Origin of the sequence: Mycobacterium paragordonae (assembly GCF_003614435.1) — a bacterium.
In the GTDB taxonomy this organism is placed as follows: Bacteria; Actinomycetota; Actinomycetes; order Mycobacteriales; family Mycobacteriaceae; genus Mycobacterium; species Mycobacterium paragordonae.
This window is the reverse complement of sequence record NZ_CP025546.1, coordinates 6,429,205-6,484,095: the sequence shown is the minus strand read 5'-3', so window position 1 is coordinate 6,484,095 and position 54,891 is coordinate 6,429,205. Positions and strand designations below refer to the sequence as shown.

General features: G+C 67.7%; 59 protein-coding genes, 1 tRNA gene and 1 other RNA gene (2 of these 61 cut by a window edge). 35 read left to right on the top strand and 26 right to left on the bottom strand.

Annotated features, from left to right (window positions below; genetic code table 11):
- A protein-coding gene (locus C0J29_RS29080; protein ID WP_120795031.1) for a cytochrome P450 crosses the window boundary here: on the top strand, positions 1 to 1,133 show its 3' portion. It extends 100 nt beyond the left edge of the window; 1,133 of the gene's 1,233 nt are visible here — the last part of the coding sequence; its start codon lies off the left edge, out of view; it ends in the stop codon at positions 1,131 to 1,133.
- On the opposite strand, the gene C0J29_RS29075 is transcribed toward C0J29_RS29080, so the two are convergent.
- Genes C0J29_RS29075 through C0J29_RS29060 form a run of 4 tightly spaced genes read right to left on the bottom strand, consistent with a single transcriptional unit; the run spans position 1,130 to position 3,777 of the window.
- On the bottom strand, positions 1,130 to 1,549 hold the full coding sequence (locus tag C0J29_RS29075) for a hypothetical protein (protein WP_133437031.1): 420 nt from the start codon (positions 1,547 to 1,549) through the stop codon (positions 1,130 to 1,132). The two genes, C0J29_RS29080 and C0J29_RS29075, sit on opposite strands and share 4 nt — an antisense overlap.
- 36 nt (positions 1,550 to 1,585) lie before the next feature.
- A complete protein-coding gene (locus tag C0J29_RS29070) occupies positions 1,586 to 2,041 on the bottom strand; it encodes a hypothetical protein (RefSeq protein ID WP_232004282.1) in 456 nt (151 codons plus the stop codon).
- A 35-nt stretch (positions 2,042 to 2,076) separates the two neighbouring features.
- On the bottom strand, positions 2,077 to 2,670 hold the full coding sequence (locus C0J29_RS29065; RefSeq protein WP_120794335.1) for a TetR-like C-terminal domain-containing protein: 594 nt from the start codon (positions 2,668 to 2,670) through the stop codon (positions 2,077 to 2,079).
- A 36-nt stretch (positions 2,671 to 2,706) separates the two neighbouring features.
- Positions 2,707 to 3,777, bottom strand: coding sequence for an ATP-dependent DNA ligase (locus tag C0J29_RS29060; protein WP_120794334.1), 1,071 nt, complete (start codon positions 3,775 to 3,777; stop codon positions 2,707 to 2,709).
- A gap of 37 nt (positions 3,778 to 3,814) precedes the next feature.
- Here C0J29_RS29060 and ligD point away from each other — a divergent pair, with 37 nt between their 5' ends.
- Positions 3,815 to 4,840, top strand: coding sequence for a non-homologous end-joining DNA ligase (ligD, locus tag C0J29_RS29055; RefSeq protein WP_120794333.1), 1,026 nt, complete (start codon positions 3,815 to 3,817; stop codon positions 4,838 to 4,840).
- A gap of 65 nt (positions 4,841 to 4,905) precedes the next feature.
- Positions 4,906 to 5,688 carry an SDR family NAD(P)-dependent oxidoreductase gene (locus tag C0J29_RS29050; protein WP_120794332.1) on the top strand — a complete coding sequence of 261 codons (783 nt, stop codon included), beginning with the start codon at positions 4,906 to 4,908 and terminating at the stop codon, positions 5,686 to 5,688.
- Here the strand turns inward: C0J29_RS29050 and C0J29_RS29045 are convergent.
- The gene (locus C0J29_RS29045; protein WP_120794331.1) at positions 5,652 to 7,052 is read right to left on the bottom strand and encodes a wax ester/triacylglycerol synthase family O-acyltransferase; all 1,401 of its coding nucleotides are present in this window, start codon (positions 7,050 to 7,052) and stop codon (positions 5,652 to 5,654) included. The two genes, C0J29_RS29050 and C0J29_RS29045, sit on opposite strands and share 37 nt — an antisense overlap.
- A 139-nt stretch (positions 7,053 to 7,191) precedes the next feature.
- Here C0J29_RS29045 and C0J29_RS29040 point away from each other — a divergent pair, with 139 nt between their 5' ends.
- Complete coding sequence (locus C0J29_RS29040; RefSeq protein WP_242460575.1) at positions 7,192 to 9,438, top strand: acyltransferase family protein; 2,247 nt, start codon at positions 7,192 to 7,194, stop codon at positions 9,436 to 9,438.
- Here C0J29_RS29040 and C0J29_RS29035 read toward each other — a convergent pair.
- Positions 9,428 to 10,051 (bottom strand): cysteine hydrolase family protein, encoded by a 624-nt coding sequence (locus tag C0J29_RS29035; protein ID WP_120794330.1) that lies wholly within the window; start codon positions 10,049 to 10,051, stop codon positions 9,428 to 9,430. The two genes, C0J29_RS29040 and C0J29_RS29035, sit on opposite strands and share 11 nt — an antisense overlap.
- A gap of 68 nt (positions 10,052 to 10,119) precedes the next feature.
- Between C0J29_RS29035 and C0J29_RS29030 the strand changes: the two genes are divergently transcribed.
- Together C0J29_RS29030 and C0J29_RS29025 are read left to right on the top strand one after the other, a co-directional pair.
- On the top strand, positions 10,120 to 13,275 hold the full coding sequence (locus C0J29_RS29030; RefSeq protein ID WP_277950729.1) for an AAA family ATPase: 3,156 nt from the start codon (positions 10,120 to 10,122) through the stop codon (positions 13,273 to 13,275).
- Entirely contained in the window at positions 13,272 to 14,051 is a 780-nt protein-coding gene (locus tag C0J29_RS29025; protein WP_242460574.1) for an SMP-30/gluconolactonase/LRE family protein, read from the top strand. Before C0J29_RS29030 ends, C0J29_RS29025 begins: the two co-directional genes overlap by 4 nt.
- Here the strand turns inward: C0J29_RS29025 and C0J29_RS29020 are convergent.
- Positions 14,048 to 15,034 carry an SDR family NAD(P)-dependent oxidoreductase gene (locus C0J29_RS29020; RefSeq protein ID WP_065045743.1) on the bottom strand — a complete coding sequence of 329 codons (987 nt, stop codon included), beginning with the start codon at positions 15,032 to 15,034 and terminating at the stop codon, positions 14,048 to 14,050. The two genes, C0J29_RS29025 and C0J29_RS29020, sit on opposite strands and share 4 nt — an antisense overlap.
- Positions 15,035 to 15,164: 130 nt before the next feature.
- Between C0J29_RS29020 and C0J29_RS29015 the strand changes: the two genes are divergently transcribed.
- Together C0J29_RS29015 and C0J29_RS33035 are read left to right on the top strand one after the other, a co-directional pair.
- The gene (locus tag C0J29_RS29015) at positions 15,165 to 15,551 is read left to right on the top strand and encodes a PPOX class F420-dependent oxidoreductase (RefSeq protein WP_120794328.1); all 387 of its coding nucleotides are present in this window, start codon (positions 15,165 to 15,167) and stop codon (positions 15,549 to 15,551) included.
- Between the two features lie 18 nt (positions 15,552 to 15,569).
- Positions 15,570 to 15,716 carry a hypothetical protein gene (locus C0J29_RS33035; protein ID WP_156298456.1) on the top strand — a complete coding sequence of 49 codons (147 nt, stop codon included), beginning with the start codon at positions 15,570 to 15,572 and terminating at the stop codon, positions 15,714 to 15,716.
- On the opposite strand, the gene C0J29_RS29010 is transcribed toward C0J29_RS33035, so the two are convergent.
- The 6 genes from C0J29_RS29010 to C0J29_RS28985 form a co-directional block, all read right to left on the bottom strand.
- Positions 15,711 to 16,370 (bottom strand): cutinase family protein, encoded by a 660-nt coding sequence (locus tag C0J29_RS29010; RefSeq protein ID WP_242460685.1) that lies wholly within the window; start codon positions 16,368 to 16,370, stop codon positions 15,711 to 15,713. The genes C0J29_RS33035 and C0J29_RS29010 overlap by 6 nt on opposite strands.
- Before the next feature lie 168 nt (positions 16,371 to 16,538).
- Positions 16,539 to 16,712: a CsbD family protein gene (locus C0J29_RS29005; protein WP_120794326.1), complete on the bottom strand. Its 174-nt coding sequence runs from the start codon at positions 16,710 to 16,712 to the stop codon at positions 16,539 to 16,541.
- 83 nt (positions 16,713 to 16,795) lie between these two features.
- The gene (locus C0J29_RS29000; protein ID WP_065045798.1) at positions 16,796 to 16,984 is read right to left on the bottom strand and encodes a CsbD family protein; all 189 of its coding nucleotides are present in this window, start codon (positions 16,982 to 16,984) and stop codon (positions 16,796 to 16,798) included.
- A gap of 35 nt (positions 16,985 to 17,019) precedes the next feature.
- Positions 17,020 to 18,078 (bottom strand): NAD(P)H-dependent amine dehydrogenase family protein, encoded by a 1,059-nt coding sequence (locus C0J29_RS28995; RefSeq protein ID WP_120794324.1) that lies wholly within the window; start codon positions 18,076 to 18,078, stop codon positions 17,020 to 17,022.
- 32 nt (positions 18,079 to 18,110) lie between these two features.
- Entirely contained in the window at positions 18,111 to 19,214 is a 1,104-nt protein-coding gene (locus tag C0J29_RS28990) for a hypothetical protein (RefSeq protein ID WP_120794323.1), read from the bottom strand.
- Positions 19,211 to 20,539, bottom strand: coding sequence for a hypothetical protein (locus C0J29_RS28985; protein WP_120795028.1), 1,329 nt, complete (start codon positions 20,537 to 20,539; stop codon positions 19,211 to 19,213). Before C0J29_RS28985 ends, C0J29_RS28990 begins: the two co-directional genes overlap by 4 nt.
- A gap of 84 nt (positions 20,540 to 20,623) precedes the next feature.
- Here C0J29_RS28985 and C0J29_RS28980 point away from each other — a divergent pair, with 84 nt between their 5' ends.
- Entirely contained in the window at positions 20,624 to 20,998 is a 375-nt protein-coding gene (locus tag C0J29_RS28980) for a hypothetical protein (RefSeq protein ID WP_242460573.1), read from the top strand.
- Positions 20,999 to 21,019: 21 nt separating this feature from the next.
- On the opposite strand, the gene C0J29_RS28975 is transcribed toward C0J29_RS28980, so the two are convergent.
- The 3 genes from C0J29_RS28975 to C0J29_RS28965 form a co-directional block, all read right to left on the bottom strand.
- Positions 21,020 to 22,378, bottom strand: a complete 1,359-nt coding sequence (locus tag C0J29_RS28975) for a CHAT domain-containing protein (RefSeq protein WP_120795027.1) — start codon at positions 22,376 to 22,378, stop codon at positions 21,020 to 21,022.
- Positions 22,375 to 24,135 (bottom strand): hypothetical protein, encoded by a 1,761-nt coding sequence (locus C0J29_RS28970; RefSeq protein ID WP_120794322.1) that lies wholly within the window; start codon positions 24,133 to 24,135, stop codon positions 22,375 to 22,377. Before C0J29_RS28970 ends, C0J29_RS28975 begins: the two co-directional genes overlap by 4 nt.
- Positions 24,136 to 24,218: 83 nt before the next feature.
- Positions 24,219 to 24,722 carry a lipoprotein LpqH gene (locus tag C0J29_RS28965; protein WP_172834833.1) on the bottom strand — a complete coding sequence of 168 codons (504 nt, stop codon included), beginning with the start codon at positions 24,720 to 24,722 and terminating at the stop codon, positions 24,219 to 24,221.
- Between the two features lie 76 nt (positions 24,723 to 24,798).
- Here C0J29_RS28965 and C0J29_RS28960 point away from each other — a divergent pair, with 76 nt between their 5' ends.
- Positions 24,799 to 25,167, top strand: coding sequence for a hypothetical protein (locus C0J29_RS28960; RefSeq protein WP_065164747.1), 369 nt, complete (start codon positions 24,799 to 24,801; stop codon positions 25,165 to 25,167).
- 22 nt (positions 25,168 to 25,189) lie between these two features.
- Here the strand turns inward: C0J29_RS28960 and lucA are convergent, their stop codons facing one another.
- Together lucA and C0J29_RS28950 are read right to left on the bottom strand one after the other, a co-directional pair.
- Complete coding sequence (gene lucA / locus C0J29_RS28955) at positions 25,190 to 26,086, bottom strand: lipid uptake coordinator LucA (RefSeq protein ID WP_120794321.1); 897 nt, start codon at positions 26,084 to 26,086, stop codon at positions 25,190 to 25,192.
- Positions 26,087 to 26,182: 96 nt separating this feature from the next.
- Positions 26,183 to 26,268: transfer RNA gene (locus tag C0J29_RS28950), tRNA-Ser, on the bottom strand.
- Positions 26,269 to 26,348: 80 nt separating this feature from the next.
- Between C0J29_RS28950 and ffs the strand changes: the two genes are divergently transcribed.
- From ffs to C0J29_RS28920, 6 genes are all read left to right on the top strand, one after another.
- Positions 26,349 to 26,443, top strand: an RNA gene (gene ffs, locus C0J29_RS28945) — signal recognition particle sRNA small type.
- Between the two features lie 40 nt (positions 26,444 to 26,483).
- Positions 26,484 to 27,752 carry an aspartate aminotransferase type Ic gene (locus C0J29_RS28940; protein ID WP_120794320.1) on the top strand — a complete coding sequence of 423 codons (1,269 nt, stop codon included), beginning with the start codon at positions 26,484 to 26,486 and terminating at the stop codon, positions 27,750 to 27,752.
- Between the two features lie 176 nt (positions 27,753 to 27,928).
- Entirely contained in the window at positions 27,929 to 30,028 is a 2,100-nt protein-coding gene (locus C0J29_RS34575; RefSeq protein WP_120795026.1) for a PE-PGRS family protein, read from the top strand.
- Between the two features lie 58 nt (positions 30,029 to 30,086).
- On the top strand, positions 30,087 to 31,922 hold the full coding sequence (locus tag C0J29_RS28930; protein ID WP_120794319.1) for a DNA polymerase III subunits gamma/tau: 1,836 nt from the start codon (positions 30,087 to 30,089) through the stop codon (positions 31,920 to 31,922).
- A 191-nt stretch (positions 31,923 to 32,113) separates the two neighbouring features.
- Positions 32,114 to 32,515: a hypothetical protein gene (locus C0J29_RS28925; RefSeq protein ID WP_162951584.1), complete on the top strand. Its 402-nt coding sequence runs from the start codon at positions 32,114 to 32,116 to the stop codon at positions 32,513 to 32,515.
- Positions 32,516 to 32,586: 71 nt separating this feature from the next.
- The gene (locus C0J29_RS28920) at positions 32,587 to 33,024 is read left to right on the top strand and encodes an SRPBCC family protein (RefSeq protein WP_120794317.1); all 438 of its coding nucleotides are present in this window, start codon (positions 32,587 to 32,589) and stop codon (positions 33,022 to 33,024) included.
- A 23-nt stretch (positions 33,025 to 33,047) separates the two neighbouring features.
- Here the strand turns inward: C0J29_RS28920 and C0J29_RS28915 are convergent, their stop codons facing one another.
- Entirely contained in the window at positions 33,048 to 33,809 is a 762-nt protein-coding gene (locus tag C0J29_RS28915) for an Rv3717 family N-acetylmuramoyl-L-alanine amidase (RefSeq protein ID WP_197748232.1), read from the bottom strand.
- A gap of 98 nt (positions 33,810 to 33,907) precedes the next feature.
- Here C0J29_RS28915 and C0J29_RS28910 point away from each other — a divergent pair, with 98 nt between their 5' ends.
- Together C0J29_RS28910 and recR are read left to right on the top strand one after the other, a co-directional pair.
- The gene (locus C0J29_RS28910) at positions 33,908 to 34,255 is read left to right on the top strand and encodes a YbaB/EbfC family nucleoid-associated protein (protein WP_082978111.1); all 348 of its coding nucleotides are present in this window, start codon (positions 33,908 to 33,910) and stop codon (positions 34,253 to 34,255) included.
- Between the two features lie 8 nt (positions 34,256 to 34,263).
- Entirely contained in the window at positions 34,264 to 34,875 is a 612-nt protein-coding gene (gene recR / locus C0J29_RS28905) for a recombination mediator RecR (RefSeq protein ID WP_055580278.1), read from the top strand.
- A gap of 18 nt (positions 34,876 to 34,893) precedes the next feature.
- On the opposite strand, the gene C0J29_RS28900 is transcribed toward recR, so the two are convergent.
- Positions 34,894 to 35,535: a C39 family peptidase gene (locus C0J29_RS28900; protein ID WP_120794315.1), complete on the bottom strand. Its 642-nt coding sequence runs from the start codon at positions 35,533 to 35,535 to the stop codon at positions 34,894 to 34,896.
- Positions 35,536 to 35,664: 129 nt separating this feature from the next.
- On the opposite strand from C0J29_RS28900, the gene C0J29_RS34570 reads away from it, so the two are divergent.
- On the top strand, positions 35,665 to 36,132 hold the full coding sequence (locus tag C0J29_RS34570; RefSeq protein ID WP_120795025.1) for a PE family protein: 468 nt from the start codon (positions 35,665 to 35,667) through the stop codon (positions 36,130 to 36,132).
- Here the strand turns inward: C0J29_RS34570 and C0J29_RS28890 are convergent.
- Both C0J29_RS28890 and C0J29_RS28885 read right to left on the bottom strand, forming a co-directional pair.
- Positions 36,129 to 36,830, bottom strand: a complete 702-nt coding sequence (locus C0J29_RS28890) for a type 1 glutamine amidotransferase (protein WP_120794314.1) — start codon at positions 36,828 to 36,830, stop codon at positions 36,129 to 36,131. The genes C0J29_RS34570 and C0J29_RS28890 overlap by 4 nt on opposite strands.
- The gene (locus tag C0J29_RS28885; protein ID WP_120794313.1) at positions 36,823 to 38,052 is read right to left on the bottom strand and encodes a Mur ligase family protein; all 1,230 of its coding nucleotides are present in this window, start codon (positions 38,050 to 38,052) and stop codon (positions 36,823 to 36,825) included. Before C0J29_RS28885 ends, C0J29_RS28890 begins: the two co-directional genes overlap by 8 nt.
- A 72-nt stretch (positions 38,053 to 38,124) precedes the next feature.
- Here C0J29_RS28885 and C0J29_RS28880 point away from each other — a divergent pair, with 72 nt between their 5' ends.
- Positions 38,125 to 39,117 carry a DEDDh family exonuclease gene (locus tag C0J29_RS28880; protein ID WP_370530895.1) on the top strand — a complete coding sequence of 331 codons (993 nt, stop codon included), beginning with the start codon at positions 38,125 to 38,127 and terminating at the stop codon, positions 39,115 to 39,117.
- Between the two features lie 28 nt (positions 39,118 to 39,145).
- Here the strand turns inward: C0J29_RS28880 and C0J29_RS28875 are convergent, their stop codons facing one another.
- On the bottom strand, positions 39,146 to 39,814 hold the full coding sequence (locus C0J29_RS28875) for a LuxR C-terminal-related transcriptional regulator (protein ID WP_120794312.1): 669 nt from the start codon (positions 39,812 to 39,814) through the stop codon (positions 39,146 to 39,148).
- A 167-nt stretch (positions 39,815 to 39,981) separates the two neighbouring features.
- Between C0J29_RS28875 and C0J29_RS28870 the strand changes: the two genes are divergently transcribed.
- From C0J29_RS28870 to C0J29_RS28855, 4 genes are all read left to right on the top strand, one after another.
- Positions 39,982 to 40,542 carry a hypothetical protein gene (locus tag C0J29_RS28870; RefSeq protein ID WP_120794311.1) on the top strand — a complete coding sequence of 187 codons (561 nt, stop codon included), beginning with the start codon at positions 39,982 to 39,984 and terminating at the stop codon, positions 40,540 to 40,542.
- Positions 40,539 to 41,087, top strand: a complete 549-nt coding sequence (locus tag C0J29_RS34090) for a hypothetical protein (RefSeq protein WP_231513518.1) — start codon at positions 40,539 to 40,541, stop codon at positions 41,085 to 41,087. The genes C0J29_RS28870 and C0J29_RS34090 overlap by 4 nt, the downstream gene beginning before the upstream one ends.
- A gap of 87 nt (positions 41,088 to 41,174) precedes the next feature.
- Positions 41,175 to 41,648 carry a hypothetical protein gene (locus tag C0J29_RS28860; protein ID WP_065045763.1) on the top strand — a complete coding sequence of 158 codons (474 nt, stop codon included), beginning with the start codon at positions 41,175 to 41,177 and terminating at the stop codon, positions 41,646 to 41,648.
- Positions 41,648 to 42,220, top strand: coding sequence for a TetR/AcrR family transcriptional regulator (locus tag C0J29_RS28855; RefSeq protein WP_120794310.1), 573 nt, complete (start codon positions 41,648 to 41,650; stop codon positions 42,218 to 42,220). Before C0J29_RS28860 ends, C0J29_RS28855 begins: the two co-directional genes overlap by 1 nt.
- On the opposite strand, the gene leuA is transcribed toward C0J29_RS28855, so the two are convergent.
- Both leuA and C0J29_RS28845 read right to left on the bottom strand, forming a co-directional pair.
- Positions 42,217 to 44,019: a 2-isopropylmalate synthase gene (gene leuA, locus C0J29_RS28850; RefSeq protein ID WP_120794309.1), complete on the bottom strand. Its 1,803-nt coding sequence runs from the start codon at positions 44,017 to 44,019 to the stop codon at positions 42,217 to 42,219. The two genes, C0J29_RS28855 and leuA, sit on opposite strands and share 4 nt — an antisense overlap.
- Before the next feature lie 181 nt (positions 44,020 to 44,200).
- Entirely contained in the window at positions 44,201 to 44,632 is a 432-nt protein-coding gene (locus C0J29_RS28845; protein WP_120794308.1) for a TIGR02611 family protein, read from the bottom strand.
- 139 nt (positions 44,633 to 44,771) lie between these two features.
- On the opposite strand from C0J29_RS28845, the gene C0J29_RS28840 reads away from it, so the two are divergent.
- From C0J29_RS28840 to C0J29_RS28830, 3 genes are read left to right on the top strand one after another with little or no spacing between them, the layout of a single operon-like run.
- Positions 44,772 to 46,037: an aspartate kinase gene (locus C0J29_RS28840; RefSeq protein ID WP_065045767.1), complete on the top strand. Its 1,266-nt coding sequence runs from the start codon at positions 44,772 to 44,774 to the stop codon at positions 46,035 to 46,037.
- 2 nt (positions 46,038 to 46,039) lie between these two features.
- Complete coding sequence (locus C0J29_RS28835) at positions 46,040 to 47,074, top strand: aspartate-semialdehyde dehydrogenase (RefSeq protein ID WP_120794307.1); 1,035 nt, start codon at positions 46,040 to 46,042, stop codon at positions 47,072 to 47,074.
- 7 nt (positions 47,075 to 47,081) lie between these two features.
- On the top strand, positions 47,082 to 48,221 hold the full coding sequence (locus tag C0J29_RS28830) for a DUF4185 domain-containing protein (protein WP_120794306.1): 1,140 nt from the start codon (positions 47,082 to 47,084) through the stop codon (positions 48,219 to 48,221).
- Between the two features lies 1 nt (position 48,222).
- Here the strand turns inward: C0J29_RS28830 and C0J29_RS28825 are convergent, their stop codons facing one another.
- Positions 48,223 to 48,531 carry a hypothetical protein gene (locus C0J29_RS28825; protein ID WP_162951583.1) on the bottom strand — a complete coding sequence of 103 codons (309 nt, stop codon included), beginning with the start codon at positions 48,529 to 48,531 and terminating at the stop codon, positions 48,223 to 48,225.
- Positions 48,532 to 48,699: 168 nt separating this feature from the next.
- Between C0J29_RS28825 and C0J29_RS33030 the strand changes: the two genes are divergently transcribed.
- From C0J29_RS33030 to egtB, 8 genes are all read left to right on the top strand, one after another.
- A complete protein-coding gene (locus tag C0J29_RS33030; protein ID WP_162951582.1) occupies positions 48,700 to 48,870 on the top strand; it encodes a hypothetical protein in 171 nt (56 codons plus the stop codon).
- Positions 48,871 to 48,960: 90 nt separating this feature from the next.
- Positions 48,961 to 49,344 (top strand): hypothetical protein, encoded by a 384-nt coding sequence (locus tag C0J29_RS28820; protein WP_370530945.1) that lies wholly within the window; start codon positions 48,961 to 48,963, stop codon positions 49,342 to 49,344.
- A 115-nt stretch (positions 49,345 to 49,459) separates the two neighbouring features.
- Positions 49,460 to 49,885, top strand: coding sequence for a hypothetical protein (locus tag C0J29_RS28815; RefSeq protein WP_120794304.1), 426 nt, complete (start codon positions 49,460 to 49,462; stop codon positions 49,883 to 49,885).
- Positions 49,886 to 49,981: 96 nt separating this feature from the next.
- Complete coding sequence (locus tag C0J29_RS28810; protein ID WP_065045773.1) at positions 49,982 to 51,430, top strand: catalase; 1,449 nt, start codon at positions 49,982 to 49,984, stop codon at positions 51,428 to 51,430.
- 28 nt (positions 51,431 to 51,458) lie between these two features.
- On the top strand, positions 51,459 to 51,887 hold the full coding sequence (locus C0J29_RS28805) for an organic hydroperoxide resistance protein (protein ID WP_174814875.1): 429 nt from the start codon (positions 51,459 to 51,461) through the stop codon (positions 51,885 to 51,887).
- A 7-nt stretch (positions 51,888 to 51,894) separates the two neighbouring features.
- Positions 51,895 to 52,533: a sensor domain-containing protein gene (locus C0J29_RS28800; protein WP_065045775.1), complete on the top strand. Its 639-nt coding sequence runs from the start codon at positions 51,895 to 51,897 to the stop codon at positions 52,531 to 52,533.
- A gap of 137 nt (positions 52,534 to 52,670) precedes the next feature.
- On the top strand, positions 52,671 to 53,957 hold the full coding sequence (egtA, locus tag C0J29_RS28795) for an ergothioneine biosynthesis glutamate--cysteine ligase EgtA (protein ID WP_120794302.1): 1,287 nt from the start codon (positions 52,671 to 52,673) through the stop codon (positions 53,955 to 53,957).
- Positions 53,954 to 54,891 carry the 5' portion of an ergothioneine biosynthesis protein EgtB gene (gene egtB / locus C0J29_RS28790; protein ID WP_242460572.1) on the top strand. 337 nt of this gene lie beyond the right edge of the window, so the window shows 938 of its 1,275 coding nt (coding positions 1-938); it begins with the start codon at positions 53,954 to 53,956; its stop codon lies beyond the right edge, outside the window. Before egtA ends, egtB begins: the two co-directional genes overlap by 4 nt.

Here is a 54,891-nt window from a genome sequence, read left to right as displayed (position 1 = left end):
AGCGGGGACCGCTAGCATTCCCCGGCGGAAATCTCGTGCTGTTCTCGAGCTACCGGGACTGTGACGACGTGCTGCGGCACCCGCTGTCGAGCAGCGACGACCTCCAGTCGACCGCCGCCCGGCGGATGATCGAGGCCGATCCGTCTTTGCGCCGGGAGATCCCACCGGGTTTTCTTTTCCTCGACCCGCCGGATCACACCCGGCTGCGCAGGCTGGTCAGCAAGGCGTTCGCGCCCAGGGTGGTGGCCGGGCTGCAACCGGAGATCGACGCGCTGGTGGGCGGGCTGCTCGACCGGATCGCCGAGCGGGGCGGCTTTGACGTGGTCGCCGACTTCGCCTACCCGCTGCCGGTAGCGGTCATCTGCCGGTTGCTGGGAGTGCCGCTCGAGGACGAGCCGCGGTTCAGCCACGCCTCGGCGGTGCTGGCCAAATCGCTGGACCCGTTCTTCACCGACGACCAGGCCCACGAAACCGACGAAACCGACGAGCGGCTGACCGCCGGCGCGGGACTGCGCGACTACCTGCACGGCCTCATCGCGCGGCGCCGGTCAAAGCCCGGCGACGACCTGCTGTCGGCGCTGGTTGCGGTGAACGAGTCCGGTGACCAGCTGACCGAAGAGGAGATCGTGTCCACGTGTGTGCTGCTGCTGGTCGCCGGGCACGAGACCACGGTCAACCTGATCGGCAACGCCATCCTCGCGATGCTGCGCGACGGCCGGCAGTGGGCAGCGTTGAACGCCGACCCCGGCCGGGCGGCCGCGATCGTCGAGGAGACCCTGCGTTACGACCCGCCGGTGCAACAAGTCACGCGAATTGCCGTCGACGACATCACGATTGGTGACACCACGGTGGCCGGGGGAGACGTGATGATGCTGCTGCTGGCCGCCGCGCATCGCGACCCCGCCGAGTACTGCCAGCCGGACACCTTCGACCCGGAGCGGAAAACGTTGCGGCACTTGGGCTTCGGGCGCGGCATCCACTACTGCCTGGGGGCCCCGCTGGCGCGGCTGGAAGCCACGGCGGCGTTGTCGGCGCTGACCGCCCGCTTCCCGCACGCGCGGCTCGCGGGCGAACCGCAGTACAAACCGAACGTCACCCTGCGCGGGTTGTCGGCGTTGCGGGTAGCGGTTTAGCTGCCGTTACGTCCGGGACGTCCCCCGGCCATGTTGATCATCAGCGGAATCGGGGTGGCGATCGGCTTCAGCGCTTCGGCGTCCTGGTAGGCGCCGATGGTGTATTCGCCCGTCGTCTCGATCGCGAATGACAGCTGGGGGGTGAAACACCGGTACTTGGACGGCTTGTCCTCGTCCGGCCACTGCCAGGCGGAACGGACCGTGCCCCGGATGGTCCCGCCGGGGTCTTTGCAGACGATGAACAACTCCGGATCGAAATCACCACCGGAGGGGGCGTGCACCACCAGAACGAGCGGGACCGTCAGCCACACCGGGGTCTGGTTGACCTCGTAGCTGGTGATCGGCACACGGGTGGCGTCGATCGCGGAATCGTCGATGTTGGCGGAGCCCGCCACGAGCAAAGCGGCTACATGCATCACGACATCTTAAGGGTGTCGGGGCCGCGCGCCAGCCTATTCGGCAGGCTCGGTGAAAGTTGTTTCGCCGGTGTCTGCGGGCTGTTCGGTCTCGGCCAACACGATCGACACCGGCACCGGTGTGGACAGCTCGAATTTGCCCTCGGTGTCGTAGTAGACCCCCAGGGTGTACTCGCCTTCGGTCTCCACGGGGAAGGACAGTTCTTGGGTGAAGCACCGGTACTTGGAGGCGCGATCACCGTCATCCGGCCAGTGCCACGCCGCCCGCAGCGATCCGCGGGGAGTGCCTGACGGGTCCTTGCAGACGACGTGGATTTCCGGGTCGTAGTCGCCGCCGGCCGGCGCGTGAACCACCAGAACGACCGGGACCGTTGCCCACAAAGGGATTTGATCGACCTGGAACCAAGCCATGGGTATGGACATGGCATCGATGGCGCCCTGTTCGTTGAACGCGGCGCTGCGCGGAACGAACAGTGCGGAGACGTGCAGCATTTCGACATCTTAAGGGCCTCAGGTGCCCAGAGCCGTCATTGTCTGCGCAGCGCATGCCAGGCGAGGTCGGCGATGGCCAGGCAGTAGCCGTCGTCGACGGGATCCTCCATGTAGAGACTGCGAACGTAGATGGGGGCCGTCACGATCTGGATCGCCGCCACGGTGTGCACGCCCTCGCGCAGCTCGCCACGTTCCCGGGCCCGGTCGATGACGGTGCGAAGGACACTGAATCGCCTCTGCCAGAACAGCATTCGAGTCTCGCCGTCATGATGGCCGGCGCGGCTGTCCATCACCATCACGCGGTGGAACGTGCGGCCGATCGGCGTGTTGACATCCGCGGCGAGGGTGCGGGCCAGGGCAAGGAGGTCACCGCGCAAGGAGCCGGTGTCTATCGCGCAGCGAAACATGTCGGCATCGCGGACGGCGGCGTCGACGATCAGTTTTTGGCGGTTACCCCAATAGCGGTAGATCGTCGCGACATCCAGGTGGTGGCGCTCGGCCATGGCTTCCACACTGAATCGTTCGACGCCCCAACGCGCCAGCTCGTCGAGCACCGCTGGCATCACCCGCGCGCGAAGGTCCGCGGGGATGTCAACCGGGGATACGTCCGGGCTCTGCGACGGCCGCATGTGCTCTACCGTACGACTCGAAAGCGGCTTCGAGTACTACTTCTCGCCAAGGCCGGGCACGATATCGCCCAGGCTGAAATTCACCGGTTGCTCCAGCTGTTCGTACGTGCACGAGCGCGGATCACGGTCGGGGCGCCACCGATTGAACTGTGCGGTATGGCGGAACCGCGCGCCTTCCATGTGGTCGTAACGCACCTCGACCACCCGCTCGGGCCGCAGCGGCACGAAAGACAGATCCTTGCCCGCGTTCCAGCGGGACCCTTCGTTCTTGCGGGGTGTGCGTTCGCCCGCCTCGTGCGCGGCCCAGTTCCAGGGATGGCCGTCGAAGCCGGTGACCAGCGCTTGCAACTCGGTGAACAGCCGCCGGCGCTCGGCCATCGGAAAAGCGCCGATCACGCCGACCGAGGCGAGTTGTCCGTCGTCCTGATACAACCCGAGCAACAGCGAGCCGATCGCATCATCCCCGGACTTGTGCACCCGGTAGCCCGCGACCACGCAGTCGGCGGTTCGTTCGTGCTTGACCTTGAACATGACGCGCTTGTCCGGTTGATAGGTGACGGTCAGCGGCTTGGCGATGACGCCGTCCAGCCCCGCGCCTTCGAATTCCTCGAACCAGCGCTGCGCGACGGCCTCGTCGGTGGTGGCGGGCGTGACATGGATGGTGGGCCCGGACCCCGCCAGCGCGTCCACGAGCGCCGCGCGCCGCTCGTGGAAGGGGCGCCGGGTGTAGTCGTCGTCGCCCAGAGCCAGCAGGTCGAACGCGATGAACGAGGCCGGTGTCTGCTGGGCCAGCATCCGCACCCGCGAATCGGCCGGATGGATACGTTGTTGCAACGCCTCGAAATCCAGGCCGCGATCGGTGGCGATGACGATCTCTCCGTCGATCACGCAGCGCGGCGGCAACTCGGCCCGCACCGCCTCGACCAGCTCCGGAAAGTAGCGCGTCATCGGCCGCTCGTTGCGGCTGCCCAGCTCCACGTCGTCACCGTCGCGAAAGCAGATGGACCGGAAGCCATCCCACTTCGGCTCGTACGACGCATCCGGCGGAATCGCCTTGACTGATTTGGCCAGCATCGGCGAAACCGGCGGCATCACGGGTAAGTCCATTGCTTCATTCTGGCCTGCGGCATGCTGGACTGTGGATATGGCCACTGCAGCAGAAGAACTCGACGTCGACGGCATCGCCGTCCGGGTGACCAATCGTGACAAGGTCTACTTCCCCACGCTCGGCAGCAACGGCACCAAGGGCCGGTTGATCGACTACTACGCGGCCGTGGCCCAGGGTCCGATGCTTGCCCCGCTGCGCGACCGCCCCACGCATCTGCAGCGCTTCCCCGACGGCATCGACGGCGAGGAGATCTACCAGAAGCGGGTGCCCAAGCACCATCCCGAGTATCTGCAGACCTGCCGGATCACGTTCCCGTCCGGCCGGACCGCGGACGCGCTGATGGTCACCCATCCCGCCGCGATCGTGTGGGCGGCGCAGATGGGCACCGTCACCTTGCACCCGTGGCAGGTGCGCTGCCCGGACACCGAGCATCCCGACGAGTTGCGGATCGACCTGGACCCGCAACCGGGCACCGGATTCAGGGAAGCGCGGACGGTCGCCGTCGAGGTGCTGCGGCCGCTGCTCGACGAACTCGGGTTGACGGGGTATGCGAAAACCTCCGGGGGACGTGGCGTGCATGTGTTTCTGCGGATCGCCACCGACTGGGATTTCGTCGCCGTGCGCCGGGCGGGTATCGCGCTGGCCCGCGAGGTCGAGCGCCGCGCTCCGGAGCAGGTGACCACCTCGTGGTGGAAGGAAGAACGCGGCCAGCGCATCTTCATCGACTTCAATCAGAACGCCCGCGACCGCACCATGGCCTCGCCGTATTCCGTGCGGCGCACCCCGATCGCGACCGTCTCGATGCCGCTGTCCTGGGACGACCTGGCCGGTGCCGACCCGGACGACTACACCATGGCCACCGTTCCCGACCTCGTTGCGCGCCGCGACGATCCGTGGGCCGCAATGGACGACGACCATCAGTCCATTGCCGTGCTGCTGGACATGGTCGACGCCGACGAGGAACGCGGCCTGGGTGACATGCCCTACCCGCCGAACTACCCGAAGATGCCGGGCGAACCCAAGCGCGTACAGCCGTCCCGGGACACGGACCGCAAGAAATGAGATAACCGGGCCGGACCCACCATCGCGCGCATATTCTGTGAGCCGGAATCGGTGAGGCAGGTGGGATGGATCTGCATCTGGCGGGCAAGACGGCCGTGGTCACCGGCGCCAGCAAGGGCATCGGCATGGCCGTCACCAAGGCGCTGGTCGGCGCGGGCGTCCACGTGGTCGCCGGTTCGCGAACCCCCGGCAAGGAGCTGCCGGCGATGGAAGAGACCGGTCAGGTGACGTATGTGTCGGTGGACCTGTCCCGGCCCGGTCACGCCGAAGAACTGATGGGGGCCGCCGCGCGGCGCGGCGGGATCGACATCCTGGTCAACAACGTCGGCGGGGCCACGCCGCGGCCCGGCGGCTTCGTCGGTATCACCGACGAAGAATGGCAGGCGTCCTGGGATCTGAACATGATGGGCATCGTGCGGCCCACCCGCGCGGCGCTGCCGCAGATCCAACGGCGCGGCGGCGGTTCCATCGTGATCATCGGCTCGATCAACGCCTACTACCCCGGCGCGGTGACCTACGACTATTGCGCCACCAAGGCCGCCGTCACCAACCTCGCCAAGTCGTTGTCAAAAGAGTTGGGACCGTTGAACATTCGAGTCAACTCGATCAGCCCGGGGCTGGTACTGACCGAAAAGTGGACGGAAGGCGGACTGGCTGAGGGGCTGGCCGACGCGAACGGGGAGCCCGCCGAAGACGTGCTGGCCAACATTCTGGAAGACACTCCCACCGGCCGGTTCACCACCCGGGAACAGGTTGCCGACCTCGTCCTCTTCCTGGCCAGCGAGCGGGCCGGCAACATCAACGGGTCCGACTACCGCATCGACGGCGGGTTCGTTCCCACGCTCTGAGCGGACTTCTTCAGTTCTTCGTAGGCCTGCTGCGTGTAGTGGGCGAGCCTGGACATGTCGCCGATCGCCGCCGCATTGCCGACGAAGCCGAAGTCCATGCTGTCGTGGTAGGACGCCAGGGTGGCGTTGAGTCCGATCGACGCGGCCAGCGCGGAGACCGGGTAAATGCCCAGCAGCCGTGCGCCGTTGAGGTATCGGATCTCCTTGGCGCCCGCGACGTTGGAGATCACCAGGTTGCACGCGGGATGTGCCACCCGGTCCAGGTGGGTGGAGGCGCCGAGACCGGCGAGAGCGACCAGTCCCACGGCGTAGGTCATCGCCGCTTCTGTCGACATGGCCGCCAGCTCCTTCTTGGCGGCGGCCACCGACGACGCCACCTGACCGATCCGGTCCGGCATCTCGGCGTCGGGCTCGCCCAGCCGTACGAACAGCGCCGACACCCGGGTCCCGATCGCCGTGTCGTCGCCGGCCCGCAGGGACACCGGGCACATCGCGATCAAGGGGTGTCCGAAGGAACGTCCGGTCTCGCGCAGGTAGGCATGCAGTCCGGCGTCGACGATGCTGGCCGCGACGTCGTTGAGGGTGGCTCCGAAGTGCCGGCCGACGTCGTGCATCTCCTCGAGCGGCAGGGTCAGCGTGGCGAAGCTGCGCCCGATCTTGAGCGGTTCGTTGGTGGGGGCGTGGTGTGCCGCGAACGGCAGGCTGCCCTCGAGGTGGGAGCGGAACAGTCCGGCGAAGACCTTGCGCAGCGCGGTGACCGACACCTGATTGAGCGCTCCCACCTGGGTGAGCGCGCCCCGGATCGAGTCGGTGATGCGCCCGACCAGCGGTGTCGGCGGGTGTGGCGCGGGCGCCGGAACGTCGAGCGCGAACGCGGGCTTGGGGATGGTCTGCTCGTCGGAGAGGTTCAGGCCGTCGTACAGCCGCTTCAGCCCGGACTCGCCGTCGATGATGCAGTGGTGGGTCTTGGTGTAGATCGCGAACATCCGGTCCGGCAGGCCGTCGATGATCCAGCAGCGGAACAGCGGCCGGCTGCGATCGAGTTGCGCCTCATGCAGGTCGGCGACCAGTCGCAACAGGTCGTCATAACTGGATCCGGCCGGCAGTGCGAGGTGTTCGACGTGGTAGTGCGGGTCCCAGCTGTCCACTTCGCGAAAATGTGGGCCACCGCGGCCCAGCAACTCGGGGACGTAGTTGAACGGCGGCGCCGGCGAGCAGGACCGGTAGAAGTCCACGATTTCGCGCACCAGCGCCTCGCTGTCGGACGGTTTCTGGAACAGCAGCATCGCGCCTACGTGGGTGGTGCTGCCCGGTGACTCGATCAGCAGCCATGAAAGGTCGAGCGGCGGAATCGGTTTGGTCATCACGCATCTCCTGTCCAGGGGAGATGCTGCGCTCAACAGTCCGACGCCGCGAGGGCATTAGGACCCCGTTCGGGCACCCTTTGGTCACTTGCCGCCGTTCAGGCTTGTATTCGCGTCCACTTATATACAGTTGGGGATCGTGCGTCAGTCCGAGAACGTGAGCTCCGCTCGTAGCGTGCTGCCGTCGCCGGACGCGCAGGCGAAGCACACACCGCAGGCCGGATTCCGCGACGACATCGAGGGCTTGCGCGGTTTCACCCTGCTGGCCATCGTCGGCTGGCACATCTCCATGCCCGGTGTCAGCGGCGGCTTCGTCGGCCCGGACATCTTCTTCGAGATCTCCGGTTTCGTCATCACCGGGCAGCTCTGGAAACAGGTGAGCACCACCGGCACCGTCGGGCTGAAAAAGTTCTACGGGGCACGGTCGCGACGCCTGCTACCGGTGTCGGCGACGATCGGCGTCATCACCGCGATCGCCGCGGCGTTCCTGCTGCCGGTGGTGCAGGCCCAGAGCGCACTGAAGGACGCCATCGCGTGCGCGCTGTACGTCCCCAACTTCTGGTTCATCGTCCAGCAGGTCGACTATTTCGCCGGCGGCGCGCCCTCGCCGTTCCAGCATTACTGGACCCTGGGCGTGGAGGAACAGTTCTACCTGCTGTGGCCGCCCATGATCGTGGGCCTGGCGTGGCTGATCAGGCGGCTGCGCCGGCGCAAGAACACCGACGAGGGGTCCGCACGGATCCCGTCGAAGAAGCCGTTTCTGGTGCTCGTCACCTTCATCGCGTTGTCGTCATTCCTGCTGTCGCTGGTGGTCACTTACGTGATGCCGCTCGCGGCCTACTTCTCGCTGTTCACCCGGGCCTGGCAGTTGGCGCTCGGCGCGCTGGTGGCGCTCACGGCCAACCAGTGGAGCCGGCTGCCGGCGCGAGCCGCGGTGACCATCGGCTGGATCGGCACGGCCATGGTCCTGGTGGCCTGTGTCTTCTTCACCCCGGACCTGCCCTACCCCGGGACCGCCGCCCTGTTGCCCGTCCTGGGCACCGCGCTGGTCCTCGGCGCCGGCTGCTCGACACCGTCGCAGGGTGCCGGGCGCATGCTGGGCTGGTCACCGATGCGGGCGATCGGTCGCCTGTCCTATTCGTGGTACCTGTGGCACTGGCCGGTGCTGGTGTTCGCCCCGATCGTGGTGGGCCACCCGCTGGGGCTGTTCGGCAAGTTCATCGCGGCGGTGGTCGTCTCCGGGGGGCTCGGATGGCTCACCCTGCGGTACATCGAGAACCCGCTGCGCTACGCCACGGTGCTGCACAAGTCGCCGATGAAGAGCCTGGCCGTCGGCGGCTTCGCCACCACGCTCGCGGCGCTGGTGGGCGTGGCGTTGCTGATGTACGTGTCGTCGATCCCGATGCCCGTTGCGGTCGCGCGCGGCGCGGTGGCCACCCCGCTGACCATCAAGCCGCCGCCGGTGCCCACCGGGGACGACGTCGCGGCCTATGACGCGGCGGTACAGAACGTGTTCGGACAGTTTCAGGCGGCCGTCGCGGCGTCCGCCGAGGTGAAGGACGTGCCGTCGAACCTGAGCCCGTCGCTGGGCGACGCGGCGGGTGAGGTCGGCCAGATGATGTTCGACGGTTGCCTGCGCCTGCCGATTCAAGCCGGGCAACCCGAGTGCGCGATGGGCGATAAAAACTCGAAGACGACGGTGGCCGTGGTCGGCGACTCGCATGCCTCGATGTGGATCCCGGCGCTGCGGGAAGTCGGCAAGCAGCGGCCCTGGCGAATCGAGGCGATGGCCAAGGCCGCTTGCCCGATGATGGATCTGCCCATCGCCAACCGCTGGGTTGCCCCGATCGTCGAGTACCTCCAGCACTGCGAGCAGTGGCGCGGCGAGATCATGTCCCGGTTGCGCGCCGAGCACCCGAAGCTGGTGGTAGTCAGCGTGTTCCGCGGGTACACCGCCGCCCACAGCAACGGATTCCTCTCGGGTTTCTCGTCGTACGACCGGGCCTGGGTCAACGGCCTCAAGAACCTGACGGAGCAGCTGCGCGGCATCGGCGCCAAGGTGATGGTGCTCGGGCCGCTGCCGCACTTGAACACGGCGGTGCCCGGGTGCCTGTCCGAGCACCTCACCGACGCGACGGCGTGCTCGCCGCCGATGTCGTTCGCGTTCGACCGGGACGGTATGGCCGCCGAGGCCGCCGCGGTGAAGGCCGGCGGCGGACAGTACGTCGACCTCACCGATCTGTTCTGCACCAAGCAGCACTGCCCCGTCATCATCGGCAACACCCTGGTCTACGTCGACGCGGGTCACCTGACGCTGGAATATTCCAGGCTGCTGGCACCGGCCCTGGCGGCGCTGTCCGACCGCGCGCTCGTCGCTAACGGGTGATCGAGGCGACCACGTCGTCGGTCGTCACGATCGCGTCGGCGTAGTTGGGAATGTTGACCTCCAGCGCCGCGCGCATCTCCACCTCCGAATAGTCCGCGGTCGCGTCTTTGACCATCGTCACCGCGTACCCCAGTTCGGCGGCGAAGCGGACAGTGGCCTCCACGCAGGTGTGCGCGATGAGCCCCATGACGATCAGCCGATTGATGCCGTGCCGTTTGAGCAGCAGATCCAGGTCGGTGTTGGCGAATCCACTGGAGCACCAATGTTCTTGTGCCACAACGTCACCTGGCAGCGGTTGGAAATCGGGGTGCAGCTCGCCGCCCCAGCTGCCGAATTCGAACGTGCGGCGTTGCCAGGCCGCCCGTTGCACGGGCGCGATGGCCCGCCAATTCTCGTAGTCACCGGCGCGGTACCGGCGATGCAGTGCGTAGAAGACGCGGATCTGTGCGCCGCGCGCCGCGTCCAGAACCTGTTTCATATGCGGCACGCAGTCGTTGGCTTCGATGACGTCCCGCAAGCGGTCCCATACTTTCCCGCCGGGGGAGATGAAATCGTTGTAGGGATCGATCACCAGCAATCCGGTGTGGTCCGGCCGGTAGGTCGCGTCGGTCATTTTCTGGCCCCCCGGTCGGTCATTTGCTGGTCCCCAGGACAGTTCGAATTGCACTAATCTGACAAGCCGTGGCGGCCTGTAGCAAGTGCGGCACTGAACCGCTGGCGAATGCACGGTTCTGCCACGGGTGCGGCGCCCCGGTCTCGTCGGCCGACACACAGGCGGAGTACAAGCAGGTGACCGTCCTGTTCGCCGACGTGGTGCATTCGATGGACATCGCGGCGGCCGTCGGTCCGGAACGATTGCGCGAGATCATGACCGAACTGGTCACCCGGGCCTCGGCGGTGGTGCAGCGCTTCGGCGGCACGGTGGACAAGTTCACCGGCGACGGCATCATGGCCCTGTTCGGCGCGCCTGCTGCCCTGGAGGACCATGCGCTGCGGGCGTGTCTGACCGCGCTCGGAATCCAGGATGCCACTCAGCGATTGGCGGCCGAACTCGACGGCGACGTCGCCCTGCGGTTGCGCATCGGCCTGAATTCCGGCGAGGTGATCGCCGGTGAAATCGGTTCCGGCGCATTGGGTTACACCGCCGTGGGCGAGGAGGTGGGAATCGCGCAGCGGATGGAGTCGGTGGCGCCGCCGGGCGGGGTGATGGTCAGCGAGTCCACGGCTCGACTGGTCGAGGGTGCGACGCTGCTGGGCGAGCCGCAGCGGGTCTACGTCAAGGGCACCGATGACGCCCTGACCGGTCGGCAGTTGCTCAGCGTCGCCGCGCCCGACGAACGCGCTGACGCCCCGGTGTCGACGTTGGTCGGGCGTGACTGGGAAGTCGCGGCCCTGGCGGCCATGCTCGATCGCTCGGCGGCCGGCCGCGGGTCGGTGGTCGGCATCAGCGGCCCGGCCGGCATCGGAAAGACCCGGCTGGTGCGCGAGACCGTCCGCCTGGCGCAGGCGCGAGGCCTGGAGGTGTTCGGCAGCTTCTGCGAATCGCACGCCACCGACGTCCCGTTCCGGGTGATGGAGCGTCTGCTGCGATCGGTCAGCCAGACGAACGGCCTGGCCGACGAGGCGGCGCGGCAGCGAGTTCAGGAGGGCATGCCCGACGCCGATCCGCAGGACCTGTGGTTACTGTGCGATCTGTTGGGTGTCGCAGACCCCGAGGTGAAGCTGCCCAAGATCGACCCGGATGCGCGGCGCCGCCGGCTGACAGCGTTGTTCAACGCATACCTGCTCGCGCGGACGCAGCCGGCGATCTTCCTCGTCGAGGATGTGCACTGGATCGACGAGGCCAGCGAATCGATGCTCGCGGATCTGCTGACGGTGGTGTCCCAGACTCCCTCGATCGTGCTGTTCACCTACCGCCCCGACTACCAGGGAGCCCTGCAGCTCGTCGCCGGTGCCCAGACCTTCGCGCTGACACCGCTGACCGATTCGGAGGCCTCGGTGCTGGTCTCCGAGTTGCTGGGCCGAGACCCCTCCGTCGCACCGATCGGTGACGTCATCGCCGCGCGCGCGGCGGGCAACCCGTTGTTCGCCGAGGAGATCACCCGCGAACTCGCCGAGCGGGGCGTGCTCGGCGGCGAGCGCGGCGACTACACCTGCCATGCCGACGTCGCCGACGTACGTGTGCCACCCACCCTGCAGGCGACCATTGCCGCCCGTATCGACCGGCTCAGCCCGGCGGCCAAACACACGCTCAGCGCCGCCGCGATCATCGGATCCCGGTTCGCTGCCGACCTGCTCGTCGGCCTCGGGGTCGAGCCCAGCATCGACGAACTGCTGGCCGCCGAACTGGTGCATCAGGTGCGGTTCACCGCCGACCCGGCCTACGCATTTCGGCATCCGCTGATTCGGACCGTGGCGTACGAGGCTCAGCTGAAATCCGACCGGGCCCGGTTGCACCGCCGACTGGCCGAGGCCATCGAGGCCCGAGAGCCGCACGCGGTCGATCAGCGTGCGGTGCTGATCGCCGAGCACCTCGAAGCGGCCGGCGACGGATTCGCCGCCTACGGCTGGCATATGCGGGCCGCTAACTGGGCGACCAATCGCGATATCGCCTCGGCACTGCTGAGTTGGGAGCGCGCGCAGAAGATCGCCGATGCCTTGCCTGCCGACACGCCACACCGGGCGGCATTGCGCATCGCGCCGCGCACCATGCTGTGCGGCGTCGCGTGGCGGGTGCACGCCGACGCAGGCGCCCGGTTCGAGGAATTGCGGCAGTTGTGCAGCGCGGCGGGGGACAAGGCGTCGCTGGCGATCGCCATGGCCGGGATGGTGATCGGCCTGGCGTATCAGGCGCGCATCCGCGAGGCGTCGCGGCTGGCATCCGAAGCGATGACGCTGATCGAGGCGGTCGACGATCCGACGTTGACCGTGGGGTTGTCGTTCGCGCCGATCTACGCCAAAGGCGAGAGCGCCGAGTGGCACCAGGTGTTGCAGTGGTCGGAACGGGTGATCGGCCTGGCCGACGGCGATCCGGCCCGGGGCAACTTCATCATCGGGTCGCCGCTGGCGATCGCCCACACGACCCGGGCGATCGCCTGTTACTGCCTGGGGCGGGCCGGCTGGCGAGACGACCTGCGTCAGGGTCTGGACATGGCCCGCCGGGCCGACCCGTTGTCTTACGCCAGAGCCGTTGCCTACGTTTACTTTCCGGCGATACCGGCCGGTGTGCTGAGGCCCGACGTCCGGGCGGTGCGCGAAATCGAGGGCGCGCTGCGCATCGCCGAACGGTCCGGCGACAATTTCGCGCTGGCCTTCGCCCGGATGACGCTGGGGGTGGCCCTGGTGCACCGCGAGACGGCCGCGGAGTACGAGCGCGGGGAATTGTTGCTCGACGAGGTCACCGAGCTGTTCCAACGCCAGGGACACAACCTGTCGGAGCTGCCGATCGTCAACGTGTACTCGGCGCGGGACCGGGCGCGCCGGGGAGACCGTGACCACGCGATCGTCGAATTGCGTTCGGTCGTCGAGCATCTGATACGCGAAGGGCAGTTGCTGACGTGGGGTATCCCCGCCACCGCGGTGCTGGTTGAGACGCTGCTGGAGCGAAGCGCCGACGGTGATGTCGCCGAAGCGGCAGCCGCGGTCAAGACCGTGGCCGAGGAACGCCGCGACGAGGAACTGCCGGTGCGCGACATCTGGCTGCTGCGGATGCGGGCGATGCTGGCCCGCAGCAATGGCCACACCGACGAATACGCGAACCTCGTTGACCGCTACCTGGAGATGGCGGTGGCGTTGGGCTTCGAGGCGCACATCGTGTGGGCGGAGTCGATGCCGTGACCGAAGTCCTATGGGAATCCGACGGACTGCTCGAAGCGCCACGGCCGCTGCCCGACGGTTCGGTGCTGTTCGCCAACACCACCGCCGGCGGCGTCTACCGGTGGTCGGACGGGAACGTGTCGACAGTGCTGGAAAAGCGTCGCGGCATCGGCGGCATCGCGGTGCATGCCGACGGCGGGTTTCTGGTCAGCGGGCGCGATCTCGCGTATGCCGGACCGGCGGGCCTTCGCACGGTGTGGGCGGCCGACGGCGCGACCGGGCTCAACGACCTGACCGTCGCTCCGGACGGGTCGGTGGTCGTCGGTGTGCTGCGTCATCAGCCCAGGCGGGGCGAGGCGGCCGGGCCCACCGAACTGGTGCAGGTCGCGCCCGACGGCGGGACCCGGGTTCTTGCGTCAGACCTGTTGTGGCCCAACGGCGTTGGATACGCACCGGACGGCACCCGGCTGTATGTGTGCGAGTATGCGGCCGCGCGGGTGCGCGTCATCGGCCCGCAGGGAGCGTCGGTCTTCGCCGAAGCGCCCCGCGGCGAGTGTGACGGGCTGGCGGTGGACGTCGAGGGCGGCGTATGGGTCGCGCTCGGAAGTGGTGGCGGCATAGCGCGTTTCGACTCCGGCGGGGCTCTCGTTGAACTCATCGAGGTGCCCGGCCGATTCGTGTCGTCGCTCGCCTTCGCGGGAACCGCGATCTACCTCACGACCATCGGTGCGCTGCTCCGGATGGATGTCGGCGTGCCGGGATCGGAGATCCCCGCTGCCGCAATGCAGATCGACTAATCGGCCGATTCGTGAAGCGCGGCAACGGTATCCGCGAGTGTTGTGCGGGCATCGCGGAAGTGGATGCCGAGTTCGCGCTCGGCGGGTGAGTCGTCGGACTCGGGCATCTGTGTGTAGTACTGCATGCCCGCCGCGGTGATCGGATTGTCAAAGGGGAGATAGGGTCCCACGAAATCGAAGATCGATCCGGCGGCCCGCAACGCGGTGTCAGGAACCGGAACCGGCACCATCGTGGTGCCGCTGACCTCGCCGAGCGTCTTCGCCAGATCGGCCACCGCGAGCCGGTGGCCGCCGGCCATGTAGCGGCGGGGTCCGCGTCCGGGTTCCAGCAGCGCGGCGTGCAGCGCGGCCACATCGCGGACGTCGACCACCATCCACGCGGCGCCGCGGCCGGGGATCGCGTGCATCTGCAACGCAGCCTTGACACCCTCGCCGGCCTCACCGAACTGGTCTCCGACCGGCGGGCCCAGCACCATCCCGGGGTAGGTGATGTTGACCGGTGCGCCGGCGTCCTGCAAGCCGCGGGCGTAAATCTCCACCTGCGCCTTGGATGTTCCGTACCCGTCCGTCCCGCCGACCACGGGCAGGTCTGCCGTCAGCGTTTCGAGGTTCGGGTGGAACAGGGCGGTGAAACTGGAGACGTGCACGACCGGGTCGAGTCCGAGTTGGACGGCCTGGCCCAGGACGTTGCGGGCGCCCTCCATGTTGGTGGCGAGCATCTGGGCAGTCTGGCGCGGATCCGTCGCGACCAGAGCGGCGCTGTGGACCACCGCGTCGCAGCCTTCCAGTGCCTGACGAACGGAGTCGCGGTCCGTGATGTCACCGACGGCGAAGTCCGATGTGTCGACACCCAGCGCGGCCACCGAGGTCTGCAGACGTTCCGGCTTTCGGACTAGGAAGCGGACGTCGTGTCCGGCGTCCGCGATGATCTTGGCGGTCCAGCCGCCGACGAAACCCGTGCCTCCGGTAACCAGAACGTGCATGGTGGCATTGTGCAACCGCCCACCGCCGGCCCGATCGCTGGGGGTGGGTGCGCGGTATCACAACCTTCGGCGGTTTCCGCGACGGCCCCGGCGGGTATTTGCAGGTTCAAATTTGAGCCAGGAGGAACACGTGGCCGTCGGATTCGCTGATGTCATCAAGTCGAAGTACTTGCTGCTGACCACCTTCACCAAGGACGGACGCCCCAAGCCGACCGCGATCTGGGGCGTGCCCGACGGCGATCGGCTGCTGATCATCACCGACGACGAGTCGTGGAAGGTCAAGCGAATTCGCAACACCCCCCGGGTGACGATCGCCAAGAGCGGCTCGCTGGGCAAGCCCAAGAGCGATGATGTGGAGGGCGTTGCCCGGATCCTGCCGAAGGCGGAGACGCGGCAGGTCTACAACGCGGTGCTGCGGCGGTACTGGTACCACGCCTGGTGGTTCCTGCCCCACTCGATCGTGCGCGGCGGGATCGACAAGGTCCATGTCGGACTTGAGGTCAAGCCCGCGGCCTGAGCCTGTCACCATGGTGTGATGACCACCGCAATCATCGTGGTGGCGCTGGTCCTGCTGGGTCTCGCCATCGTGATCAACGGGCTACTTCGGCTGCGCGACTGGCTGAGGACGTCGCCGCCGCTGCCGACCCCGGAGACCGACGACGAGGACCGGGACGAGCTATAGCCTGCCCGCCGCGAAATCGGCTGCCTGGCCGGTCATCCCGTTCACCGGATACGTGGTGTGCGCGAAGGTGGGGGTAGTGCCGCCGCCGTTGCAGATGGTGTCGCCGTCGGCGCACAGCTCGATCGTCTTGGGTTGATACAGCGGGCCGATGGCGATCTGTGGCGCGTTGTACTGGCTCAGGAATTGCGGTGACGGCGTTCCGAACAGCGCAACGGCCGCCACGTGATTCGCGATCTCCGGCGCCAGCGGCTGGGGAACCGCCGCGGCGGGCACGCCTGGGGGCACGGCCGCCGACGTGACGTAGCCGGCCACCGCCGCGCCCTGCGAGTAGCCACCCAGTACCTCTTTGGTGTTGGGGCAGCTCGACGCCATCGACTGGATGTGCGAGCCGGCGTCGCGAATCCCGTCGATGACGGTCAACGGAAAGTCGCTGCTGCCGAAGTCGGTGCTGGCCGGGTAGTTGACGGCATATACACCAAGGGATTTCGCGCCGATGTCCGGACGCAGCGAGTCGACGAACGATTGTCCGACCCCGCCCACGCCCGGGGGTTCACCGCTGCCGCGGGCGAACACCACCTCGACATCGGGACACGGCGCGGCGGCAGCGGTCGGTACCGGCCCACCGAGCAACAGGGAACCGTTGATCGCCACCATCGAGCCGGCAGCGGCCAGCAGGCGTTTCAAACCCATCATCGATAGTGGATAGCCAGAAATCTATTTCTCAACCAAACCCAAAGCTGCCCCACGCGGATTCGGCCGAACCGCGCGGGGCAGCTTCGCTATCTAGCTGCGTTGTCGCACAATGCCTTTCGGCACGCGACATCACTTCTTGAAGGCGTCCTTCACCTTTTCGCCGGCATCCTTCAGGCTGGACTTGGACTGGTCGAACTTGCCCTCGTTCTCGGTGCTGCGGTCGCCCGTGGCCTTGCCGACACCTTCTTTGGCCTTGCCACCCAGGTCCTCGATCTTGTTCTTGATCTTGTCTGTGGCGCTCATATGTTTGGCTCCTTGTTCGCTCGGATGGTTCGCTTTCTGGCTGACTGCAGGGATGTACCCGAAAGCGACGGGTTCTGAAACCCTCAGTAGCGCGCCCGGCGACGCCGAAACGCGTTTCTGACATCCAGACCGGTGTCCTTGACGTTCGCCTTGGCCTGGTCCAGCTTGCCCTCGTACTGGGTGCGCCGATTACCGGAGAGCCGGCCGAGGGCCTCTTTGGCCCGGCCGCCCCAGTATTGGGCGGTGTTGCTCAATCGGTTGTTGGTAGCCATGGGGATTGGATACCCGCTGACCGGCCGCTTCATGCTCATCCGGTCGGCACGTTGCCGCGCGGGAGTGTCAGCGGAAGATCTGCGTACGTGACGATGCCGGGGGCCGCCGCGACCACGGCCGGGATCGCGTTGATCGCGGGCATCGCCGTCATGATGTGACCGAGTGCCATGAACTCGGCCAGCGTGGTGGCCTGAAAGTACGGGGGCGGCAGGAAGCCGACCTTGGTGGTCACCGTGGGCTGTCCGTCGATCTGGATCACCCACCCGTCCTGGTCGACCTTCCAGTCGGGTTCCAGCGTCTGCCCCTTGCGCCACCGCACGTTGAGGTCGATGACCGTTCGGCCGGAGACGATGCCCTGCCAGCTGATGTAGACGCCCGCCACGCATCCCGCCGGAATGGTCCAGGACTCCATCTCGAGATCGGCTGTGGTCTGGGCGAATTCGGGAACGCACCGGATCTCGTCGAGTTCGACGCCGAGCGCGTCGGCGACCAGCCGGACCGCTTCGCCGAAAATCGCGGTGCCTTTCTCGGCCATTTGTGCCAACTCGGGGTTGTCGATCGGCTGTCCGAAGCCAACGGGGCGCTCGGTGTCGGGCGAGTCGTAGAACGTGGTGTCGGCGGCCTCGTTGACAGTGACCTTGTCGACGCGGTTGCACACCATCGCCGACACGATGGCCAGCAACTCGGCGAATCCCGGGCTGACGCCGGAGCCGAACATGGTCGAGCCGCCTTGCCGGCAGGCCTGCTCGACGCGGTCGCGGCCGTCGCCTAGGTTGTGGCCGGTGATGAACGACGCCGTCGTCACCACGTTGACGCCCGCGGACAGGATCCGGACCAGTTCGTCGACGTCGATCCACATCGGGTTGTAGACCACGCAGTCCGGCTTGAGGGCCAGCAGCGCGTCGACGTCGTTGGTGGCCATCACCCCGGTGGGGTCGATCCCGACCAACTCACCGGCATCACGACCGGCCTTCTCCGGCGACCACGCATAACACCCCACCAGTTCGAACTGGGAGTTGGCGACGATCGACTGCAACGAGCTCTTACCGACGTTTCCTGTCGTCCACTGCACGACGCGATATTTGTTGGGCACTCGCTCAGCATAGGGAAGGGAGGCCCGGCGAGTTAGTAGGAAGACTCACTCGCCAGGATCTCGGCCAGGTAGGCATCGGCCGGGGGTTGCTCCAGCCGTGCCCGCACCCAGGCGCGGATCCGGTCCCGGGCCTCCCGCGGTTCGCTCAGCTCCCGCATCGGGGCCCCGACGACCACCGAGGTCGCCGGCCAATCGTGATTCCAGGCAGCCGATTCGGTCAACTCGCCGCGCTGTCCATCGACCAGCGGGACGGTGGCGCGGCCGCCGGCATCCAGCGCACCGGCGCCGCTGACGTCTCCGGAGCGCACCCGCACCGGGACATCGGTGGCCGGTTCGGGACCGATGACAGCGGCACGCACGACGGCGACGACGGCCGGACCGGCCGCCTCGACGCTCCAGTCGACGGTGTCCTCGGCGGCGTCGAAGATTCCCGGCGGCACCGCGCCCCAGTTGATGGATGCGACGCCCCGCCCGATCGCCGTGCCCTGGCGGGTCACCGGCTGCGAACCCGCGGCTAGCGCATAGTCGTCGCGGTACCCGGTCGGCATGCTCGGTGCGGTGGCCGAATCCTCCACTGCGACCGACAGTTCCGCCCAATCCTCGCCGTCCAGACCGACCTCGTCGGCCAGCTCGGCACTGGCCCGCACCAGCTCGCGGACTCGCGAATTGTCGGAGTGAGCGTGGCCTGCCAGGGCCGCGGCGTGCGGGGCGAGCAGTTGTGGCACATCCGAATCGAGGGTGTCGTCGGTGAAGAAGCCCTGGGCGCCGACCGTCCGCAGCGCCACCTCGGCGTCGAGCAGGGCCCGGTCGAGGGCGGGGATCCCGTCGCGCTGGCTGGCCGGCCACCAGCGCCGCAGCCAATGCCCCAGGGCCAGGCGGTGCAGCGGCGCCAGCGCGCCGGGGGCGATGTCGAGGCCGCCGGTTTCCTGAAATTCGCCGGCGGCCGACAGCAGGGCGACGTGGCCCGCCTCACCCACCACCTGCCACAGCCAGTCGGCTCGGGCGGGGTCGGTGAAGTGGATCTCCGCGGCGTCAGCGCCGCCCGGGTCATCGACGATCCAGGTCAGCACCGCGCCGCTGACTTCCAGCACCGCAACCAGGGGTAGCGGCTGCTCGACGGCTCCGATGGCTCTCATCCGGCCACCTGCAATTCCAGCATGGACTTGATGCGTTGCCGGTGGTCGAGGCTGACGGAGCGGGCCACGCCCTCCAGCAGGGACCGCACGTCGTCGACGTCCTCGCAGGGCTCCTGCCACACATCGCGTCCGTGCAGTCGCGCCCACAGCCGGCTCAGATACGGCTGCCGGTATCGGGCCAGGTCGTCCACCACCTGCTGCTGCCGCGGATGGATGGGCCCGCCTTCGGCCAGATAGCGCCGCGCGTGCAACACGTAGGCCTCCTTGCGTAGCCGGGCCTGGATCTGCGCGGCCAGCGCGTAACGACTGGCGACCGACCGGTCCAGCGGCGCGAGCTCGCCCGCGACCTCGATGCCGGTGACCAGCGTGGCCTGCTTGTCCTCGGCCAGCAGCCCCCACGGCGCGCAGGCCCGGTCGACCTCCTCCTCGCACAACAACGGCACGTCCGGCAACGCGTCACGGTCCAGGGCGCGCCGCAGCGTCGAACGCACCCGGTCCACCACGGTGCGATCCAGCGGACGGTCACTGTCGGACCCGCCGGCCACCGGTGGCTGTCGTTGCGGCGCAACGGAAGTCAAACCGAGCTCGACGATCGACCACGGCAGTTCAGCCCCGTCGACCCGGATCAGGGCCCCCAGGTTGTAGGGCGTGGCGTCAGCGATCACCGATGACCACACCCGCTGGCGCGCCGTGGCCGCGGTGTGGCTGCGGGCGGGTCCGAGCACCGTGGTCAGCGCCGCCAGCAACGGTCCCAGCACCACCGTGTCGGCGCGGACGTCGCGCCAACTGGCCTCGAGTTGCGCGGCCAGGGCGGCGACGACGGCCGGATCGGCGACGTAGTCGTTGAGCACCTCGATGGCGGTGCGGTCCCGGCCCTGGTGTACCTCGTGCAGGACCGCGGCGGCCGCCTCGGGATCTTGCGGCGTGGGTGCGCCTTTGGTCACCGCCAGCTCGAAGCACACCGGGAAGTACAGCTCCTGGGCGTTGCCGCTGCGAATCCGCAACCTGCGGCGCTCCAGTTTGAGTACCTCGAACCAGGCTGCGGTGAAGCGCAATTGAGCACTGTTGCCGACGATCAGGTCGTGCATCTCGGCGGCGGTGTCGCTAGCGACCACGGGTGCGGAGTACTGCGGGTTGGCCCGCAGGCGCAGGACCAGGGGATCGATGATGCGTTTGACGGTTCGGGTCAGGGGACCGCCGTCATCGCTGCTGAGCACCTCGACACCGGGACCGATTGCGCGCCAGGCCTGATCGATCACCGCGCGGCGGGGTTGACCTGCCGCGCGATCATCGGCAGCAGGCTGGGCCTGCGGATCGGCGCTCATGACCACACAATAGGGGCACCGGCAGAATTTGCGGTACTCGAAAAGTTGGGTTCGGTAGCCCTCGGACGGCTCGAAGCTGTTCTCATGAACAACAACCAGATGTGGTTAGCAGTTGCGGGTGTTGTCGTCGCCGCGATCGCCGCGGTATGCGCCGGCCGGATCGCCCGCGGTCTGCGGCGCGGCTCAGACGGGCTCGCCGTCGGGGTGGGTACCGTGCGCACGGTCGTCGTTGACCAGCCGGAAACCGTTGGCGGAGAGCGCCAGATCTGGATCGAGGTCTCGAGTGTGCACGGCGACAGCTTCGTCGGCCGGTTGGTGGACCACGAATCCGAAGCGGACCTGTCCACCTTGCGGCCCGGACTCGTCATGCTGGTCGCGTTCGATCCCGCTGCCCGCGAGGAGCTTTCGCTGCCCGATGATGTGCTGGCCGTGCGAGCCTCGGGTCTTGCGCTGGTCTGACCTCATCGTGCGCCGTCGGCGTCATCGGGCACCGTCGACGGCGAAAGTGACCAGCGCGCCCCAGTACAACGGGCTGGCGGTGATATCCCCGTCCCGCCAGCGGCGCATTTGCGCACGCTGCCAACGATTTACGGCGCAGCCGGCTTCGGTATCCTGGTGGGCGGCATCGACGGCGGTGACGACGTCGGCCATCGGATCGGGATCGCCTGCGGGCGTGCCGAATTGCCGGTATGCCGCGGTAGTGGGCAGCGACCAGAGGGTGGCGGTCACCAGCTGAGCCCCGCCCAGGATCATCGCCGCGACCAGCCCGGTCGCCTCGTCGAACTGGTAGTCGCCACCGGATGCGCACGCCAGTAGCGCCACCCGTGGCGGCATCGGCAGCCGTAGCGACATCAGATCCGAGGCGGTCAGGGGGCGGTGATTACCGATGGCCGCCGCGTCGCCGGGTGCGGCCGCGGTACACGCCAGGTGCAGCGCGGCCCGGTCGGCCCGGCCCGACTCGCCGTCCGCGGAGCTGGCATGCCCGACGTAGACCAGGCGGCTGGGATCGTGGACCAGCAAGTCCGCCAGCCACCTGCGGTCAGCGTCCTGGCGTCGGAAGAGCTCGACCGAACTGCCGACGCCGGGTAGCACCGCGCGCCGCTGCATCAACTCGGCGAAGTACCGCGCCAACCGGGTGTGCTCCGAGGGCCTGCCGAGCACTGAGCCCAGCGCCGAGTCGGGCCGCTGCCCCGGCACTCGGGGATCCAGGACCAGTACCGGAGGGCCGTCCCGCCTGGCCTCCCACCGCGTGGCCGTGCGTGGCGCATGAACGATGTTCTGCGGCACCGCGAACAGCACGTCGGCCAGCTCCATCAACCGGTGGCCGTCGGTGTGTTCCCGGAGATCGGCCAGTTGCCAGGGGATTTGGGCGGCGACCCGGCCGCTGGCGGTGATCGCGTCCTGGCGGGCCCGCACCAGCTCCTCTTTGCTGGGGCCAGATTTCGGTAGCGCGAGCAGGCCCCACGGCACTCGGGCCAGCCGGGCGCTGGGGGAGACGAACAGCGTCGGTCGCGACGACGCGGCGCACTCCGCCAGGAGTTGCCAGCCGGCGGCACCGATGAGGAGCACGCCGAGGATGTAGGCGGCCGTCAACTCCGTCTCCGGTGTGGCGAACGCTCCCCGGGACAGGGCCCTCTCGATGGCGTCCCGGCGGCTCTCGTCGCCGTGGGGTTCGGGCAGCGCGCCGGCCAGTTCCTCCAAGGCCGCCAGCAGAATCGGATCCTCCACCACCCAGTTGACGGTTCGGGACGGATCGCCGACCACCCACAGGCTCGCGTAGGTGACGATCCCGACGTCGGCGTAGCGCAGCACCAGGGTCTGGCGGTCCGGATCGCTCACGGCCAGGTCGTCCACGCCGGCTCGGGCGCGGTGACCGCACGGCCATACCGCTGCAGGGCCAACTCGCGATAGTGGCTCATGATGGCCTTCGTCCCGGGTTGCATCTGCAGCGGGGGCAACGGTCCCAGCCGGGTCAGTGAATTTCGCTCCGCCTCAGACGGACCCGACTTCGACGTACCGCCGGCCGCGAGGGCCGGTGCGAGTTCGTCGCCGGCTTCGATGAACGCGGACGCGGCTGCGGTCGATTCCCACTCGCCGACCCGGCGCTCCTGGTGTTCGGTGTTGAAAGTGCCACGCGCACTGTGATATTCGACCAACTCGCTGACCAGCTGGGTGTTCTCCCACTCCCAGGCGACCGCGAAGGCGCTGGCCAGGACGGGGGCCGAAACACGTGCCGCCCAGCGCGACCGCGCATCGGCGTCGGCGATCGAGTAACGCACCGAGTCGACGGCCAGCGCCGCGGGCACCTTGAGTTCGGCGGCCTGTTCCAGCTTGGTCATGGCGCGCCAGTACTCGGGTGTGCCCACCTCGCCGTGCAGTATTCCGAGCGACTCGGCCTGGCGTGCCTCGGTCTCCTGCAACGACTCATCAGGATCGCCCGAACCGTCAAATCCCATGTCCGACAGCGCATCAGCTCGCCATACCGTTCCGAGGTGGTTGTCGAGCAGGGCGTACTGCAGCCAGCTGCTGCGCGGGGAGGAGTCGAGCAACTCGCGCGCCTGGGCGATCAGCTCGACGGCCTCGGCGAAACGACCCCAGAAGATGGCAATCCAGCTGCGCTGCAGAAGAATTCGATGCAGGTACAGGGGCTTGCCCAGCTCGCGCCAGTGCTGCTCGGCCTGTTCCCAGCACCGGTCGGCTTCTTCCAGTGCGCCGCTGCCGAGTCGGGTGAGGCCCATATACAGCCAGCAACGCGAAACGTCGTGGGCCCGCGCGTAGCGGCTGATCACCTCGTAGGCCTCCGAGGCCAGTTGGTCGGTCATGACGTGGTCACCGACCGACCAGCAGGCCGCGGCTCGCTCCAACTTCGTTCGGGCGGTGGCCAGTTCCCATCCTCTGGCCTCAGCCCGCGCTCCCGCCCGACGCAGCCAGGGCTCGGCCTCGGACAGGCGTCCAGTCTCGATGCAGAATCGTCCGTACTCGGTGGCCGCCAAAATCCAGATTTGCTCGGCATATTCGCTGTCGGTGCCGCTGCGGTCCAATGCGCCCAGCACCTGTTCCCACAGTGGAACGGACTGCAGGTGCAGGTCGTCGTCACACAACGCCGTCGCGCACAGCACCCTGGCATGCGTGAGCAGGTTCTCGTGTTCTCCGGCCAGGTCGGGCAGATCGGGACCGGGTTCGGCCAGCACGTTCAGGGCGGCCCGGGCCTGCTCATGCCGGCCCTCGGCCGCGGCCAGACCGACCTCGAGGAACTGCGCCCGCCGCGAGTACCGGCAGACCATCTGGCCGATCTCGGTGTGCGACATGTGCACCTGCCCGGCCGCATCCGGCCGCGTGCCGGCGAGAATTCCCCGGTAGATCGCCAGCGGGTCATTGATGCGCCGAATGCATTCGCGCACGCCATCATTCGCTCCCCGGACGAGATAGATCGCACCGAGCTGAGCGAAGACTTCGAGCAACAGGTCATCGCGGTCCACCTGCTCGATCCGGGGCATCAGCGACAGCAGCAGGTCCCGCGCCGCGGTCTCGTCGGCCGCGAACGCCAAGTGCTGCGCCTGTTCCAGGGCACGCTGCAGGTCGCCGGAGGTCGACACGGCTGCATCATAAGTCCGAAACGGCCGTCCAGTCCGGAACGGCGGGCATGCTGTGCATGCCCGCCGGCCCGAACCGCCCCTGATCAGCCGCACGAGACCTTGATGTTGAAGTCCTTGGTGATCATTCCGGCCATCGGGTTCTTCAGGTCGGCGCCCTGCGCCTGACCGCTGATGGTGTAGGTCTTGCCGTCCACCGACACCTTCGCCGAACCCACCTTGGAGCCCATGTTGTCGGCGACCGACAGGGCGTTGCCGTCGACGACCATGGCCAGCGACTCAACGGTGGGCGGGTTGCCGTCGGCCATCACCACCGCCAGCGCCTGCTGGCCGCCGGTGGAACCACTGCCGATGTTGATCTTGCCGCCCTGCTTGACGCAGGTGACCGAGGAGGGGTTCAGACCGGGCAGGTCCGAGCCGCCGACCTTGACCTCGGTTCCCGCGCCGCCGTTGGTGGCAACGCTCGCCGGGCCGTTCGATGCCGGGCTGGCACTGTGGCCGCCGCTGGAACACCCGACCAGCGCCGACGCGCAGCCAAGGGTTCCGATCGCCACCGCGATAACACGCTTCACTGGAGTTCCTTCCGTCATGCGCCGCCCCGATGGCGTCGTCATGCCAGAAGTACAGATCCCCGCTGCCGCTACCGATCCCAATTATCGTTGCGGCATGGCAAGCGTGAAGTGGCTGGAAAAGCCGGAGAGCCACGACTTCCCGGCCGCCGCCGACTATCTGGCACTGCTGGCGGACGTGCACACCGTCAACGAGCTGACCGAGCGACTCCGGGCCGGCGGCGTCGTGCACAAGAAGGCCAAGGACATACTGCGGGCGGCGCGGTTGAGGTTGCTCGACGCGGACAATCCGCACGTGGCCGCGGACCTGGCGAAGATCAAGAAGGGGCAACCGCTCTCGCCCATCCTGCTGATCCGCGGGAACTATGCGACCGGTGTCCCGTTGCAGATCGCGGACGGCTACCACCGGGTGTGCGCGACTTACCACACCGACGAGAACACCGATATTCCGGTCGTTCTGGTCTAGCGGCCGCGGCGCCGCTGAGGAGCTACTCCTCGACCGCGACGCCGCCCCTGGTGCGACGGCGGCGGTGCGAGGTCTTGCCGGTGGGGCGGCGGTTGCGCAGCCGCGCGGAAGACTCAGCGGTCTCGGACGCAGTCTCGGAGGCCTTCTCGGAAACTGGCGTCTCGACGGTCTCGTCGGATGTCTTTTCCTTGCTCAGGGCCGGTGCGGGCGCCTCGACGGTTTCGGCGGTGGCCTCGTCCTCGGTCTCGGCGGTGACCGTCTCGGCGTCCTCGGTCTCTTCGGGGGCGTCTTCCGATGCCTCGTCTGATTCCGTGTCCTCTGCGGTTTCGGCGGCCTCGTCCGTGTCCTCGGCGGCCTCGTCCGTGTCCTCGGAGTCCTCGTCCTCGCCTGTGTCCTCGTCGTCCTCAGCGGCGACCGCGCCGGCCTTTCCGCGCTTCTTGCCGCGAGCCCGGCGTTCCTTGACCTTCTTGGGCTTGATCGGTTTCGGCGGCGGCGGCGGCAGCTCAGCGACGAACGACAGGTAGAACGCGAAGAATCCGAGCACGCCGATCGCGGCGGCGGCCCCGTAGATCGCGAACAACCATTGCCCGGCAGTGTCCAGGCTGAACCAGTGTTCGCTGATCGCGGTGCCGATGATCAGCACCCCGGCCAGCACATGCGCGACGATCGAGCAGGTTCTGATGGTCAGCGCCAGCTGGGGTACGGCCAATTCCGGCTTGCGGGTGCGCAGCAGCGTGAACACCACCGGCAGGGCGGCCAGGCCCAGCAGGGCGCCGGTCACGATGCGCAGCGTCATCCCCGCGCCGCTGCTGATGTCGCCCATCAACTCGGGCCACCGCGGCAGGACGAAATAGAAGTAGAGGACGCCGGCGCCGATCGTGAACGATGCGTGCCACAGGATGGCGACCTTGCGCCCCATATAACTCCCTCAAGCTGGTGAACCCAAGCCGCCGAGAATGACCGGGCCCGACAGCCGGTTCCGGTATCGGTCCTGGTCAAACGGCAGACCGTGCAGCGGAGGATGCGGGATTTGAACCCGCGAGGGCTGTTAACCCAACCCGCGTTCCAGGCGAGCGCCATAGGCCACTAGGCGAATCCTCCGTGGTCATGGTAGCTGCTGATGCGGGCCGGGTGTTCCCGCGGCCGTCGCCACGCCGGGAAAGCCAGGTACTACACTCGCCGGTGGACCCCGCGCGGCGTCTATCCTGTGAACTCCCCCAGGGCCGGAAGGCAGCAAGGGTCAATGGGCTCTGTCGGGTGCGCGGGGTCCCCTTATGCCCACACTCGATATGCGTTTTCGATGGGAAGGGTCCCTGGTGTCGTTCGACTCCCTCAGCCCTGCGGAGCTCTCGGTTCTGCACGCACGCCACCAGCAGGAATACGCGGACCTGCAAGCCAAGAAGCTGTCCTTGGACCTCACCCGCGGAAAGCCGTCGCCCGAGCAGCTCGACCTGTCCAACCGGTTGCTGTCGATGCCCGGGGACGACTTCCGCGACGCGGAAGGAACCGACACCCGCAACTACGGCGGGCTGCACGGGCTGCCGGGACTGCGCGAGATCTTCGCCGAACTGCTCGGCCTGCCCGTGCAGAACCTGATCGCGGGCAACAACGCGAGCCTCGAATTCATGCACGACGCCGTCGTCTTCTCCATGCTGCACGGCGGCGTCGATTCGCCGCGGCCCTGGAAGGACGAGCCGGCGGTCAAGTTCCTCTGCCCGGTTCCCGGTTACGACCGGCATTTCTCCATCACCGAGACGATGGGCATCGAGATGATCCCGGTCCCGATGGTCGAGGACGGCCCCGACGTCGACCTGATCGAAGAACTGGTCGCGGCCGACCCCGCGATCAAGGGGATGTGGACCGTACCGGTTTTCGGCAACCCCACCGGCATCACCTACTCGTGGGAGACCGTGCGACGGCTGGTGCAGATGCGGACCGCGGCGCCCGACTTCCGGCTGTTCTGGGACAACGCCTACGCGGTGCACACGCTGACGCACGACTTCGTCCGCCAGGTGGACGTGCTGGGCCTCGCCACCAAGGCCGGCAACCCCAACCGGCCCTACATCTTCGCCTCCACCTCGAAGATCACCTTCGCCGGTGCCGGGGTGGCCTTCTTCGGCGGCTCGCTCGGCAACATCGCGTGGTATCTGCAGTACGCCGCGAAGCGGTCGATCGGCCCGGACAAGGTGAACCAGCTGCGGCACCTGCGCTTCTTCGGCGACGCCGACGGGGTGCGGCTGCACATGCAGCGTCACCAGGAGATCCTGGCGCCGAAGTTCGCCCTGGTGGCCGAGATCCTGTCGCAACGGCTGGGCGATTCGAAGATCGCCTCGTGGACCGATCCCAAGGGCGGCTACTTCGTCAGCCTCGACGTCCTGCCCGGCACGGCCCGCCGGACCGTCGCCCTGGCCAAGGACGCGGGCATCGCGGTCACCGAGGCGGGCGCGTCGTTCCCGTACCGCAAGGACCCGGACGACAAGAACATCCGCATCGCCCCGTCCTTCCCGTCGCTGCCGGACCTGCGGGATGCGGTCGACGGGCTGTCGACGTGTGCGTTGCTGGCCGCGACGGAGTCGCTGCTTTAGCAGTTGACTCTGCGCTCATGGCGCAGCAGTGCGAGTGGCCTCCGCCCTGAGCGCAGCACCAACACCTTGCTTGCGCGAAAGATCCTTGCGCAGTCTTGCGGGGGCGTAAATTGTCGACACATCTTGCTGCCGCGGCAGGCGGGTGCTGCGCGGTCTGATGGTTTGGAGGCGTCGTGCTGTCCTTTGTCGTGGTTGAGCCAGAAGTGGTCGCGGCGCTCTCGGCCCAGGCAGCCGGAATAGGTGCGGCGACTACATCGGCTTCGGTGGCGGCGGCGCCGGCGACGGTGGGATTGCTTCCGGCAGCGGCCGACGAGGTGTCGGCGGCGGTGGCGCGCCTTTTCGGTGGCTTCGGGCAGGAGTTCCAGGAACTCGGCGCGCAGGCGGGGCTGGTTCACGAACGCTTCGTGCAGGCATTGAAGGCGAGTTCGGTGGCGTATGCCGCTGCCGAGGCGGCGAATCTATCGGCACTGCAGGGTGTGGAGCAGTCGGTGGTGGGTGTGATCAATGCCCCCACGCTGGCGCTGTTGGGGCGTCCGCTGATCGGGGATGGTGTGAGCGGGGCGGCGGGGAGCGGGCAGGCCGGCGGGGATGGCGGGTTGTTGTGGGGTAACGGCGGCGCCGGGGGCTCAGGAGCGGCCGGGCAAGCGGGCGGCAGCGGTGGGGCCGCGGGGCTGTTCGGAAGTGGCGGTGCCGGCGGTGCGGGTGGTCCTGGTGTCGGAGGCGGTGCCGGGGGTGCGGGCGGTGCGGGTGGGGCCGGCGGGTGGTTAGCAGGATCCGGCGGGACAGGCGGGGCTGGAGGCGGCGGTGCTCTCAGCCCGACTGGCGTCGGCGGTGCGGGTGGTGCTGGCGGTGCCGGCGGCGTGGCACGTGCGCTGGTGTTCGGGCTCGGCGGTGCCGGCGGGTCCGGCGGTGCCGGTGGGCTGACGTTGGCGGTAGGTTTCGCCGGTGCTCTGGGTGGCGGTGCGGGTGATGTGGGGTTTGCCGGGGGTGCAGGCGGTCACGGTGGAGCCGGGGGCGCAAGTTCTGGATTGTTCGGGGTCGGCGGCACCGGTGGCGCCGGCGGATATGGCGGCGCCGGGGGCGCAGGCGGGACCGGTGGATTGAGTGCGACCTGGGCTGTGGCGGGTGGTACCGGCGGGATCGGCGGTGCGGGTGGCGACGGCGGGCTCGCTGGGTCGGGGGGAGCCGCCGGACTCTTCGGGTCGGGGTTGCTGGGGGCGCCGGGATCTGCGGGGACGCCCGGTCTAGGTGGCACCGGCGGGGTCGGCGGAGGCGGTGGTCAAGGCGGTGCCGCCGCTGCCGGATTCAGTGCTGCGGGTAAGGCGGGTGGCATCGGCACTGCCAGCGGTGGGCAGATCGGCGGGCTCGGCGGGGTAGGCGGTGACGGTGGCTCCGGGGGCAAGGTGGCCACCATCACCGGATTTCATGTGCCGGTGGGAATCGCAGTCAATCCCGGCGACGGCGTCTATGTCACCAACAGCGGGAATGACACGGTGTCGGTGATCGATCCGACCACCAATGCCGTGACCTGGTCAGGAATCGCTGTCGGCAATCAACCAAGAGCGGTGGCGGTCAGTCCAAACCCAGGTCACTACGTCTATGTGGCCAACAACGGCGGCAACAGCGTGTCGGTCATCGATCCGTCATCGCATTCCGTGATCGGGTCAGCGATCCCCGTCGGCGCCGACCCTATCGCGGTGGCAGTCAAGCCAGACCCGGGCGGATACGTCTATGTGACCAACTCCACCGGCAACACCGTCCGGGTCATCGATCCGCCATTGAATACCGTTACGTCCATAGGCGTCGGCTCGGGCCCGGACGGGGTGGCGATCAACCCCGGAGGCGATGTCTACGTCACCAACGCCGCAAGCAACACAGTGTCGGTGATCGATCCGAACGGCAATACCGTGATCGGGTCGATCAGTGTCGGCCCCTATCCGAGGGGGGTTGCCGTCGACTCAGTTGGCCACGTCTTCGTTGCGAACACTCTCGGCAACACCGTGTCCATGATCAACTCTTTCAGCAATACCGTCATGGGATCAGCGATCGGAGTGGGTCAGTCACCGTTCGGGGTGGCGGTCAGCCCCGTCAACGACTATGTCTTCGTCACCAACTACGACAGCAACACCGTGTCGGTGATCAATCCGATCACCCACACCGTCTCCGCCACCATCGGCGTCGGCTCTAATCCATGGGGTGTGGCGGTCGACACTGGCACCGGCGCGGTGTATGTCGCCAACATGTTCAGCAACACGGTTTCGGTGATCAGCGCATAACGTCCGCCTCGCGACCTCCGGGGCGCGCATCGTCACCGGGCGTGGGTAGCCTGCTCCCGTGGCCCTCTACCGCAAGTACCGACCGGCAACCTTCGCCGAGGTGGTGGGGCAGGAGCACGTCACCGAGCCGCTGTCCGTCGCCCTGCAGGCGGGCCGGATCAACCACGCTTATCTGTTCTCCGGGCCGCGCGGTTGTGGAAAGACGTCCTCGGCGCGCATCCTGGCGCGATCGCTGAACTGTGAGCAGGGCCCGACGCCCACTCCGTGTGGCGTCTGCGACTCCTGCCAGGCGCTGGCACCCAACGCACCCGGCAGCATCGACGTCGTCGAACTCGACGCGGCCAGCCACGGTGGCGTCGACGACACCCGCGAATTGCGCGACCGCGCCTTCTACGCGCCCGCGCAGTCGCGCTACCGCGTCTTCATCGTCGACGAGGCGCACATGGTGACCACTGCCGGCTTCAACGCGCTGCTCAAGATCGTCGAGGAGCCGCCCGAACACCTCATCTTCATCTTCGCCACCACCGAACCGGAGAAGGTGCTGCCGACCATCCGGTCCCGGACCCACCACTATCCGTTCCGGCTGCTGCCGCCGCGAACGATGCGGGCGCTGATCGGGCGCATCTGCGAGCAGGAAGGTGTGGTCGTCGACGAGGCGGTATATCCGCTCGTCATCCGGGCGGGCGGCGGTTCGCCGAGGGACACCCTCTCGGTGCTGGACCAGCTGGTCGCCGGATCCGACGGCGGCCGGGTGCACTACCAGCGGGCCCTGGGCCTGCTCGGCGCCACCGACGTGGCCCTGATCGACGACGCCGTCGACGCGCTCGGCGCGGGCGACGCCGCGGCGTTGTTCGGAGCCGTCGAGTCGGTGATCGACGCGGGCCACGACCCGCGGCGCTTCGCCACCGACCTGCTGGAGCGCTTCCGCGACCTGATCGTGCTGCAGGCGGTGCCCGACGCGGTGTCCCGCGGCGTGGTCGACGCCCCGGAGGACGTCCTGGACCGGATGCGCGAGCAGGCGGCCCGGATCGGTCCGGCCACCCTGACCCGGTACGCCGAGGTGGTGCAGGCCGGCCTCGGCGAGATGCGCGGAGCGACGGCGCCGCGGCTGCTACTGGAAGTGGTGTGCGCCCGCCTGCTGCTGCCCTCGGCCTCCGACGCCGAGTCGGCGCTGCTGCAACGCGTCGAACGCATCGAGACCCGGCTGGCCATGTCCATCCCGGCCGCCGATGCCGAACCTGCCGCAGCCGCGGCTCCGGCCCGTCCGGTGCCGGTGCGCCGCTCGGTCCAGCGGCCGTCCACCCCGCCACCGGAGCCCGCCCCGGCGCCGGAGCCCAAGCCGGAACCGCCACCACCCCCGCCCACGTCGGCACCGCCGCCCCCGCCGGCACCGGCACCTGCCCCCGCAGCGGCCCCGCCGCCGGCGGCAGCGGCCCCGGGTGAACTCAATGCGGCGGCGGTGCGAAGCATGTGGCCGACGGTGCGCGACAAGGTCCGCGAGCGCAGCCGCACCACCGCGGTGATGCTTTCCGGCGCCACGGTTTTGGCCGTGGAGGGCGACACGCTGGTGCTGACGCACGAGGCGGCGCCGCTGGCCAAGAGGCTGTCCGAACAACGCAACGCCGACGTCATCGTCGAGGCGCTCAAAGACGCCCTCGGGGTGAACTGGCGGGTCCGTTGCGAGACCGGCCCGCCGGCCGTGGCGGACATCAGCGCGGCGCCGGCCAGGGTGGAAGAGCCTGTGCCCGAGCCGGATTCCCTTCAGCGCGACGAAGAGGAAAGCATGCTCGCCGAAGCCGGCCGCACCGATCCGTCGGAGCCGCGTCGCGATCCCGAAGAGGTCGCCCTCGAGTTGCTGCAGAGCGAGTTGGGCGCCCGACGCATCGAGGGCTGACGGCGAGTGCACCACCGGCGAGTGCGGCCTCCCGAACAAGGCACCCCTGAGCGCAGCGGTGTTATCAGGTTGCAGCATAGAGATGTTCGCGAACCCTACCCGGGGCCGAAAGACCCTTTACCGGTGCCGCCGAGGTAGCGCAGTATGTCCGACAGTCGAACTGAACCAGAGCGGTCCATGGAGTCACAACGATGACCGAACCCGCGCACCAGCCCCAATCTCCTTGCCCAGCAACGCAAACGTCGCCGCCGCAGTACCCCGGCTTCACTCCGCGGGTCCCCCGCCCGAAGAACGGTCTTGGGACGGCTGCGTTGGTGATCGCGGTCATCGCGTGGGCGGTGGACTTAACGGTGTTTCCGTTGGGGAAAGCTTGGCCGATTCTCGGCGGGTCGGTCCTGGGCGTCGTGGCGGTGGTGGTCGGGGGTGCCGCCCTGCGCCGTGCCCGGCGCGGCGAGGCCGGCGGTAGCCGCTTCGCGATCGCTGGGATCGTGCTGGGTTTCGCTGCGCTCATGGCCGGAATCGCGCTGGGAGTCCTTGCGATGATCGGTTTTGCGCTTTTTACGTGGCTGTACGCCTTGATGGAGGGCAATTGATGCGGTCCCGCAGCGCCGCCCTACGTATGGTGGTCCACGACAACGGCTACCTAGCAGAGGAGTGACACCTGATGGGACAGGTGAAAGCAACCAGCACCGTCTTGATCCAGGCGGAGCCCGCGAAGGTGCTCGACGCGGTCGCCGACTACAAAACCGTCCGCCCGAAGATCCTCTCACCGCAGTACAGCGAGTACGAGGTGCTCGAGGGCGGACAGGGGCAGGGGACCGTGGCCAAGTGGCGCCTGCAGGCGACCGAGTCGCGGGTACGCAACGTGCAGGTCAGTGTGGACGTCGCGGGTCACACCGTCATCGAGAAGGACGCCAATTCGTCGATGGTGATCAATTGGACGGTGGCTCCCGCTGGACCGGGATCCAGCGTCACCGTCACCACCACCTGGACCGGTGCCGGCGGGGTCAAAGGTTTTTTCGAGAAGACCTTCGCACCGCTCGGGCTGAAGAAGATCCAGGGCCAGGTGCTGGACAACCTGAAAAAGGAAGTCGAGGGCTAAAGGGGTTGAGAGGGCTGACCCGGCTAGCGCGCCTGCCCCTGGGTTGCCAGGAATCCCGCGACGCCCCGCACCAGCGCGTCGGCGTACTTCTGCCGGCCCTCTGCGGACTCCATCAGCGCTGAGTCCGCGGGATTCTTCATATTGCCCAGTTCCACCAGGACCGACGGGTACTGCGCCAGGTTGAGCCCGGCCAGATCCGCGCGGCCGTAGAGGCCGCCCTGCCCGATGTAGTTGGCCGGCGGGATGCCCGATGCCTGCAGCTGGTCACGCATGACGCGGGCGAACTGCACCGACGGCCCCGACTGGGCGGCGTTCAGCGGCGGGGACGAATAGTTGACGTGGAAACCGCGTCCCGACGCCGGGCCGCCGTCGCCGTGCAGGCTGACGATGGCGTTGGGGTGCAGCGCGTTGGCCATGTTGGCGCGTTCGTCGACGCACGGGCCCAGGGCGTTGTCATTGCCGCGCGACATCGCCGTGCGTACGCCAAGCGCGTTCAGCGCGGCGCGCAGCCGCAGCGCGGTGTCCCAGGTGAAGGTGTGCTCCGGATATCCGCTGTTGGTCGACGTGCCGCTGGCCTGGCAGTCCTTGGTGCCGCCCCTGCCCGTAGGCACCTGACGCCCGATGGAGGCGTCGTTGGCGCCGTTGTGGCCGGGATCGATGAACACCACCATTCCCGCGAGGTTGGCCGGCGCCGCGGCGGCGCTGGGCATCAGCGGCTGGGCAGCAGCAACGAGCACCCCGATGAGCATGGCTAACCCGACACGCAGGCCTACACGTACGTCCACTGCGCCAAGGTAACGCGGTGCGGACTACGCTGAATGTTTCAAATCGCCCGACAACCGCAGGCGAAACCAACTCGAGACCAAGATGCGAGGGGACTGTCATGCAACCCGGAGGCGATATGTCGCAGCTGCTGGCGCAGGCACAGCAGATGCAGCAGAAACTATTGGAAGCCCAACAGCAGTTGGCTAACTCCGAGGTGCACGGTCAAGCCGGCGGGGGACTGGTCAAGGTCGTCGTAAAGGGCAGCGGTGAAGTCATCGGCGTGACGATCGACCCCAAGGTCGTCAACCCGGACGACATCGAGACCCTGCAGGACCTGATCGTCGGCGCCATGGGCGACGCGTCCAGGCAGGTCACCACGATGGCGCAGGAGCGCCTCGGTGCGCTGGCCGGTGGCATGCGCCCGCCCGCCCCTCCGGGACCGCCGCCCGGTGTGCCGGGGGTCTGATCTGCGGAATGTTTGAGGGACCGGTTCAGGATCTGATCGACGAGCTCGGCAAGCTGCCGGGCATCGGACCCAAGAGCGCGCAACGCATCGCTTTCCATCTGTTGTCGGTGGAACCGCCGGACATCGACCGGCTGACCGCCGTGCTGGGCAAGGTCCGCGACGGCGTCCGGTTCTGCGCGGTCTGCGGCAACGTGTCCGACGACGAGCGGTGCCGGATCTGTGCCGATCCCCGCCGCGACGGCTCGCTGGTGTGTGTGGTCGAGGAGCCGAAGGACATCCAGGCCGTCGAGCGCACCCGGGAATTCCGTGGTCGCTACCACGTCCTGGGTGGTGCGCTGGATCCCCTGTCGGGAATCGGGCCCGAGCAGCTGCGGATCCGGGAGCTGCTGACCCGTATTGGTCAGCGCGTCGACGACGTCGACATCGCCGAGGTGATCATCGCCACCGACCCCAACACCGAGGGCGAGGCGACCGCCACATACCTGGTCCGGATGCTGCGCGACATCCCCGGCCTGACCGTGACGCGCATCGCGTCCGGATTGCCGATGGGCGGTGACTTGGAGTTCGCCGACGAGCTGACGCTGGGCCGTGCGCTGACGGGCCGCCGGGCCATGGTCTGACCCAGGATCAGGTCACGATCACCTGGTCACGACGGCGAAATTGCCGCTGGTGGCCCACGCCGCCTCGAAGGTGGCCAGCGAGACCTGCTCGTCGCGGCCGGCCTTGATGCCGCTGTCGTTGAGATGCACCATGTCGCCTCGGGTGTCGATGCCGGTGACGACCACGAAGTGGTTCTCCCGGCTGCGGTCGCCGCCCTCGTCCCAGAGGATTCTGTTGTTGACCCCGGCGATCACCTTGCGGCCCTGATCCAGGGCACGTTCCAGCGCGGGTCGGTCGGTCTTGATCCCGTCGGACGCGATGCCGTAGTGCGCGAGCAGCACCGGCAGGTCCCGGTTGCTGGTCCGGTTGCCCGGGGCGTAGATCGGTCCGGCATGGGAGCTGCTGGGGATGTTGCCGGCCGCGCCGTCGATCTCCTCCTCCGAGATCTCGTTGCCGGTGAGCTGGCCGATCACGTCGGCGACGGCCATCTCCCCGCAGTCGCGGTCCTGCTTCTGATAGCGCCAGTACGCTGCGGCCGCGCCCGGGTCGCCGTGCATCCCGCTGGTGTTCGGGTCGGCCTGGGCGGTGTAGGGGCATCCGAGTAGCGAGCAGGCCACGGCCGCCAGCCCAACGACTCTGGCACTGGCCTTGAAATCAGGGGCCTTGAAATCAGGGGCCATGGCGATCCATTTCTTCCAGCCCCCGAGGGGATTCTAAATCCGTGCCGGTGTCCTGATAACGCTTCGGCCACGACGGACGAAATGCATTACTGAGCCACCGCAATCGGACCCGTGGCGGAAGGGATGGCGATGTCGTTCGTCAGCGCAAGACCGGAACTGCTCGAGGCGGCATCGGCGGATCTGGCAGGAATCGGCTCCACCCTCGCGGCGGCCAACGCCTCCGCGGCGGTGCCGACGATGGCCGTGCCGGCGCCGGGCGCGGACGGGGTGTCGGCGGCGATATCGGCGATGTTCGGCTGGCACGGCCAGGCTTATCAGCAACTGAGCGCGCAGGCCGGGGCTTTCCATGAGCAGTTCGTGCAGCTGCTGCGGGCGGGCGCGCAGTCCTATGCGACCGTGGACGCCGCCAACCAGGCGGCGTTGCAGGCCGAAACCGTGGTGAGTGGCGGCGCCGGCGCGGCGGGGCCCGTAGCGGGGCTGGAAAGCCAGATCACGCCGGTGGCCGGTCATGCGATCGCGGCGGACACACCTCTGTATGCGGCGCTGGCCAACAGCCCCGCGTTCGAGGGCCTGGGCGACTGGCTCCAGGCGTTCTAGGCTCCCAGCCGCTCGCGGCGCAACAAGTCCACCTCGGGTAGCTCCAGCGGCGCCAACTCGCCGACCACCTGGCTCAACAGATGGTCGGCCAGCTCCGGATTGCGCGCCAGGCACGGCCCGTGCATGTAGGTCGCCACCACACTGCCCTGCACCACGCCGTCAAAACCGTCCCCGGCCCGGTTGCCCGCGCCCCTGGTGACCGCGGCCAACGGAGACGCGGCCGGTCCGAGCACCGTCCCACCGCGGTGGTTCTCGAAACCCGTCAACCGCTGAGTCAAACCGGGCAGCAGCGGCTTGGACACCAGCTCGCCGATGGTCCGGGTGTCCTGCGGCGACGTCGTCGCGTCCAGCATGCCGACACCGTCCACCCGTTCGCCCGACGACGTTTCGTACCAGTGGCCCAGCACCTGGACTGCGGCGCAGATGGCCAGCACCGGTGCCCCGCGGTCGGCCGCACGCTGCAGGCCCGGGTACTGCAGCAGATGCCGAGTGGCCAGTCGCTGGGCGTAGTCTTCGGCGCCGCCCAGTGTGTAGAGGTCCAGCGAGTCGGGCACCGGATCGGCCAGCGTGATCTCGACGATCTCGGCGGGGATGCCGCGCAGCAGCAACCGCTGCCGCAGCACCACCGCGTTGCCGCCGTCGCCGTAGGTGCCCATGACGTCGGGCAGGACCAGGCCGATCCGCACAGTTTCAGCCACGTCGCGTCAACCTCCGGTTGAGCTGCAGGAACGCGGTGTAATTGGCGACCACCTCGACCCGCCCGGGCGGGCAGGACTCGATGGCCGCCACCGTGTCGTGCACTAGCGTGTGCTCGACGCCGGCGTACCCGAGCCGCACCGCGAGATCGGTGCCGCGTTCGCCCGCGGCCACCACCCGGGTCTGTTCGAAGTGCTCGAAGCGCACGTCCCAAAGCCAGGACAGGTCCTCGCCGTCGGGCACCTGGCCGTTGACCGCGATCACCACGCCGTCCGCGTGCTTGTCCACCATCGACAGCGCCTCCTGCCAGCCGGCCGGGTTTTTGGCCAGCAGGATCCGCGCGTCGTGCGTCCCGACCCGGACCGTCCGGTACCGTCCCGCGACTTCGTCGACCATGCAGACGGCCGCCACCGCCTTGGCCGGGTCGGCGCCCAGCGCGACGGCGGCGGCGACTGCCTGGGCGGCGTTGCCGCGGTTCACCGTTCCGGGCAGCGCCAGGCGCATCGGCACCGCCAGCCCGTCGGGTCCGAACAGCGTCTGGTCGTCGAACCACCACTGCGGGTCGGGCCGCTTGAAGTCGGCGCCCGTGGAATACCAATGACCCTCTTCACGAACGATCACCTCGCCGCTGCGGGGGCAACTCACCGAGTCGTTCGCCCATGAGCCGCCCGCGGCCACCCACACCACATTCGGGCTGTCGTAGGCGGCCGAGGTCATCAACACGTCGTCACAGTTGGCCACCACGACCGCGTCCGGATGCCGCGCCAGGCCGCTTCGCAGGGTCCGCTCGATGACGTTGATCTCGCCGACCCGGTCGAGCTGATCGCGCGAGAGGTTGAGCAGCACGAGGGCGGTCGGTTCGACCGCATCCGACACGTGCGGCACGTGCATCTCGTCGACTTCCAGCGCCGCCAGTCCGGCCCGCCGATCCGCCGCAAGGGCCGCCACCAGGCCGGCGTCCATGTTGGCGCCCTCGGCGTTGGTGGCCACGGCCCCCAGCGTGCTCAGGGCCGCCGCGGTCATCCGGGTGGTGGTCGACTTGCCGTTGGTGCCGGTGATGATGACCGTGCGCCGGCCCACCCCGAGCTGCCGCAATATCGACCGGTCCAGTGTCATGGCAACCAGTCCGCCGATCATGGCGCCGGCGCCGCGGCCGGTGACTCGCGACGCCCACCGCGCGCTTGCGCCGGCGGCAAGTGCCAGACGTGCGCGCGTGGTGATCACCCGCGCAGTTTAAGGGGGGACACGACGGCGCAGCGAACCAGCGATGTCGGTCAGACGTGCCATTCTCAAGGCATGAACCGGATGTCCTGGGGTCGGCCGGCGCGGGAGCCGGACGCGGGATGGGCCGTCATCGACGTCGAGACCTCGGGTTTTCGCCCGGGTCAGGCCAGGGTCATCAGCGTCGCGGCGCTGGGCCTGGACGCCGGCGGCCGCGTCGAACAGTCATTTGTGAGCTTGCTCAACCCGGGAGTGGATCCCGGTCCCACCCATGTGCACGGGCTCACCGCCGCGATGCTGGAAGATCAGCCACAGTTCGCCGACATCGTCGGCGACCTGACCGAGGTATTGCGCGGCCGCACCCTGGTCGCGCACAACGTCGCCTTCGACTATTCGTTCCTGGCCGCCGAAGCCGAGATCGCCGAGGCGGAACTGCCTATCGACTCCGTCATGTGCACGGTTGAGCTGGCCCGCCGGCTCGAACTCGGTGTGGACAATCTGAGGCTGGAGACGCTGGCCGCGCACTGGGGCGTCACCCAGGAACGCCCGCATGACGCGTTCGACGACGCGATGGTGCTGACCGGCATCCTGGGGCCCGCGCTCGAGCGGGCGCGGGACCGCGACATCTGGCTGCCGGTGCGGCCGGTGACCCGGCACCGCTGGCCCAACGGCCGGGTGACGCACGATGAGCTGCGACCGCTCAAGGCGCTCGCCGCCCGGATGCCCTGTCCGTATCTGAACCCCGGCCGCTATGTGCGGGGCAGGCCCCTGGTCCAGGGCATGCGGGTGGCCCTGGCGGCCGAGGTGCGACGGACGCATGAGGAGCTCGTCGAGCGAATGCTGTACGCCGGGCTGGCCTACAGCGACGACGTCGACCGGGAAACCTCTCTGGTGGTGTGCAACGAAGCCGCTCCCGAGCAGGGCAAGGGCTATCACGCCCTGCAACTCGGCGTGCCGGTGGTCTCCGACGTGCAGTTCATGGACGGCGTGGGCGCGGTGGTGGGCGGTCGCAGCATGGAGGAGTTCGCCGACACCGCGATGGTCGACGAGCAGTTCGCACTGTTCTGAAGCACTCCAGTAGCGGTGGCTACGTTTTTCAGGGGCCGCCGCGCCAGTGTTCGATGCGGTGATGGTCCGGGGTGAACCCGTGATCGACGCCCCACAACACGGCCTGCGTGCGGCTTTCGGCCCCGATCTTCCGGTAGATCGTCCGGATGTAGGACTTCACGGTGTTGGGGCTCAGGTAGGTCAGCCGGGCGACGTCGGCATTGCTCTTGCCCTGGGTGATCAACGCCAGGATCTCCGCCTCCCGGTCGCTGAGCCCTTCGCCGCGTCCGGGCCAGTCTAGGCCGGGTGCGCTGCGGGCCCGCATCGCTACGTCGCTGATCACCACGTCCCCGGCGTGCACGGCTTCCAGCGCGGCAACGAGTTCGCGGGCGGGCAGCGTCTTCGACAGGTAACCATGGGCACCGTGGCGCCGCGCGCTCTCGATGAGGTCCGGGTGAAAGTTCCAGGTGTACACCACAACTCGGTGTGACCGGGGGTTGGCCACCAGGTGCCCGATCTCTTCGTGATCGGACTCGGGCTGCGCGAACGAGTCGTAGAGGACGATGTCCACCGCGTCCTCGACGGGCATGGAGGCGTCGAGTTCGGCGATCACGATGCGGTCGCGGTACGGGTCGAGCATGTTGGCCACGCCCTTGACGACGACGTCGTAGTCGTCCACGAGCGCAATCGTGATCGGTGTGCCGGATGCTGGCGGCATGCCGGGGAGATTACCCCCTTAGGGGTGTATTGGTACCCCCCGTAAGGGTGGTCGACTGAATTGGTCACTGCCCCAACGAAAGGCGGGACCTATTACTTCCGATTTCGCGATCGACGTTTAGCCCTGGGGCAGACGGCTATTCAACATATGTACGAGAGGAGCGCGAAATGCCCACTTGGGAAACGATTTTGATTGCGGTCTTCGCCGTAATCGCCGTCGCCCTGCTGATCGGCGCGATCGGCTATGCAATGAATCGCCGCAGGACACAGCGGCTGCGGCAGCACTACGGTCCGGAATACGAGCGCCTGGTATCGGAGGCCGGCGGCCAGAGAGCAGCGGAGAAGGAGCTGATCGCGCGGGAACACAAGCGGGAGAAGCTCAACATCGTTCCGTTGCCGCCTGCCGCGCGGTCGGATTTCACCACCCGCTGGAATCAAGTGCAGACGGCGTTCGTTGACAACCCCACCGCTGCCGTCGGCGTCGCGGATCGGCTGGTGACCGACGTGATGCGTCAAAGGGGCTATCCCGTAGACGATTTCGACCAGCGAGCGGCCGACATCTCGGTGGACCATCCGCAGATCGTCGATAACTACCGCGCCGCGCATGCGGTTCACCTGTCGCAACAGCACGGCGAGGTCAGCACCGAACAGCAGCGAGAAGCGTTCGTCCACTACCGGGCGCTGTTCGAAAAGCTTTTGGAGACAACACCACAGGAGGCGAAGAAATGACTACGCACGATCAGCGAACCGACATGAGCGGCGCATACGACGATTCCCAGCGGGGTGCATACGACGAGCCCCAGCGGCGCACGTACGACGATTCCCAGCGGGGTGCATACGACGACACCCAGCGGCCCGCATACGACGAATCCCAGCCGCCCGGGTACAACGAATCTCAGCCGACGCCGCCGGCCGAGGAACACGTGCAGCCACAGCAGCAGGCACCCGCGGCCCCGGTGCAGCATTCCCACGACGTGGGCCACGACCAAAGCCAATCATCAACGGAGGAAACGCTTTTCGGTGACGCGGACCTCGCGGATCTGCGGTCCCGGTGGGCCGGCGTGCAAGCCGCCTTCGTCGATGACCCCAAGGACTGCGTCCAGAAGGCCGACGTGTTGGTCTCCGACCTGGTCGACCAGCTCACCACCGGATTCGCGCAGGCGCGGTCGCGGCTGGAAGAGCAGTGGTCACGCGGCGAGGAGGCATCCACCGAAGACCTGCGCCTGGCGCTGATGCACTACCGCGAGTTCTTCGAGCGACTGCTCGCTGTCTAACCCAAGCACGGGCCCGGCCTTCCTTACCCCGGCGAGGCCGGGCCCGCCCCTTGTATGTACTACATCTGTAGTGGTAGCCTCGCGTTCATGACAACCACTACAGGTGTAGTACAACATCAGGAAGACCGCTCCCTCTGGAGTTCGTACCGTCGGCACGGCTACTTCTTCCGGGAAGCGGCCATGATCACCATCGGTTTGGGCGTGATCCTGCATCTCGACCGAGTGCTGCTCGGTGACGCGCTTGCCCTCAATCACCTGGTGACGGTGAGCAGCGATCGGGTCCTACTCGTCCCGATGACATACGCGGCCATCACCGGGATCCTGGTGTGGCGCCGGGTCCGGTTCGCCACCAAACGCGGACGTGCGGTGTTCAGAGCCTCGGTTGTGTATATCGCCGGCAGCGTTCCCCTGCACGTGTACATCTCGTACATCAGCCTGAACGTCGCAATCGTCACTTGGTTCCCGATGTGGTTCAGCTATCTGCTGCTCATCGTCGTCTACCCGGTGTTCCTCACAACGTTCTGGCGGTTGCGCTACGAGCCTGCTACCAAGACTGATTGATGCCCCCGAACCCAGAACGCCGCGCTCAGATCCTCGACACCGCAATCGGCATACTTGCCGCCGAGGGGGTCGGGGGTCTGACGCATCGACATGTTGACGAGCTTGCTGCGTTACCGGCCGGCACCACGTCGAACTACTTCCGCACCCGTCAGTCCCTGCTGGAAGCCACCGCGCACCGCACTGTAGACCTGCACTGGGAACGGGTGCACGCGCTGCAGTCCGCGATCGGGTCGATCACGCTCGACGGGCTGCGCGCACTGATGACACGGATGCTTTCCGACACCGACGAACAGTTTCGCCGCAACACGCTGGCCCGTTTCGAGTTGTTCATGGAAGGCACTCGCCGCCCTGAACTTCGACCGTTCCTTGACGAGCTGCAGAAAGCGGCAGTGAAGTCGGCGACGCTGATCTTCGACGCCGCCGGTATGGATCCCACGGCCGACCAGATGGATGAGCTGAGCCGCCTGCTCAACGGCTACGTCTTCAGCGAGCTCACCATCCCCAGCCGGCTCGACGATGCCGGGCGGGCTCGGCTCGTCGACCGGCTGCTGAAGGCGTTTTTCGACCGCTAACGCGACGCGCGGTTGACCGCCGACACCACCGCCCGCAGCGACGCGGTGGTGATCGACGGCGCGATGCCCACGCCCCACACCGTCCTGCCGGCTACCGACGCCTCCACGTACGCAGCCGCCTGCGCGTCGTCGCCGGCGCTCATCGCGTGCTCGGAGTAGTCCAGCACCGCGACATCGAACCCGACGGTGCCCAGCGCGTGGACGAACGCCGCCAGCGGACCGTTGCCGGTGCCGGTGATCTCGGTCTCCGCCCCGTCGATCTTGACCGTCGCGGCGATGGTGGTGGTGCCGGTGTCTTCCTCAGACGCATCGACCCGTTGCTTGATGCGTTCCAGCGGCAGGATCGGGGCCAGGTACTCCTCGGAGAACGCCTCCCACATCTCCTTGGGCGACACCTCTCCGCCCTCGCCATCGGCCATTTTCTGAATGACTTGGGAGAACTCGATCTGCAGCCGGCGCGGCAGGGCCAGCCCGTGGTCGGCCTTCATGATGTAAGCCACCCCGCCCTTGCCGGACTGCGAGTTGACCCGGATCACCGCTTCGTAGGTGCGCCCGACGTCCTTGGGGTCGATCGGCAGATAAGGCACCTGCCAGAGCATGTCTTCAACGTCGCTGTCGGCGGCATCGGCGTCGAACTTCATCTGGTCCAGGCCCTTGTTGATCGCGTCCTGGTGGCTGCCGGAGAACGCCGTGTAGACCAGGTCCCCGCCGTACGGGTGCCGCTCGTGCACCGGCAGCTGGTTGCAGTACTCGACCGTGCGGCGGATCTCGTCGATGTTGGAGAAGTCGATCTGCGGGTCGACGCCGCGGGAGAACAGATTCAAGCCCAACGTGACCAGGCAGACGTTGCCGGTGCGCTCGCCGTTGCCGAACAGACAGCCCTCGATCCGGTCCGCGCCGGCCTGATAGCCCAATTCGGCTGCGGCGACGGCAGTTCCGCGGTCGTTGTGCGGGTGCAGGCTCAGAATGACCGAGTCGCGGCGGGCCAGGTTGCGGCTCATCCACTCGATCGAGTCGGCGTAGACGTTGGGCGTCGCCATCTCCACGGTGGCCGGCAGGTTGAAGATGATCGGGTTGTCCGGCGTCGGCTGAATGATCTCGCCGACGGCGTCGCACACCTGCTTGGCGTACTCCAACTCGGTCCCGGTGTAGGACTCCGGCGAGTACTCGAACCGCCAGCGGGTGCCCGGGTACTTCGCCGCCTCCTCGACGCACTTGCGGGCGCCGGCGGTGGCGATCTCCTGCACGGCTGCCCGATCGGCCCGGAAGACGACGCGGCGCTGCAGGATCGAGGTGGAGTTGTAGAAGTGCACGATGACGTTCGCCGCGCCTTCGCAGGCCAGGAAGGTGCGCTCGATCAGCTCGGGCCGGCACTGGGTGAGCACCTGGATGGTGACGTCCTCAGGGATGGCGCCGTCGGTGATGATGTCGCGGACGAAGTCGAAATCGGTCTGGCTGGCCGAGGGGAAACCGACCTCGATCTCCTTGTAACCCATGCGGACCAGCAGGTCGAACATGCGGCGCTTGCGGGCCGGGCTCATCGGGTCGATCAGTGCCTGGTTGCCGTCGCGCAGGTCCACCGCGCACCACAGTGGTGCGTTCTCGATGACGCGGTCGGGCCAGGTGCGGTCGGCAACCCGGATGGGCTCGACCTCATCGGCGAACGGACGGTACCGGTTGACCGGCATTGACGTGCCGCGCTGGGGATTCCACGCGGGCTGCCCAGGCCGGGGCGGGCCGGCGGGTTTGTTGATGGTGCGTGCTGAAACGTAAGCGTCGGGTGAATCGGGATTAGTCACGGTAGTTGCTCCGGGGATGTTTGAGAGGGAACCTCAGACCGGCGCATCGCGAACACCCGCGACGGGAAGCCGGTCTGGATCAGACCCCGTCGCGGCGTCCGAGAAGGAGCACCCGCTGCACGGTGTGAACTCTACCGCGATCCGCTCAATCACCCAAAACCACGCATCGGCCTAAATGGTCTCAGAGCCCAAGCGGGCTTATTGACCATCCCCAATCCCACCCGACCATATTGGCAGTCCAGTCAACCGCTCCCATCAGCCACAACGTCCCGACCGTCACGGCGATCGAGGACAGCGTCCCAAGCGCCTGCACGGTCCAATGCCGTCGGCGGAACCACGCCATACCGGCGTCGTAGCGACCGCGCAGATATTTGAGCAGCCGCTGGAAGACACTGAACTCGGTAGCCAGGACGGCCAATCCCAGGAACAAAATTGCCCACCCTGGACCTGGATAGGGGATCGCGATGACGCCCACAGCCAGCAGGGCCAGACCGACGATGCCGACGGCGATGCGATAGGCGACATCGAGCGTGGGCCACTTGCGTAGTCGATCCCGCGTTCGGCGCAAGCGGTGCCGGCTACGGTCTGTTTCTTCATCGGGATCGTGGGCCATACCTCTTGGATATCCACAAATGAGAAACCCACGCGGCGCACCGGCCGTGATGCGTCACAGCGTCGAAATCAATCGAGATGCGCCGCCACGTATTCTGTTGTGGACTTAATTCAGGCCCGTCCAAGACAGGAATTGATCAGTGGCGCTCGTCGTGCAGAAGTACGGCGGATCCTCGGTGTCCGACGCCGACCGGATTCGTCGCGTTGCCGAGCGGATCGTGGAGACCAAGAAGCAGGGCAACGACGTGGTGGTCGTCGTTTCTGCGATGGGTGACACCACCGACGACCTGCTGGACCTGGCTCAACAGGTCTGTCCGGTCCCGCCGCCGCGAGAACTCGACATGCTGCTGACCGCGGGCGAGCGCATCTCCAACGCGCTGGTGGCGATGGCGATCGAGTCTTTGGGCGCCCACGCCCGGTCCTTCACCGGCTCGCAGGCCGGGGTCATCACCACCGGCACCCACGGCAACGCGAAGATCATCGACGTGACGCCGGGACGGCTGCAGGCCGCGCTCGATGAGGGCCGGGTCGTGCTGGTCGCCGGATTCCAGGGCGTCAGCCAGGACACCCGCGACGTCACCACCCTGGGCCGTGGCGGCTCGGACACCACCGCCGTCGCGCTGGCCTCGGCGCTGGGCGCCGACGTGTGTGAGATCTACACCGACGTCGACGGCATCTTCAGCGCCGACCCGCGCATCGTGCCCAATGCCCGCAAGCTCAGCACGGTCACCTTCGAGGAGATGCTCGAAATGGCGGCCTGCGGCGCCAAGGTGCTGATGCTGCGCTGCGTCGAATACGCCCGCCGCTACAACCTTCCGGTGCACGTCCGGTCTTCCTATTCGGACAAAGAGGGCACCGTCGTCGTCGGATCGATCAAGGACACACCTATGGAAAGCCCCCTGCTGACCGGCGTCGCCCACGACCGCAGCGAAGCCAAGGTGACCATCGTCGGGATTCCCGACATCCCCGGGTACGCCGCCAAGGTGTTCCGGGCGGTCGCCGACGCCGACGTGAACATCGACATGGTCCTGCAGAACGTGTCCAAGGTCGAGGACGGCAAGACCGACATCACCTTCACCTGCTCACGCGACAGCGGGCCGGTCGCCGTAGCCAAACTGGACTCGCTCAAGGACGAGATCGGCTTCACCCAGCTGCTCTATGACGACCACATCGGCAAGGTCTCGCTGATCGGCGCCGGCATGCGTAGCCACCCCGGCGTGACGGCGACCTTCTGTGAGGCGCTGGCCGCGGTCGGCGTCAACATCGAGCTGATCTCCACCTCCGAGATCCGCATCTCCGTGCTGTGCCGCGACACCGAACTAGATAAGGCCGTCGTTGCGTTGCACGAGGCGTTCGGGCTCGGCGGCGAGGAGGAGGCGACGGTGTACGCAGGGACGGGGCGATAACGATGGTTGCCGTTGGAGTTGTAGGCGCCACCGGTCAGGTGGGCCAGGTGATGCGCACGCTGCTCGACCAGCGCGACTTCCCGGCCAGCTCGGTGCGGTTCTTCGCCTCAGCCCGCTCGCAGGGCCGCAAACTGCCGTTCCGCGGGCAGGAGATCGAGGTCGAGGACGCCGAGACGGCCGATCCCAGCGGGCTGGACATCGCGTTGTTCTCCGCCGGGGGAGCGATGTCCAAGACGCAGGCGCCGCGGTTCGCCGCCGCCGGTGTGACGGTGATCGACAACTCGTCGGCCTGGCGCAAGGACCCGGACGTGCCGCTGGTGGTCTCCGAGGTGAACTTCAAGCGCGACGCACACCGCCGGCCGAAAGGCATCATCGCCAACCCGAACTGCACCACCATGGCCGCGATGCCGGTGCTCAAGGTGCTGCACGACGAGGCGGGGCTGACCCGCTTCATCGCCTCGTCCTACCAGGCGGTCTCGGGCAGTGGTCTGGCCGGAGTCGAAGAACTGGCGACGCAGGCGCGCGCGGTCATCGACGACGTCGAGCAGTTGGTGCATGACGGCGCCGCCATCGACTTCCCGCCGCCCAGCAAGTACGTGGCACCGATCGCGTTCAATGTGGTGCCGCTGGCGGGTTCGCTGGTCGACGACGGATCGGGTGAGACCGACGAGGACCAGAAATTGCGCTCGGAGAGCCGCAAGATCCTCGGCATTCCTGACCTGCTGGTCAGCGGGACCTGTGTGCGGGTGCCGGTGTTCACCGGCCACTCGCTGTCCATCAATGCCGAATTCGCCCGCCCACTCTCGCCGGAGCGGGCCCGCGAGTTGCTGGCCGATGCGCCGGGGGTGAAGCTGGTCGACGTGCCGACGCCGCTGGCCGCCGCGGGCGTCGACGAATCGCTCGTCGGCCGCATCCGGCAGGACCCGGGGGTGCCGGACGGACGCGGCCTGGCCCTGTTTGTGTCGGGAGACAATCTGCGCAAGGGGGCGGCGCTGAACACGATCCAGATCGCCGAACTGCTGGCCGCCGAGCTGTAGTCGACGGGTGCGCTCCGCCCTGCTCGCGCGGTGCGCCTTCGTTTTGTATTGTGTTGCCTCGCAAGGTCTTTGGCCTGCCCACGCCGACCCGCCGGCGCCCGCGCCGCAGCCGGTGCTGCAGCCGCTGGCACCCGGTCAGGTACTGCGGATGGGACCGGTCGCCGGAACGGGCACTGCCACCGCGGATTACGGCATCGGCGCCACCGACCTGTGTGAGTTCGTCGAATTCCCCAGCCAACTGCTGCAGGTCTGCGGCGACAGCTTCGCCGGCCAGGGCGTGGGATACGGCGGCTGGTATGCCCCGGTCGCCTTGCGCGTCGACACCGACTCCGTCGACGACCCCGACGGCGTTCGCTACACGGGGGTCACCGGCATCAGCCGGCCGTTGCTGGCCGAACCCACACCGCCGGGGGCGTCGCAACTGCCCGCCGGGGTGGTGCAGATCAACCGGCGCAACTATCTGATGGTGGCGACGACGAAGAATCTGGAGCCGCAGAATTCGCGGCTGGTCCGCGTCGACCCGGCCCGCGGCGGGTGGGAGACGGTTGCCGGGTCGGTGCGCACGGCGTCCTTCCAGGGCGGCCGGCAAACCCAGATCAGCGGGTACTACGACCCGATTCCCAGGCCGGACTCGCCGACCGGGTGGGTGTACATCGTGGCCAACAGCTTCACGCGGCGGCAACCGGTGGTGCTGTACCGGGCGACCCCCGAGGCGTTCACCGACCGGTCCCGCTGGCAGGGCTGGTCGGCCGGCGCCGGCTGGAACACGGGATGGAACAAAGCGCCAACGCCGCTCTGGCCCGACCTGGTCGGCGAGATGAGCATCAAACAGATCGACGGCATGACGGTGCTGTCGTATTTCAACGCCACCACCGGCGACATGGAGGTCCGGGTGGCCGCCGATCCCACCGCGCTGGGTTCCGCGCCGGTGACCACGGTGGTGCAGCACGACGACGACTGGCCTGATCCACCCGAAAGCCTCCCGCCGCCGTACGACAACCGGCTCTCCCAGCCCTACGGCGGTTACATCTCACCTGGGTCCACGATCGATGAACTGCGGATATTCGTCAGCCAGTGGGACACCCGAGCGCGCCAGGATGCGCCGTACCGGGTGATTCAGTACGCGGTCAACCCGTTCAAGCCGTGACCTACCGCCAGCCGGGGGGTAGGTCGGCCGCGTGGTTGGGGCACTGGTTACGAGTGGCGGTGAACAGCACGTGCGATGCGTTTTCCGGCGGCATTTTGGTGGAAAGCACCGCATAGGCGTACTGCAAGACGGATTCGCCATATCCGAAGTGGATTGCGCTGTTGCTGTCGTCCATCAACGCGCAGGCTTCGCGCTCGTGGTTGTCATCGGCGTGGGCGATCCCGGCGCCGAACCAGGCCGCCAGGCCGAGTCCCGCGGCGGCCGCGAGCGCTCCGAGATGGTGTCTGGCAGGGGACTGGCGCGTGTGCAATTTCGCGGCGTACATAACGAGCTATACCCGCAGCTAGAGCGGGTCAATCAGGCCTGGCGCCGCCGCTCGGAGACAGTGAGGACTTCGGTCCCTACCGGCTCGCGGCTCGGCCTGTTCGCATAGATATGTCGGACCGCACGTCTGGCGGGGCGAGAGGGGACCGGAACCATGGCGTCAGCCCGGGAGACCAACATCATTGCCCTGCAGTCCCACCGCAAATGGCACGCCGCGAGACGGCGTTCAGTCGAAATCGATGAGGCGATGCGCCGGCATCCGTCGTCCTGGACCGAGGGCGCCGTCGCCAAGGCGCTGTCGATCGTCCCCGGCCCGTCGGCGTAGCGTTCCAGATCCTGCCAGTTCAGGGTCGCTTTCGTGCTCACAGCTGGTACATAACCAGCGCATAGCGGTCACTACTGTTCGGCCCCGATCATTCGTGGCATGAGCGAAATTTCTGACACCCCCACTACGCGGACTTCGACCGCAGTAGCCCCACCACCGCCCGTTGAGCGGGTCGAACACCGGACGCCCAAGGTCTTCAAGGCCGCGGCATGGGTAGCCATCGTCGCCGGGATCGTCTTCATCGTCTCGGTCATCTTCTTCACCGGCTTCCGGCTGGGCCTGGCCGCCGGGCACGGCGGCGGGCACCGCCACCACAAGCACCACCCGGCGATGATGCACCGCTCGGGATTCCCCACCAATGGTGGGGCGCAGCAGGTCGGTCCGGGCAACGGACCCGGCGGACCGGGCGGACCCGCCCAGGTGCCGTCCTCGGTCAGCCCGTCCGTCACGCCTTCGCCCACACCCGGTCGCTGAACGCACTCAACCGACAGCCCGGCGCTCAACCACGAGCGCCGGGCTTCATCAATTCACGGCAACTTTGTGACCGCGCCCCTTTACGCTGCTGCGGGCCTGGACCATATTCGAAGGTATGAGTGAAACACCCGAACCTGCCGCTGCACCGCCGTCGGTGGCCACCGCGCCGCCGCCCAGGCCGGAGTACCGGGAAAAGCCGCCGCGTCTCTACGTGGTCGCGGCCTGGGTGGTGATCGTCGCCGGGATCGTATTCATCGCATCCACCGTCCTGTTCACCGCAGCCATGATCATCGGTGGCGGGCATTACTACCACCGACACCACCACCACGGCATGTTCCGGCCCGACGGCCCCGGCGGTCCCGGCGGTTACGGTGGTCCCGGCTGGCAGTTCCGCTACCCGGGCGGGCCGCCTCCTCCCGGCATGTTCCCCGGTGGTCCGGGTGGCCCCGGTGCCCCCGGTGCCGTCCCGCCTGGTGCGACTCCCGGTCAGACACCGACGTCCGCTCCGACCGCTCCCAGCACACCGCCCACCCGCCCCTAGTTTCGGGGCGCGGGCGCGCGGGGTATCACGGGTAGATCACCCGAATTACCGGTATGCGCTTAATTTTTCGATTGTTCATATAGAGGAGATAGCGAAATGACGGAACGCTACACCACCACAGACGGCGGCAGCCCGGCCCCGAGCGACGAGCAGTCTTTGACCCTCGGTCCCGACGGCCCGATCCTGTTGCAGGACCACTACTTGATCGAGCAGATGGCGCAGTTCAACCGGGAACGGATCCCGGAGCGCCAACCGCACGCCAAGGGCGGTGGCGCCTTCGGGCACTTCGAGGTCACCCACGACGTCAGCCGGTACACCAGGGCGGCGGTGTTCCAGCCCGGTACCAAGACCGACACGTTGATCAGGTTCTCGACCGTGGCGGGTGAGCGGGGCAGCCCAGACACCTGGCGCGACCCGCGCGGCTTCGCGCTGAAGTTCTACACGTCGGAGGGCAACTTCGACATGGTCGGCAACAACACGCCGGTCTTCTTCATCCGCGACCCGATGAAGTTCCAGCACTTCATCCGGTCCCAAAAGCGCATGCAGGCAACGAATTTGCGGGACCACACCATGCAGTGGGACTTCTGGACGCTGGTGCCGGAGTCGGCGCACCAGGTGACCTGGCTGATGGGGGACCGGGGCATCCCGAAGACCTGGCGTCACATGAACGGCTACAGCAGTCACACCTACAGCTGGATCAACGCCGCCGGCGAGATCTTCTGGGTGAAATACCACTTCATCAGCGACCAGGGCATCGATTACCTGACCCAGGAGGACGCCGACCGGTTGGCCGGCGAGGACGGCGACTACCACCAGCGCGATCTGTACGAAACCATCGAAAGCGGCGACTTCCCGAGTTGGACGCTCAAGATGCAGATCATGCCGTTCGAGGAGGCAAAGACCTACCGGTACAACCCCTTTGACCTGACCAAGGTGTGGCCGCACGGCGACTACCCGCTGATCGACGTCGGCAAGCTGACGCTGACCCGCAACGTCACCGACTACCACACCGAGATCGAGCAAGCCGCCTTCGAGCCGAACAACATCGTGCCCGGTACCGGCCTGAGCCCGGACAAGATGCTGCTCGCGCGCGGCTTCTCCTACTCGGACGCACACCGGGCCCGACTCGGCACGAATTACAAACAGATTCCGGTCAATACGCCGAAGGTGGAGGTCAACAGCTACTCCAAAGACGGCGCCATGCGGATCAAGAATGCGTCCGACCCGGTGTACGCGCCCAACTCCTTCGGTGGCCCGCACGCCGACCCGGCGCGCGCCGCCGAAGTGCGCTGGCAGGCCGACGGCGAGATGATCCGTGCCGCCTACACGCTGCGTCCCGACGATGACGACTGGGGTCAGGCCGGCACTTTGGTTCGCGAGGTGCTCGACGACGATGCCCGGGATCGATTGGCGCACAACATCATTGGACACGTTTCCAAGGGTGTGCAGGAACCGGTGCTGTCCCGGGTGTTCGAATACTGGCGCAACGTCGACCCCGATCTCGGCAAGAAGGTCGAAGAGGGGGTTCGGGCGAACCTGGGCTGAGTCAGCTCAGGCTGGCATGATCGAGCCCATGAGCATCGAAGTCGTTTACACCACCGCAGCCACGGCGACGGGCGGCGGCCGCGACGGCCACGTCAAGTCGGACGACGGTCGCGTCGACCTGGACACCCGCCCCCCGAAAGCGATGGGCGGCAACGGCGAGGGCACCAACCCCGAGCAATTGTTCGCGGCCGGCTATGCGGCGTGCTTCCTCGGCGCACTGCGGTTGGTGGCGGGCAAATCGAAGGTCAAGCTCGATGATGCCACCGACGTCACCGTCGAGATCGGGTTCGGCAAGGACTCCGACGGCGGGTTCGGCCTCACCGGCAAGATCGTCGGCTACCTGCCCGGACTCGAGCAGGGCGCAGCCGACGACCTGGTCCACCAGGCCCACCAGGTTTGCCCCTACTCGAAGGCCACCAAGGGCAACGTCGACGTCGCCGACTCGGCCAAGGTCTAAGCCCGGCATGCGCCTTGCCGTCACAGCGGTGGGCATCGGCCTGGCCATCGGCGGAGCTGCCAACGCAGCGGCCCATCCGTCGGAGCCGGGAGTGGTGTCCTACGCCGTGCTCGGCAAGGGGTCGGTGGGCAACATCGTCGGCGCCCCGATGGGCTGGGAGGCGGTGTTCACCGAACCGTTCCAGGCCTACTCGGTCGATCTGCCGGTGTGCAACAACTGGGCGGAGATCGGCCTGCCCGAGGTGTACAACGATCCAGACCTGGCTGCGTTCAACGGAGCCACCGCGCAGACGTCGGCCAACGACCAGAATCACCTCGTCAAGCAGGCGATCGGCGTCTTCGCCACCGGCGACGCGGCCGACCGCGCGTTCCACCGCGTGGTCGACCGAACCGCGGGCTGCGCGGGCCAGACGACCGCCATGCATCTGGACAACGGCACCACCCAGGTGTGGTCGTTCGCCGGGGGACCGGCCGGCGCTACCGACGAGAACTGGACCAAGCAGGAGGCGGGAACAGATCGCCGGTGCTTCGTTCAAACCCGGCTGCGTGAAAACGTATTGCTTCAGGCCAAGGTCTGCCAATCTGGCAACGCCGGCCCTGCGGTCAACGTGTTGGCCGGGGCGATGCAGAACGCGCTGGGTCAGTAGCCGAGGCGAGAACTGGGTATCCCTCTCCCTCGTGCAGCTGAAAAGGTCGGGAATATGTCGGTGCTCTCTGGAAGATGAAGTGATGGTGGTTATCGTTGCGATAGCTGCGCATCCAGCTGCCCCGGAGGGATTGTGAAATGACGCGCATCGCCGCTACCGCGGGCTCGCAGCTGGACAAGATCGATCTGGCCAATGAGGAATTGACCAGTTCGGCCGCCGTCGCAGCACACATCGCCGAAGGCTGCCTGGTTGACGGACCTCTGGGACGTGTCGGCCTGGAGTTGGAGGCGCACTGCTTCGACCCGGCCGATCCGCTGCGCCGGCCGAGCTGGGACGAGATCAGCGACGTGCTCGAGTGGCTGAGCCCACTCCCGGGCGGCAGCGCCGTCACCGTGGAGCCGGGCGGCGCCATCGAACTCTCGGGTCCGCCTGGCGACGGAGTGCTGCCCGCGATCGATGCCATGACGCGTGACCAGGCGGTGCTGAGGAATGCGCTGGCCGAGGCGGGTCTGGGCCTGGTTTTCCTGGGGGCCGACCCGCTGCGGTCGCCGGAGCGCGTCAACCCGGGCGCCCGGTATCGCGCCATGGAGCAGTTCTTCGCCGCCAGCGACAGCGGAGCCGCCGGCGCCGCGATGATGACGTCAACGGCGTCGATCCAGCTCAACCTGGACGCCGGCCCGCAGGCGGGCTGGGCCGACCGGGTACGCCTGACACACGCCCTGGGGCCGACGATGATCGCCATCGCCGCCAACTCCCCGATGCTGGCCGGCGAATTCTCCGGCTGGCAGTCCACCCGGCAGTGGGTGTGGGGCCAGATGGACTCGGCGCGCTGCGGACCTGTGCTGGGGGTCAGCGGAGATGATCCCGGCACCGATTGGGCCCGCTATGCGCTGAAGGCGCCCGTGATGATGGTGCATGCCCCGGACGCGATGGCGGTGACGAACTACGTGCCGTTCACCGACTGGGTGGACGGCCGGGTGCTGCTCGGCGACCGCCGGCCCACCATCGCCGACCTGGAATATCACCTGACCACGCTGTTTCCCCCGGTGCGGCCGCGGCAGTGGCTGGAGATCCGCTACCTCGACAGCGTCCCCGACGCGATCTGGCCCGCGCTGGTGTTCACGCTGACGACGTTGCTCGACGATCCGGCGGCCGCCGACCTGGCCGCCGCGGCCGTCGAACCGGTCGCCACCGCCTGGGACACCGCCGCCCGGGTCGGCCTGCGGGATCGGCGGCTCTACGCGGCGGCCAACCAGTGCCTGTCCATCGCCGCCGAGCGGGCTCCGGCCGAACTGGCTACCGCGATGCAGCAAATGATGCTGAATGTCGAAACCGGGCGATGTCCGGCGGACGACTTTTCCGATCGCGTCATCGAGCACGGAATCGCGGCCACTGTCGCCGCTGCGGCACAAGGGGAGCAGTGACAGCAGCACGGGAACAACTGGCCGGCGACCTGGAGCGGGCACGCACCCGGACCCTACGGTTGGTGGATTTCGACGACGACGAACTTCGCCGGCAGTACGACCCGCTGATGAGCCCGCTGGTGTGGGACTTGGCGCATATCGGTCAGCAGGAAGAGCTGTGGTTGCTGCGCGGCGGCAACCCGGATCGGCCGGGCATGCTGCCTCTCGAGATCGAAGGACTCTACGACGCGTTCGTGCACTCCCGGGCCAGCCGGGTGGAGCTGCCGCTGTTGTCCCCGGCCCAGGCGCGCACGTTCTGCCGTACGGTCCGCGACGCCGCACTGGACGCTCTGGACGCCCTGCCGGAAGACGCGGCGGACTTCCAGTTCGGCCTGGTCATCAGCCACGAAAATCAGCATGGCGAGACCATGCTGCAGGCGTTGAACCTGCGTTCCGGCGCCCCGTTGCTGCGGGAGATCTCGCCGGTCCCCGCCGGACGGCCGGAACTGGCTGGAACGTCGGTGCTGGTGCCCGCAGGACCATTCGTCCTCGGCGTGGACGCCGCCACCGAGCCCTACTCGCTGGACAATGAACGGCCCGCGCACGTGGTGGAGGTGCCGAGCTTCCGGATCGGACGGGTACCCGTCACGAACGCGCAATGGCGCGACTTCATCGACGACGGGGGCTATACCCAGCCGCGGTGGTGGTCCGACCGCGGGTGGCAGCATCGGCAACAGGCCGGCCTCAGCGCACCCCAGTTCTGGAACGCCGACACCCGAACCCGGTTCGGCTACACCGAGGAGATTCCCGGCGACGAGCCGGTGCAGCACGTCTCGTATTTCGAGGCCGAGGCGTTCGCGTCCTGGGCGGGTGCCCGGCTGCCCACCGAGGTCGAGTGGGAGAAGGCCTGCGCCTGGGATCCGGCGACCGAGTCCCGCAGGCGCTACCCGTGGGG

Bases quoted from the DNA above. Each gene is read 5' to 3' on its own strand.
- C0J29_RS34090 (WP_231513518.1), top strand. From the start codon at position 40,539: ATGACTACGCACGATCAGCGAACCGACATGAGCGGCGCATACGACGAT.
- C0J29_RS33030 (WP_162951582.1), top strand. From the start codon at position 48,700: ATGGCGTCAGCCCGGGAGACCAACATCATTGCCCTGCAGTCCCACCGC.
- ligD (WP_120794333.1), top strand. From the start codon at position 3,815: ATGGCCACTGCAGCAGAAGAACTCGACGTCGACGGCATCGCCGTCCGG.
- egtA (WP_120794302.1), top strand. From the start codon at position 52,671: ATGACGCGCATCGCCGCTACCGCGGGCTCGCAGCTGGACAAGATCGAT.
- C0J29_RS33035 (WP_156298456.1), top strand. From the start codon at position 15,570: ATGACCACCGCAATCATCGTGGTGGCGCTGGTCCTGCTGGGTCTCGCC.
- C0J29_RS29050 (WP_120794332.1), top strand. From the start codon at position 4,906: ATGGATCTGCATCTGGCGGGCAAGACGGCCGTGGTCACCGGCGCCAGC.
- C0J29_RS28925 (WP_162951584.1), top strand. From the start codon at position 32,114: ATGACCGAACCCGCGCACCAGCCCCAATCTCCTTGCCCAGCAACGCAA.
- lucA (WP_120794321.1), bottom strand. From the start codon at position 26,086: ATGGGGCGCAAGGTCGCCATCCTGTGGCACGCATCGTTCACGATCGGC.
- C0J29_RS28990 (WP_120794323.1), bottom strand. From the start codon at position 19,214: ATGAGAGCCATCGGAGCCGTCGAGCAGCCGCTACCCCTGGTTGCGGTG.
- C0J29_RS29000 (WP_065045798.1), bottom strand. From the start codon at position 16,984: ATGGCTACCAACAACCGATTGAGCAACACCGCCCAATACTGGGGCGGC.
- C0J29_RS28860 (WP_065045763.1), top strand. From the start codon at position 41,175: ATGACAACCACTACAGGTGTAGTACAACATCAGGAAGACCGCTCCCTC.
- C0J29_RS28965 (WP_172834833.1), bottom strand. From the start codon at position 24,722: ATGACGGAAGGAACTCCAGTGAAGCGTGTTATCGCGGTGGCGATCGGA.
- C0J29_RS28870 (WP_120794311.1), top strand. From the start codon at position 39,982: ATGCCCACTTGGGAAACGATTTTGATTGCGGTCTTCGCCGTAATCGCC.
- C0J29_RS28900 (WP_120794315.1), bottom strand. From the start codon at position 35,535: ATGGCCCCTGATTTCAAGGCCCCTGATTTCAAGGCCAGTGCCAGAGTC.
- C0J29_RS29070 (WP_232004282.1), bottom strand. From the start codon at position 2,041: ATGCTGCACGTCTCCGCACTGTTCGTTCCGCGCAGCGCCGCGTTCAAC.
- C0J29_RS34570 (WP_120795025.1), top strand. From the start codon at position 35,665: ATGTCGTTCGTCAGCGCAAGACCGGAACTGCTCGAGGCGGCATCGGCG.
- C0J29_RS28800 (WP_065045775.1), top strand. From the start codon at position 51,895: ATGCGCCTTGCCGTCACAGCGGTGGGCATCGGCCTGGCCATCGGCGGA.
- C0J29_RS29045 (WP_120794331.1), bottom strand. From the start codon at position 7,052: ATGACCAAACCGATTCCGCCGCTCGACCTTTCATGGCTGCTGATCGAG.
- C0J29_RS28880 (WP_370530895.1), top strand. From the start codon at position 38,125: ATGAACCGGATGTCCTGGGGTCGGCCGGCGCGGGAGCCGGACGCGGGA.
- C0J29_RS29060 (WP_120794334.1), bottom strand. From the start codon at position 3,777: ATGGACTTACCCGTGATGCCGCCGGTTTCGCCGATGCTGGCCAAATCA.
- C0J29_RS29020 (WP_065045743.1), bottom strand. From the start codon at position 15,034: ATGCACGTTCTGGTTACCGGAGGCACGGGTTTCGTCGGCGGCTGGACC.
- C0J29_RS29065 (WP_120794335.1), bottom strand. From the start codon at position 2,670: ATGCGGCCGTCGCAGAGCCCGGACGTATCCCCGGTTGACATCCCCGCG.
- C0J29_RS28910 (WP_082978111.1), top strand. From the start codon at position 33,908: ATGCAACCCGGAGGCGATATGTCGCAGCTGCTGGCGCAGGCACAGCAG.
- C0J29_RS29010 (WP_242460685.1), bottom strand. From the start codon at position 16,370: ATGGTGGCGATCAACGGTTCCCTGTTGCTCGGTGGGCCGGTACCGACC.
- C0J29_RS29005 (WP_120794326.1), bottom strand. From the start codon at position 16,712: ATGAGCGCCACAGACAAGATCAAGAACAAGATCGAGGACCTGGGTGGC.
- C0J29_RS28815 (WP_120794304.1), top strand. From the start codon at position 49,460: ATGAGTGAAACACCCGAACCTGCCGCTGCACCGCCGTCGGTGGCCACC.
- C0J29_RS28845 (WP_120794308.1), bottom strand. From the start codon at position 44,632: ATGGCCCACGATCCCGATGAAGAAACAGACCGTAGCCGGCACCGCTTG.
- C0J29_RS28805 (WP_174814875.1), top strand. From the start codon at position 51,459: ATGAGCATCGAAGTCGTTTACACCACCGCAGCCACGGCGACGGGCGGC.
- C0J29_RS28835 (WP_120794307.1), top strand. From the start codon at position 46,040: ATGGTTGCCGTTGGAGTTGTAGGCGCCACCGGTCAGGTGGGCCAGGTG.
- C0J29_RS28985 (WP_120795028.1), bottom strand. From the start codon at position 20,539: ATGAGCGCCGATCCGCAGGCCCAGCCTGCTGCCGATGATCGCGCGGCA.
- C0J29_RS28855 (WP_120794310.1), top strand. From the start codon at position 41,648: ATGCCCCCGAACCCAGAACGCCGCGCTCAGATCCTCGACACCGCAATC.
- C0J29_RS29075 (WP_133437031.1), bottom strand. From the start codon at position 1,549: ATGCATGTAGCCGCTTTGCTCGTGGCGGGCTCCGCCAACATCGACGAT.
- C0J29_RS29035 (WP_120794330.1), bottom strand. From the start codon at position 10,051: ATGACCGACGCGACCTACCGGCCGGACCACACCGGATTGCTGGTGATC.
- C0J29_RS28980 (WP_242460573.1), top strand. From the start codon at position 20,624: ATGAACAACAACCAGATGTGGTTAGCAGTTGCGGGTGTTGTCGTCGCC.
- C0J29_RS28810 (WP_065045773.1), top strand. From the start codon at position 49,982: ATGACGGAACGCTACACCACCACAGACGGCGGCAGCCCGGCCCCGAGC.
- recR (WP_055580278.1), top strand. From the start codon at position 34,264: ATGTTTGAGGGACCGGTTCAGGATCTGATCGACGAGCTCGGCAAGCTG.
- C0J29_RS28960 (WP_065164747.1), top strand. From the start codon at position 24,799: ATGGCAAGCGTGAAGTGGCTGGAAAAGCCGGAGAGCCACGACTTCCCG.
- C0J29_RS28920 (WP_120794317.1), top strand. From the start codon at position 32,587: ATGGGACAGGTGAAAGCAACCAGCACCGTCTTGATCCAGGCGGAGCCC.
- C0J29_RS28875 (WP_120794312.1), bottom strand. From the start codon at position 39,814: ATGCCGCCAGCATCCGGCACACCGATCACGATTGCGCTCGTGGACGAC.